This window comes from Mesorhizobium sp. B2-4-19 (genome assembly GCF_006441315.1).
Taxonomy (GTDB): domain Bacteria; phylum Pseudomonadota; class Alphaproteobacteria; order Rhizobiales; family Rhizobiaceae; genus Mesorhizobium.
The window spans coordinates 1-54,998 of the sequence record NZ_VFUV01000021.1 but is presented as its reverse complement, the minus strand read 5'-3'; the positions used below and the strand labels follow the sequence as shown (position 1 = coordinate 54,998).

Annotated in this window: 59 protein-coding genes and 1 tRNA gene (1 of these 60 running past the window's edge); 35 read left to right on the top strand and 25 right to left on the bottom strand. The window is 61.5% G+C overall.

Features of this window, described 5'->3' with window-relative positions; all coding sequences use genetic code 11:
• Together panB and panC are read left to right on the top strand one after the other, a co-directional pair.
• Positions 1-271, top strand: partial view of a 3-methyl-2-oxobutanoate hydroxymethyltransferase gene (panB, locus tag FJ546_RS27125; protein WP_140892114.1) — the end only. 590 nt of this gene lie to the left of the window's left edge; the window shows 271 of its 861 coding nt (coding positions 591-861); the start codon falls outside the window, past its left edge; the stop codon is at positions 269-271.
• Positions 268-1,119, top strand: a complete 852-nt coding sequence (gene panC / locus FJ546_RS27120) for a pantoate--beta-alanine ligase (RefSeq protein WP_140892113.1) — start codon at positions 268-270, stop codon at positions 1,117-1,119. The genes panB and panC overlap by 4 nt, the downstream gene beginning before the upstream one ends.
• Before the next feature lie 65 nt (positions 1,120-1,184).
• Here the strand turns inward: panC and FJ546_RS27115 are convergent, their stop codons facing one another.
• The 3 genes from FJ546_RS27115 to gatB form a co-directional block, all read right to left on the bottom strand.
• A complete protein-coding gene (locus FJ546_RS27115; protein ID WP_140892112.1) occupies positions 1,185-1,883 on the bottom strand; it encodes an AIM24 family protein in 699 nt (232 codons plus the stop codon).
• A gap of 157 nt (positions 1,884-2,040) precedes the next feature.
• Complete coding sequence (locus FJ546_RS27110; protein ID WP_140892111.1) at positions 2,041-2,532, bottom strand: GNAT family N-acetyltransferase; 492 nt, start codon at positions 2,530-2,532, stop codon at positions 2,041-2,043.
• A gap of 4 nt (positions 2,533-2,536) precedes the next feature.
• Positions 2,537-4,036, bottom strand: coding sequence for an Asp-tRNA(Asn)/Glu-tRNA(Gln) amidotransferase subunit GatB (gene gatB, locus FJ546_RS27105; RefSeq protein WP_140892110.1), 1,500 nt, complete (start codon positions 4,034-4,036; stop codon positions 2,537-2,539).
• Between the two features lie 291 nt (positions 4,037-4,327).
• Here gatB and FJ546_RS27095 point away from each other — a divergent pair, with 291 nt between their 5' ends.
• Positions 4,328-4,585 (top strand): YjhX family toxin, encoded by a 258-nt coding sequence (locus tag FJ546_RS27095; RefSeq protein WP_013895772.1) that lies wholly within the window; start codon positions 4,328-4,330, stop codon positions 4,583-4,585.
• Between the two features lie 49 nt (positions 4,586-4,634).
• Here the strand turns inward: FJ546_RS27095 and FJ546_RS27090 are convergent, their stop codons facing one another.
• The gene (locus tag FJ546_RS27090) at positions 4,635-5,066 is read right to left on the bottom strand and encodes a CBS domain-containing protein (RefSeq protein WP_140892109.1); all 432 of its coding nucleotides are present in this window, start codon (positions 5,064-5,066) and stop codon (positions 4,635-4,637) included.
• Positions 5,067-5,154: 88 nt separating this feature from the next.
• On the bottom strand, positions 5,155-5,910 hold the full coding sequence (locus FJ546_RS27085; RefSeq protein WP_140892108.1) for a rhomboid family intramembrane serine protease: 756 nt from the start codon (positions 5,908-5,910) through the stop codon (positions 5,155-5,157).
• Between the two features lie 388 nt (positions 5,911-6,298).
• Between FJ546_RS27085 and FJ546_RS27080 the strand changes: the two genes are divergently transcribed.
• The 4 genes from FJ546_RS27080 to FJ546_RS27065 all read left to right on the top strand — a co-directional run bounded on the left by FJ546_RS27080 (position 6,299) and on the right by FJ546_RS27065 (position 9,585).
• Positions 6,299-6,931 (top strand): PAS domain-containing protein, encoded by a 633-nt coding sequence (locus FJ546_RS27080; RefSeq protein WP_095791827.1) that lies wholly within the window; start codon positions 6,299-6,301, stop codon positions 6,929-6,931.
• A 119-nt stretch (positions 6,932-7,050) separates the two neighbouring features.
• The gene (locus FJ546_RS27075) at positions 7,051-7,668 is read left to right on the top strand and encodes a PilZ domain-containing protein (protein WP_010909193.1); all 618 of its coding nucleotides are present in this window, start codon (positions 7,051-7,053) and stop codon (positions 7,666-7,668) included.
• A 287-nt stretch (positions 7,669-7,955) separates the two neighbouring features.
• On the top strand, positions 7,956-8,564 hold the full coding sequence (locus tag FJ546_RS27070; protein WP_140892107.1) for a transglutaminase-like cysteine peptidase: 609 nt from the start codon (positions 7,956-7,958) through the stop codon (positions 8,562-8,564).
• A 268-nt stretch (positions 8,565-8,832) separates the two neighbouring features.
• Complete coding sequence (locus tag FJ546_RS27065) at positions 8,833-9,585, top strand: NYN domain-containing protein (RefSeq protein WP_140892106.1); 753 nt, start codon at positions 8,833-8,835, stop codon at positions 9,583-9,585.
• 47 nt (positions 9,586-9,632) lie between these two features.
• Here the strand turns inward: FJ546_RS27065 and FJ546_RS27060 are convergent, their stop codons facing one another.
• Entirely contained in the window at positions 9,633-10,160 is a 528-nt protein-coding gene (locus FJ546_RS27060; protein ID WP_140892105.1) for a gamma carbonic anhydrase family protein, read from the bottom strand.
• Positions 10,161-10,179: 19 nt separating this feature from the next.
• A complete protein-coding gene (locus tag FJ546_RS27055; protein ID WP_140892104.1) occupies positions 10,180-10,515 on the bottom strand; it encodes a hypothetical protein in 336 nt (111 codons plus the stop codon).
• 117 nt (positions 10,516-10,632) lie between these two features.
• Between FJ546_RS27055 and FJ546_RS27050 the strand changes: the two genes are divergently transcribed.
• On the top strand, positions 10,633-11,364 hold the full coding sequence (locus FJ546_RS27050) for a hypothetical protein (RefSeq protein ID WP_140892170.1): 732 nt from the start codon (positions 10,633-10,635) through the stop codon (positions 11,362-11,364).
• A 42-nt stretch (positions 11,365-11,406) separates the two neighbouring features.
• Here the strand turns inward: FJ546_RS27050 and FJ546_RS27045 are convergent, their stop codons facing one another.
• Together FJ546_RS27045 and cysE are read right to left on the bottom strand one after the other, a co-directional pair.
• Entirely contained in the window at positions 11,407-11,610 is a 204-nt protein-coding gene (locus tag FJ546_RS27045; RefSeq protein WP_019857879.1) for a DUF3126 family protein, read from the bottom strand.
• Positions 11,611-11,763: 153 nt separating this feature from the next.
• Complete coding sequence (gene cysE, locus FJ546_RS27040; RefSeq protein WP_095770865.1) at positions 11,764-12,612, bottom strand: serine O-acetyltransferase; 849 nt, start codon at positions 12,610-12,612, stop codon at positions 11,764-11,766.
• Between the two features lie 356 nt (positions 12,613-12,968).
• Between cysE and FJ546_RS27035 the strand changes: the two genes are divergently transcribed.
• Positions 12,969-13,574: a hypothetical protein gene (locus tag FJ546_RS27035; RefSeq protein WP_140892103.1), complete on the top strand. Its 606-nt coding sequence runs from the start codon at positions 12,969-12,971 to the stop codon at positions 13,572-13,574.
• Between the two features lie 107 nt (positions 13,575-13,681).
• On the top strand, positions 13,682-14,653 hold the full coding sequence (speB, locus tag FJ546_RS27030) for an agmatinase (RefSeq protein WP_140892102.1): 972 nt from the start codon (positions 13,682-13,684) through the stop codon (positions 14,651-14,653).
• Positions 14,654-14,737: 84 nt separating this feature from the next.
• On the opposite strand, the gene FJ546_RS27025 is transcribed toward speB, so the two are convergent.
• Genes FJ546_RS27025 through FJ546_RS27015 form a run of 3 tightly spaced genes read right to left on the bottom strand, consistent with a single transcriptional unit; the run spans position 14,738 to position 16,706 of the window.
• Positions 14,738-15,505, bottom strand: coding sequence for an alpha/beta hydrolase (locus tag FJ546_RS27025; RefSeq protein WP_140892101.1), 768 nt, complete (start codon positions 15,503-15,505; stop codon positions 14,738-14,740).
• 19 nt (positions 15,506-15,524) lie between these two features.
• Positions 15,525-16,085, bottom strand: a complete 561-nt coding sequence (locus FJ546_RS27020; RefSeq protein WP_140892100.1) for a DUF192 domain-containing protein — start codon at positions 16,083-16,085, stop codon at positions 15,525-15,527.
• A gap of 24 nt (positions 16,086-16,109) precedes the next feature.
• Entirely contained in the window at positions 16,110-16,706 is a 597-nt protein-coding gene (locus FJ546_RS27015; RefSeq protein ID WP_032920553.1) for a cold-shock protein, read from the bottom strand.
• A gap of 216 nt (positions 16,707-16,922) precedes the next feature.
• On the opposite strand from FJ546_RS27015, the gene gloA reads away from it, so the two are divergent.
• Positions 16,923-17,363, top strand: a complete 441-nt coding sequence (gloA, locus tag FJ546_RS27010) for a lactoylglutathione lyase (RefSeq protein WP_140892099.1) — start codon at positions 16,923-16,925, stop codon at positions 17,361-17,363.
• Between the two features lie 139 nt (positions 17,364-17,502).
• Positions 17,503-17,796 carry a DUF2218 domain-containing protein gene (locus FJ546_RS27005; RefSeq protein WP_095770296.1) on the top strand — a complete coding sequence of 98 codons (294 nt, stop codon included), beginning with the start codon at positions 17,503-17,505 and terminating at the stop codon, positions 17,794-17,796.
• 47 nt (positions 17,797-17,843) lie between these two features.
• Here the strand turns inward: FJ546_RS27005 and FJ546_RS27000 are convergent, their stop codons facing one another.
• Complete coding sequence (locus tag FJ546_RS27000; protein WP_140892098.1) at positions 17,844-18,401, bottom strand: DUF1697 domain-containing protein; 558 nt, start codon at positions 18,399-18,401, stop codon at positions 17,844-17,846.
• A complete protein-coding gene (ilvA, locus tag FJ546_RS26995; protein WP_140892097.1) occupies positions 18,398-19,654 on the bottom strand; it encodes a threonine ammonia-lyase IlvA in 1,257 nt (418 codons plus the stop codon). The genes FJ546_RS27000 and ilvA overlap by 4 nt, the downstream gene beginning before the upstream one ends.
• Before the next feature lie 431 nt (positions 19,655-20,085).
• On the opposite strand from ilvA, the gene FJ546_RS26990 reads away from it, so the two are divergent.
• The gene (locus FJ546_RS26990) at positions 20,086-21,192 is read left to right on the top strand and encodes an alpha/beta hydrolase (protein ID WP_181168103.1); all 1,107 of its coding nucleotides are present in this window, start codon (positions 20,086-20,088) and stop codon (positions 21,190-21,192) included.
• Between the two features lie 142 nt (positions 21,193-21,334).
• Positions 21,335-22,498, top strand: coding sequence for an alpha/beta hydrolase (locus FJ546_RS26985; RefSeq protein WP_140892095.1), 1,164 nt, complete (start codon positions 21,335-21,337; stop codon positions 22,496-22,498).
• A 267-nt stretch (positions 22,499-22,765) separates the two neighbouring features.
• On the opposite strand, the gene ade is transcribed toward FJ546_RS26985, so the two are convergent.
• Both ade and FJ546_RS26975 read right to left on the bottom strand, forming a co-directional pair.
• A complete protein-coding gene (gene ade, locus FJ546_RS26980) occupies positions 22,766-24,583 on the bottom strand; it encodes an adenine deaminase (protein WP_140892094.1) in 1,818 nt (605 codons plus the stop codon).
• Positions 24,584-24,664: 81 nt separating this feature from the next.
• Positions 24,665-24,976: a hypothetical protein gene (locus tag FJ546_RS26975; RefSeq protein WP_246686981.1), complete on the bottom strand. Its 312-nt coding sequence runs from the start codon at positions 24,974-24,976 to the stop codon at positions 24,665-24,667.
• Between the two features lie 255 nt (positions 24,977-25,231).
• Here FJ546_RS26975 and FJ546_RS26970 point away from each other — a divergent pair, with 255 nt between their 5' ends.
• From FJ546_RS26970 to FJ546_RS26955, 4 genes are all read left to right on the top strand, one after another.
• A complete protein-coding gene (locus FJ546_RS26970; protein WP_140892092.1) occupies positions 25,232-25,897 on the top strand; it encodes an outer membrane protein in 666 nt (221 codons plus the stop codon).
• 271 nt (positions 25,898-26,168) lie between these two features.
• Positions 26,169-26,254: transfer RNA gene (locus FJ546_RS26965), tRNA-Leu, on the top strand.
• Positions 26,255-26,561: 307 nt separating this feature from the next.
• On the top strand, positions 26,562-28,067 hold the full coding sequence (gene hutH, locus FJ546_RS26960; RefSeq protein ID WP_140892091.1) for a histidine ammonia-lyase: 1,506 nt from the start codon (positions 26,562-26,564) through the stop codon (positions 28,065-28,067).
• 268 nt (positions 28,068-28,335) lie between these two features.
• Entirely contained in the window at positions 28,336-28,629 is a 294-nt protein-coding gene (locus FJ546_RS26955) for a hypothetical protein (RefSeq protein WP_181168102.1), read from the top strand.
• A 112-nt stretch (positions 28,630-28,741) separates the two neighbouring features.
• Here the strand turns inward: FJ546_RS26955 and FJ546_RS26950 are convergent, their stop codons facing one another.
• The 3 genes from FJ546_RS26950 to FJ546_RS26935 form a co-directional block, all read right to left on the bottom strand.
• A complete protein-coding gene (locus tag FJ546_RS26950) occupies positions 28,742-28,978 on the bottom strand; it encodes a hypothetical protein (RefSeq protein ID WP_140892089.1) in 237 nt (78 codons plus the stop codon).
• A 417-nt stretch (positions 28,979-29,395) separates the two neighbouring features.
• Positions 29,396-29,617, bottom strand: a complete 222-nt coding sequence (locus FJ546_RS26940; RefSeq protein ID WP_140892088.1) for a hypothetical protein — start codon at positions 29,615-29,617, stop codon at positions 29,396-29,398.
• Between the two features lie 98 nt (positions 29,618-29,715).
• Complete coding sequence (locus FJ546_RS26935) at positions 29,716-30,294, bottom strand: NUDIX domain-containing protein (RefSeq protein ID WP_140892087.1); 579 nt, start codon at positions 30,292-30,294, stop codon at positions 29,716-29,718.
• Between the two features lie 153 nt (positions 30,295-30,447).
• Between FJ546_RS26935 and FJ546_RS26930 the strand changes: the two genes are divergently transcribed.
• The 4 genes from FJ546_RS26930 (at position 30,448) to FJ546_RS26915 (ending at position 32,664) form a co-directional block, all read left to right on the top strand.
• Positions 30,448-31,551, top strand: coding sequence for an NADH:flavin oxidoreductase/NADH oxidase (locus FJ546_RS26930; RefSeq protein ID WP_140892086.1), 1,104 nt, complete (start codon positions 30,448-30,450; stop codon positions 31,549-31,551).
• Positions 31,552-31,678: 127 nt separating this feature from the next.
• On the top strand, positions 31,679-31,996 hold the full coding sequence (locus tag FJ546_RS26925) for an SH3 domain-containing protein (protein ID WP_140892085.1): 318 nt from the start codon (positions 31,679-31,681) through the stop codon (positions 31,994-31,996).
• A 120-nt stretch (positions 31,997-32,116) separates the two neighbouring features.
• Positions 32,117-32,395, top strand: a complete 279-nt coding sequence (locus FJ546_RS26920) for a DUF982 domain-containing protein (RefSeq protein WP_140892084.1) — start codon at positions 32,117-32,119, stop codon at positions 32,393-32,395.
• Positions 32,396-32,424: 29 nt separating this feature from the next.
• On the top strand, positions 32,425-32,664 hold the full coding sequence (locus FJ546_RS26915; protein ID WP_140607517.1) for a DUF2188 domain-containing protein: 240 nt from the start codon (positions 32,425-32,427) through the stop codon (positions 32,662-32,664).
• 441 nt (positions 32,665-33,105) lie between these two features.
• Here the strand turns inward: FJ546_RS26915 and FJ546_RS26905 are convergent, their stop codons facing one another.
• The gene (locus tag FJ546_RS26905; RefSeq protein ID WP_140892082.1) at positions 33,106-34,110 is read right to left on the bottom strand and encodes an alpha/beta hydrolase; all 1,005 of its coding nucleotides are present in this window, start codon (positions 34,108-34,110) and stop codon (positions 33,106-33,108) included.
• 152 nt (positions 34,111-34,262) lie between these two features.
• Between FJ546_RS26905 and FJ546_RS26900 the strand changes: the two genes are divergently transcribed.
• From FJ546_RS26900 to FJ546_RS26855, 10 genes are all read left to right on the top strand, one after another.
• Positions 34,263-35,006, top strand: a complete 744-nt coding sequence (locus FJ546_RS26900; protein WP_140892081.1) for a competence/damage-inducible protein A — start codon at positions 34,263-34,265, stop codon at positions 35,004-35,006.
• Positions 35,007-35,088: 82 nt separating this feature from the next.
• Positions 35,089-35,922 carry a universal stress protein gene (locus tag FJ546_RS26895; protein WP_140892080.1) on the top strand — a complete coding sequence of 278 codons (834 nt, stop codon included), beginning with the start codon at positions 35,089-35,091 and terminating at the stop codon, positions 35,920-35,922.
• A gap of 116 nt (positions 35,923-36,038) precedes the next feature.
• On the top strand, positions 36,039-36,539 hold the full coding sequence (gpt, locus tag FJ546_RS26890) for a xanthine phosphoribosyltransferase (protein ID WP_095770312.1): 501 nt from the start codon (positions 36,039-36,041) through the stop codon (positions 36,537-36,539).
• A 209-nt stretch (positions 36,540-36,748) separates the two neighbouring features.
• On the top strand, positions 36,749-37,237 hold the full coding sequence (locus FJ546_RS26885) for an NUDIX hydrolase (RefSeq protein WP_140892079.1): 489 nt from the start codon (positions 36,749-36,751) through the stop codon (positions 37,235-37,237).
• A 99-nt stretch (positions 37,238-37,336) separates the two neighbouring features.
• Positions 37,337-37,648, top strand: a complete 312-nt coding sequence (locus FJ546_RS26880) for a PilZ domain-containing protein (RefSeq protein WP_140892078.1) — start codon at positions 37,337-37,339, stop codon at positions 37,646-37,648.
• A gap of 671 nt (positions 37,649-38,319) precedes the next feature.
• Complete coding sequence (locus tag FJ546_RS26875) at positions 38,320-42,108, top strand: vitamin B12-dependent ribonucleotide reductase (protein WP_140892077.1); 3,789 nt, start codon at positions 38,320-38,322, stop codon at positions 42,106-42,108.
• 233 nt (positions 42,109-42,341) lie between these two features.
• Positions 42,342-43,535 carry an SAVED domain-containing protein gene (locus FJ546_RS26870; RefSeq protein ID WP_140892076.1) on the top strand — a complete coding sequence of 398 codons (1,194 nt, stop codon included), beginning with the start codon at positions 42,342-42,344 and terminating at the stop codon, positions 43,533-43,535.
• 13 nt (positions 43,536-43,548) lie between these two features.
• Positions 43,549-44,766, top strand: a complete 1,218-nt coding sequence (locus FJ546_RS26865) for a nucleotidyltransferase (protein WP_181168101.1) — start codon at positions 43,549-43,551, stop codon at positions 44,764-44,766.
• The gene (locus FJ546_RS26860) at positions 44,759-46,543 is read left to right on the top strand and encodes a ThiF family adenylyltransferase (RefSeq protein ID WP_140892075.1); all 1,785 of its coding nucleotides are present in this window, start codon (positions 44,759-44,761) and stop codon (positions 46,541-46,543) included. The genes FJ546_RS26865 and FJ546_RS26860 overlap by 8 nt, the downstream gene beginning before the upstream one ends.
• Positions 46,540-47,100, top strand: a complete 561-nt coding sequence (locus FJ546_RS26855) for a Mov34/MPN/PAD-1 family protein (RefSeq protein WP_140892074.1) — start codon at positions 46,540-46,542, stop codon at positions 47,098-47,100. The genes FJ546_RS26860 and FJ546_RS26855 overlap by 4 nt, the downstream gene beginning before the upstream one ends.
• Here FJ546_RS26855 and FJ546_RS26850 read toward each other — a convergent pair.
• The gene (locus tag FJ546_RS26850) at positions 47,078-48,322 is read right to left on the bottom strand and encodes a DUF2235 domain-containing protein (RefSeq protein ID WP_140892073.1); all 1,245 of its coding nucleotides are present in this window, start codon (positions 48,320-48,322) and stop codon (positions 47,078-47,080) included. The genes FJ546_RS26855 and FJ546_RS26850 overlap by 23 nt on opposite strands.
• A gap of 142 nt (positions 48,323-48,464) precedes the next feature.
• On the opposite strand from FJ546_RS26850, the gene FJ546_RS26845 reads away from it, so the two are divergent.
• The gene (locus FJ546_RS26845) at positions 48,465-49,217 is read left to right on the top strand and encodes a metallophosphoesterase family protein (RefSeq protein WP_181168100.1); all 753 of its coding nucleotides are present in this window, start codon (positions 48,465-48,467) and stop codon (positions 49,215-49,217) included.
• Positions 49,214-49,681 (top strand): hypothetical protein, encoded by a 468-nt coding sequence (locus FJ546_RS26840; protein WP_140892071.1) that lies wholly within the window; start codon positions 49,214-49,216, stop codon positions 49,679-49,681. The genes FJ546_RS26845 and FJ546_RS26840 overlap by 4 nt, the downstream gene beginning before the upstream one ends.
• Positions 49,682-50,118: 437 nt before the next feature.
• Here FJ546_RS26840 and FJ546_RS26835 read toward each other — a convergent pair whose 3' ends face one another.
• Positions 50,119-50,907, bottom strand: a complete 789-nt coding sequence (locus tag FJ546_RS26835; RefSeq protein WP_140892070.1) for a class I SAM-dependent methyltransferase — start codon at positions 50,905-50,907, stop codon at positions 50,119-50,121.
• Between the two features lie 302 nt (positions 50,908-51,209).
• Complete coding sequence (locus FJ546_RS26830; RefSeq protein ID WP_140892069.1) at positions 51,210-52,307, bottom strand: IS630 family transposase; 1,098 nt, start codon at positions 52,305-52,307, stop codon at positions 51,210-51,212.
• Between the two features lie 337 nt (positions 52,308-52,644).
• On the opposite strand from FJ546_RS26830, the gene FJ546_RS26825 reads away from it, so the two are divergent.
• The gene (locus FJ546_RS26825) at positions 52,645-52,956 is read left to right on the top strand and encodes an XRE family transcriptional regulator (protein ID WP_140892068.1); all 312 of its coding nucleotides are present in this window, start codon (positions 52,645-52,647) and stop codon (positions 52,954-52,956) included.
• Here FJ546_RS26825 and FJ546_RS26820 read toward each other — a convergent pair.
• A complete protein-coding gene (locus FJ546_RS26820) occupies positions 52,953-53,306 on the bottom strand; it encodes a type II toxin-antitoxin system RelE/ParE family toxin (RefSeq protein WP_140892067.1) in 354 nt (117 codons plus the stop codon). The two genes, FJ546_RS26825 and FJ546_RS26820, sit on opposite strands and share 4 nt — an antisense overlap.
• A gap of 297 nt (positions 53,307-53,603) precedes the next feature.
• Positions 53,604-54,998, bottom strand: a 1,395-nt coding sequence (locus tag FJ546_RS26815) for a RecQ family ATP-dependent DNA helicase (RefSeq protein ID WP_140892066.1), incomplete at its 5' end; no start/stop codon positions are given.

The following is a 54,998-nucleotide window of genomic DNA, read 5'->3' as shown; positions in this document are numbered from 1 at the left end:
CGACATCACACGCCGCATCGCGATTCCAACCATCGGCATCGGCGCCAGCGGCGACTGCGATGGCCAGATCCTGGTCATCGACGACATGGTCGGGCTGACCGTCGACCGTGTGCCGAAATTCGTCAAGGAATATGCCGATCTGCGCCGCGTGATCGCGCACGCCGCCGAGCGCTACGCAGCGGAGGTGCGAGACCGGACTTTCCCCGGTGCTGCCCATGTCTTTTCAAGTTCAAAAGCGTTTTCGGGCAAAGGCGGCGGGGAAGAATCATGAGTCGTCCCGAGGTCGTCGACAGCGTCGCCGCACTTCGCGCGCAGGTCGGTGACTGGCGGCGCGATGGCATGCGCGTCGCCATGGTGCCGACCATGGGCGCGTTGCATGAAGGGCATCTCTCCCTGATCAGGATCGCCAGGGAAAAAGCCGAGCGTTGCGTGGTGTCGATCTTCGTCAATCCGACGCAGTTCGCGCCGAGCGAGGATCTCGACAAGTACCCGCGCCAGCTGGCCCGCGACCTCGACCTGTTGGCGACGGTCAAGGCCGATCTCGCCTTCACGCCGACGGTCGGCGCGATGTATCCCGCCGGCTTTGCCACCAGGATCTCGGTCGGCGGCCCGTCCGCCGGGCTCGAATCGGACTTTCGCCCCACTTTTTTCGAGGGCGTCGCCACCGTTGTCGCCAAGCTTTTTCTGCAGGCGACGCCTGACTATGCGGTCTTTGGCGAGAAGGATTACCAGCAGCTTTGCGTCGTCAGGCAGCTCTGCCGCGACCTCGACCTGCCTGTCGAGGTCATCGGCGCCCCGACCATACGCGACGCGCATGGCCTGGCCATGTCGTCACGCAACGCCTATCTCGACGAGACCGAACTCGCTGTCGCTCGCCAGCTCAACATCATCCTGCACAAGACGGTAGCGGCACTGGCGGCAGGCACACGTCAAGATGACGCAACCGGGGAAGCCAGCCGCGCGCTGATTGCCGCCGGCTTCCAGAAGGTCGACTATGTCGAGGCTCGCGAAAGCCTGACGCTTGCGCCCTGGCGACGCGACCGAGCGGGGCGCGTTCTCGCCGCGGCCTGGCTTGGCAAGACGCGGCTGATCGACAATGTGGAAGTTCCCGTTGCCTGATCGGATCGGGCTACACCACGCTTTGTGCCCTGGCGCGTCACCCATCCGAAATTTCCGACACGCGCTTACTCTTCCGTCGGCATATGCAGATACATCGACTGGATGCCGACGCGGCCCGGACCGGTGAAGCGGTTGACGATGAAATTCATATTGGCGCCGAAGAAGCCGCTCGACAGGCGATCGATCTTGGTTTCCATCCTGACGGAGGCATCCTTGAACAGCCAGCCGCCCGGCTCGATGTCGATGGTCTCGCCGGCGGCAAGCGTCTTTTCGAAGACATTGCCGTAGCCGTGCAGCCAGACGATGCCGTCGCCGCTATCGCCGCGAAAACGGTCGATGAAGAAGCCGCTCTGGCCGAACAGCATCGTCGCCAGGCCGCGCACACGCTCGAATGTGTAGTCGACATTGCCGGTGGCGGCGAGAAACTGGTGTTCGCGCACATGGATCTCCTCGCCACGCCTGAGATGGATCGGCACGATGTGGCCGGGTCCATCACGGCTGAAAGCTATGATGCCCGCTCCCGACGCCTCGGTGACGAAGATCTGCATGCCGGCCATCATGCGCTTCAGCGCGCCTTTCAGCGATTTCAGGCCGATGGTGATGGTCGAGTTCTTCCACAACAGGATGTGGTGCTCGAAATAGACAGGCATCCGCGTCACATCGACCGAAAGCACGGGCACCAGTTCGCCCGCTATGTGATAGGTGACGCCACCAAAGGTCTCGTCAGACACCTGTGTCGGCATCAGTTCCGGCAAGCTTGGCATGGTTTCCCCCCAGCGCTACCAGCGTGCCGGTCCATTCCGGCTTCCGCGCGGTCAGCGCCGGCAGCTTTGGTGCGGAGCCCTCAGGCCGTCAAACGAAAACGGGCGCACGCAGGGCCGCTCGCGCGAAGGTGATCAAGCGAGGTTCGCTTCGAAGGAATCAGCCGGCAAGAGACCGGCGGTAGACCAGTGTCGGCTCGCCCGGGGCACCCGCGTGCTCGCCGGCATCGCCGGATCGCACGAAGCCGTTCGCCTCATAGAAGGCGACGGCGCGGGTGTTCCGCGCCTCCACTTCCAGACGGATGGCGCGGGCTTCCGGAAAACTCTCGATGATCTCGTCGAGCAACATGCCGCCGATGCCCCTACCTTGCAGGCCCGGAAGCACGTAGAGCTGTTTCAGGACAACCTCTTCTCCGCCACCAATGCCCTCGGCAAAAGCCACGCCGCCAATGCGCTTGCCGTCATCGGCGACGAGGAACTCGCTGTTCGGCTTGGTCAGTCTCGTTTTCAGAGACGCAATCGAGTGCCATTCGTCGGTGATTTCGGTAACCCGCGCGGCGCCATAGATCGCGTCGTAGGTGGCGTGCCAGGTTTCAACCAGCAGCGCGCGGATGGCAGCGAGATCGCGTTCGCCGGCGGTGCGGACGAACATGGCCTTACTCGATGCCGAGCTTGGCCTTGACGAGGTCGTTGACCGCCTGCGGATTGGCCTTGCCGCCCGTCGCCTTCATCACCTGGCCGACGAACCAGCCGGCCATGGTCGGCTTGGCGCGCGCCTGTTCGACCTTGTCGGGATTGGCCGCGATCACCTCGTCGACCGCCTTCTCGATGGCGCCGGTATCCGTGACCTGTTTCATGCCACGGCTTTCGACCAGCGCACGCGGATCGCCGCCTTCGTTCCAGACGATCTCGAACAGGTCCTTGGCGATCTTGCCTGAGATGGTGCCGTCCTTGATCAGGTCGATGATCGCGCCGAGCTGATCGGGCGAAACCGGCGCATTTTCAATGTCCTTGCCCACCTTGTTCAACTGGCCGAGCAGATCGTTGATGACCCAGTTGGCGGCGAGCTTGCCGTCGCGGCCGGCGGCCACCTTCTCGAAATAATCGGCGACCGACTTTTCCGACACCAGGATCGAAGCGTCGTAGGTCGAGAGACCCAGCGAGGAGATGAGCCGCACCTTCTTGTCGTCGGGCAGTTCCGGCAGTTCCTTGGCCAAAGCATCGACATAGGCCTGATCGAATTCCAGCGGCAGCAGGTCGGGATCGGGGAAATAGCGGTAATCGTGCGCTTCTTCCTTAGAGCGCATCGAGCGCGTCTCGCCCTTGACCGCATCATACAGCCGCGTTTCCTGATCGATCTTGCCGCCGTCCTCGATAATGGCGATCTGGCGGCGTGCCTCGAAGTCGATGGCCTGGCCGATGAAGCGGATCGAGTTCATGTTCTTGATCTCGCAGCGGGTGCCGAACTCGCCACCAGGCCGGCGTACCGAGACGTTGACGTCAGCGCGCAGCGAGCCTTCATCCATGTTGCCGTCGCAGGTGCCGAGATAGCGCATGATGGTGCGCAGCTTGGTGACATAGGCCTTGGCCTCATCGCCGGAACGCAGGTCAGGCTTGGAGACGATTTCCATCAGCGCCACGCCGGAGCGGTTGAGGTCGACATAGGACATGGTCGGATGCTGGTCGTGCATCGACTTGCCGGCATCCTGCTCCAGATGCAGCCGCTCGATGCCGACCTCGATGTCCTCGAACTCGCCCTGCCGGTCCGGTCCGACCGAAACGATTACCGTGCCCTCGCCGACGATCGGCTGCTTGAACTGCGAAATCTGGTAGCCCTGCGGCAGGTCGGGATAAAAGTAGTTCTTCCGGTCGAAAACCGACTTGTGGTTGATCTGCGCCTTCAGCCCGAGACCGGTGCGGATCGCCTGTTTGACGCACTCCTCGTTGATGACAGGCAGCATGCCCGGCATTGCCGCATCGACCAGGCTGACATTGGCGTTGGGGGCCGCACCGAAAGCGGTCGAGGCGCCGGAAAACAGTTTTGCTTCCGAGATGACCTGCGCGTGCACCTCGAGACCGATGATGATTTCCCAGTCGCCGGTGGCGCCGGGGATCAAGCGTTTCGCGTCGGGCGTGCGGGTATCGATGAGGGACATGGCGGCCTGCAAATTACGATGAGTGAACTCACGTTTGAACGTGACTTTCACGTCTGAAGTGAAAGTCATTCGCTAGTGCAAACCGCCAGAAGAGACAAGCGCAAAGCCGCCGGCTGGCCTTTTCAGCCGCTTTCGCCTATAGGACTCCCATTCCCATGGAGAGTGGATGTCCACTTACGCTCAGTCCCGGTAAGGCCCTGACCTCGTAGCGAGGCAGGGCAGAAAACCTGAAACCCCGTGCCGCGAAGCTTCGCGGCTGCGGCATTTTTCGTTTTCCCGGAAACGCTCCACATGGATATTTCGCGCACTGAACAGCGCATCCTGCATCTGCTTGCGCAGGGCGGACGCATTGAAATCGAAAAGAACCAGAAGAAACGGATCGCCTCCGTCAAATGCCTGACCCGCGATGGCTGGCACTATCCGGGCGTCGATCTCGACCTGTTTCGAAAGCTGAAACGCAAAAAGGCGGTTTCGTCGTCGGGCGGCGGTCCCTACCGCATCACCAGGCGCGGGCTCGAACTCGTCCGCTCCGAACTCGACAACCGATAGACTACTATTCCGCCGGCCGGGTTTCCGGCCGGGCGGTTCCTTTCACCGCTCAGGCGGTGGCGATGTAGGCCCTGATCTCATCCGCCTCGCGCTCGACATCCTCGATGCGGCGCTTGACCACGTCGCCGATGGAGACGATGCCATCGAGCAGGCCGTCCTTTTCCACCGGCAGATGGCGGAAACGGCCCTTGGTCATGATCTCCATCACCTCGTTGACGGTGTGGTTCTCGTTGCAGATCTTAACCTTCGGCGTCATTGCCGAACGCACGGCGATATCGAGCGCGGCGGCACCTTCCTTGGCGACAACCCGCACGATGTCGCGCTCCGACAGGATGCCGACAATCTTGTGATCGCCATTGGTGATGACCAGCGCGCCGATCTTGTGTTCGGCCAGGATGCGGATGGCTTCGCTGAGCTTTTCGTTCGGCCCGAGCGTCAACACGTCGTGGCCCTTTTTTTCCAGAATTGCCTTAACCGTCATGGCGTCCTCCTCTGCTTCGCCTGCCGGTTCCCTGCCCAGACCGGCTTTCACATAAGAGTGAACATCGTGCGCCGTGATCGGCTGCATTTCAAGTGCGGGGATCGGTGGTCTCCCATTCCGGCGGCTGCCATCGCCGATCGAACCAGCGCAGGCCGAAAAAACCGGCGACGAAGCCGCCAATATGAGCCTCCCAGGCGATCTGCCCATCTACTCCAGGCGCAAATCCGAGCAGGCCGGTGGCGAGGTTGATGATCATCCACACGGCAAGGAAGACCACGACACCGCGCGAACGCAAGACAAGCGCGACCGGCAGCACGGGGCCGGCGAAGGCCGCCTTGCCGGCCGAGCGGTCGGTGCGGAAACCGAAACGCGCCGCCGCACCCATCATGCCCGATATGGCGCCGGAGGCGCCGACCAGCGGTGCTTCACCATAGGGGTGCATGGCCCAGAAAAGCGCCACGGCAGCCAGTCCGGTAACGGCGAAGAACAAAGCAAACCAGAGCCCGCCGAAGCGATTGGCCAGCGGCGAACCAAACGCGGCGAGCCAGACCATATTGATGGCGATATGGGCAAAACCGCCGTGCATGAAGGCATAGGTGAATGGGCGCGTGAACAGGAACCAGTCGAAGCCGTATTGCCCGGTATAGAGGACGGGAATGAAGGCTCCATCGTAGAGCAGCGTCATCTGCTGCGCGTCGTTCAGCACATATTGCTGCAGCAGGAAGACGGCCGCGCAAATGCCGATCACCGCCAGCACGATCGGCGGCAGGTTGAACACCGGTTCGCGCGCAGGCGGCAGGCTTCCGGGCGGTTCGGCCTCGGTTGGATTTTGCTGTTCGCTCATCTGCAATCGCACTCGATGCTGTTCAATCTGGCGAGCATCTAGATCACGGCCATTGGAACCGCAAACGGCGAATCGCCCGGTGCGAATCAAAAAAGAAGCCGTCCAAGGTTTCCCTTGAACGGCCGGTCGAGCCCCCTGCTCCCCTAAAACTCTTGACTGAAGTGCTGCCGATCGTCGCGAAACGACCGCTTCTGGAGTGGTTTTGGTGTGCCACAGGGCCTGCTCGGGGGCAACGTAAACCAGTTGTTAACCTTAACGCCCCCGACCCGTGAACAAGTGTTAACGACGCTGGCACGCTTCCTGCTCCGCAACGCATGTAGGTCATCGGAGGGCGCCCTTCTGTTCACCGATGGGACATCAGACGACAGAATGCGCGGAGCAGCATACCATGAACCAAAACGGATCGATCACGCTGTTCCATTATTGGAACCGCCTGCGTGACGGACGCCCTGCTCCGAAGCGATCGGAAGTCGAGCCGGCCGATATCAAGTCGCTTTTGGCCGACACGTTCATCCTGGAAAGAGACACGCGCGGCCAACCGGTCTTCCGCCTGGCCGGCACCAGGCTCTGCGCCTGTTATGGCCGCGAACTCAAGGGGTTCTCCTTCCCGTCGCTGTGGCGCGAGAAGGATCAGCGTCTGGTCTCACGGCTGATTCACGGGGTTTTCGACCAGAAATCCGTGGTGCTGATCAATTTCGAGGGCTTCAGCCGCAATGGCCGCTCCAACAAGTTCGAATTGCTTGCCTTGCCGCTCGACGGCGGCATCGAGAACCCGCGCTGCCTAGGCGTGATCAGTGCCGCGGAGAAGCCGTTCTGGCTGGGCGCCGACCCGATCACGGACGCAATGATCGATTCGATCCGCGTCATCGATCCGGAGAAAGAGATGCTCAACAACCGTCCGGCGATCGACGTTCCCTCGCTTGTTCCAGCCGAACTCGAGGCGCCCGATACGATCTCGGCGCTTGGCCGGGCGCGCCGCATCCGCCATCTCGTCGTTTTCGACGGCGGGCGCGACGAATAGTTGACGATCGCACGGTCTCGCAGGCTCGTTTTTCCCCTTTGTTAACCCGCCTTGTTGTACTTCTGTGATGAAGTTCCTCGCATTGACGCGCGGGAATGCCAAACGGGGTGTAGGCAGTCATGAGGTCAGCGGCGGTCGACTACGCGCCGTCCCAAGCTGAAAGGCGTAACTTTCAGCGCGTCCGGGTCAAGATATACGGGCGATTCATGCTGGAAGACCGCACCGAGCACCCTTGCCAGGTTGTCGACATGTCACCCGGCAATGTCGCGTTCCGCACCGATCGCATCGGCATGCCCGGCGAAAAGGTGATCGCCTATATCGACCATATCGGCCGCATCGAAGGCGTCGTCACGCGCACGCTGCAGGACGGCTTCGCCATGACGGTGATTGCGTCCGACCGCAAGAAGGACAAGCTGGCGGCGCAACTGACCTGGCTTGCCAACAAGCACGAACTCGACCTGCCGGAAGACCGCCGCCACGAGCGCGTCGCGCCGCGCAACCCGACCAGCGTGCTGCAGCTCACCGATGGCCGCCAATACCAGTGCCGGATCATCGACCTGTCGCTGTCGGGCGCCGCGATCGAGATCGACGTCAAGCCGGCGATTGGCGTCCAGGTCATGCTCGGCACCATGCGCGGCCAGATCGTTCGTCATTTCGAGGATGGCGTCGCCATCGAATTCGCCGTCATCCAGCGCCCTGAGACGCTCGATTCCGAATTCAACACGCCACGCGCCTGACCGCATCCAACGGACGCTGCAAGCAAACCGGCCCTGGGTGGCCGGTTTTTTGTTTCCGGCCGGCGGCGATTTGTCCCTTCGCAAGTGGCCGGGTTGGCTTCCAGCAGGCAGGCTGCCTTTCGGGGCATGCGCTCCGATGCCAGCTCGGGCAATCCGAACAATTCAATACTCAAATGATTCAAATTTTATGTTTATTCTATTGGCGTTTTACTTAAAGTCTGCTTCGCGCTTTTGCGTCAAATAAATCCAGCCGTGGCAATGTCTCCTTCGAACGGGGAGACTAGAAAATGAAAAAAACGAGGGGCAAGCTGTTGCTTATGGCAATGGCGATGCAGCTTTCCGCTTGGGGATCAGCATATGCCGCGGGACCGGCCTATATGCACACTGGCGGCCGTACCACACAGCCTGTTGGCCACTATGAATTCTGCCAGCGCATCCCTGGCGAATGCGACGAGAAGACGCCCAAGGGCGCGCCGGTCGACCTGAGCCGCAAGCTCTGGGCGACGATCGTCAGCATCAACAATTCGGTCAACACCCGCATCAAGCCGCGCACCGACATGGAAAACTACGGTGTCGAGGAGTACTGGGCCTATCCCGACAATGGCTATGGCGATTGCGAGGACTATGCGCTGGAGAAGCGCCGCGAACTGATGGACGCGGGCGTGCCGGCAGGCGATCTCCTGATGACGGTCGCGCGCCAGCCGAATGGCGACGGCCACGCCGTGCTGACCGTCCGCACCAGCCTCGGCGAGTTCATCCTCGACAATCTGGAAACCAAGGTGCTGTCCTGGACGGACACCGACTACACCTATCTCAAGCGTCAATCGACGGAGAATTCCGGCGTTTGGGTGACGATCAATGACGGCCGCTCCGACGCGGTCGCCAGCGTCCGCTAGGACGCCAATGCATGTCGCCCGCAGGAGCAGTGGTTGTGCGGCACGCATGGAACAGAGGTTAAGCACGTCGCATCGACGCGACTCGCTTGAGGAGAAACCCGGTCGAGTCCCCACCCTCCCCGTCCCCAACGACCGGGTCTAAGGAGCCGGCCCTGTCCCCGGGCCGGCTCCGCCATTTCTGGCGGCAGCTGCTAAAATTCTTCCAATTTCGATGGCATGGTGTAATCGCACCGCCGTATCTCCAGAGAAATCAGCCGCAGGAGGTCTCATGCCGACCGAAGCTCGATCACCACGTCTTGCGGTTCTTATCGACGCCGATAACACCTCCGCCAAGATTGCCGACGGCCTGTTCGAGGAGATCGCGAAGATTGGCGAGGCCAGCGTGCGCCGCATATATGGCGACTTCGCCAGCACCCGATCCAAGGGCTGGGCAGACATCCTGGCGAAACACGCAATCATTCCGCAGCAGCAGTTCGCTTACACCACTGGCAAGAATGCTTCCGATATTACACTGGTGATCGATGCGATGGACCTGCTCCATAGCGGCCGTTTCGACGGTTTCTGCCTGGTTTCCTCGGACAGCGACTTCACCAGGCTTGCCGCCCGCATACGCGAACAGGGTGTCGATGTGTTCGGCTTTGGAGAGCAGAAGACCCCGGAGAGCTTTCGGCAGGCTTGCCGCCGGTTCATTTACACCGAAAACCTTCTGCGTGGCCCGGCAAACATCCCGGACACCGCGCCCGCATCGAAGCCACTTCAATCAGCCGGTGCAGCGCTGCCCATACTCAAGAAAGTCATTGGCCAGATGGACAGCGAAGATGGCTGGGTGCTGCTCGGCACGTTCGGAAAGCAGCTCTCGAACCTCTTCTCCGATTTTGACCCCCGCACCTATGGTTTCGGCAAACTGAGTGACCTGGTGAGGAGTACGGCCGAATTCGAAATCGAAGCGCCTAAAGGGGGAGCCATGCGCATTCGAATCAAGCCTGCGGCCGGCAAAAAGGGAAAAAACAAGTCCGCCTGATCCAGGCGGGATTGCCGTTCCCATAAATTGCCGGGTGAATCGCGGCCTCAGACCTTCTTCAACCCTGCCTTGAAGCGCTTGCCATTGGCGACGTAGTGCGCGGCCGAGCCGCGCAGCCTGTCGACGGCCGCGTCGTCCAGCACCCTGATCGCCTTGGCCGGTGAGCCGACAATCAGCGAATTGTCCGGAAATTCCTTGCCTTCGGTGACCAGCGCGCCGGCGCCGACCAGCGAATTCTTGCCGATCCTGGCGCCGTTCAGCACGATGGCGCCCATGCCGATCAGGCTGTTGTCGCCGATCGTGCAGCCATGCAGCGTGGCCCGGTGCCCAATCGTGCAGCCCTCGCCGATGGTCAGCGGAAAGCCGGGATCGGTGTGCATGACCGTGTGTTCCTGCACATTGGTGTCGGCGCCGATAATGATCGGCTCATTGTCTCCGCGAATGACGACGCCGAACCAGAAACCGGCATTGCGGCCGACGCGCACGTCGCCGATCAGCGTCGCATCGGGCGCGATCCAGTTTGAACCCGCGTCGGCGAAGCTGGGCTGCGTTCCGTCGATCGCATAAAGCGGCATTGTCGGCCTCCGAATCGTCTCAGATGCCGGACCCTAAGAGACGGATCGTCCATGAGGCAATGGCAAGCACGACGATGCCCAGCGCCAGCGACCAGGCAATCGCCGTGCAACCGCATGACAAGAGCGCCATCGTCGAAATGCGCCTCTCGCGACGGGCATCGAGGGCATCGTTGACCAGCATGAACGGCCCGGCGCCAGCGGTGGCCGCCAGCGAGCTCAGCACATGCGCGGTGGATACATAGGGCTCGGCGAAGGCGACCTTGCGGCCCGACAACAACTCCATCGTCGAGCCCGTCAGCCCGCACACGGTCAGCCCGACGACAAAAGCAAACAGGAAGAGTTCCATCTGAGCCATCTTAACCCTCCATTTACCATGAAATCGCACAGTCATTTCGGAAAGGCTGCAAGAGCCGTGCCGCGCGATGTGTGCCGCCGGGGGACACCGGGAATGGCGGTTGGGATGAGGATCGAGATGAAGCAGGCAGCGATCGCCGACGGCCCTGAACTCACTGTGGTCGATTCCACGCTGATGAAGCGGGTGTTCTATGCCTTCGCCGCACTTGCCTTGCTGTCGGTCGCGATCAGCCTTGGCGGCAAATGGTTCGGCCATAGCATCGCCATGGCCGGATATACCGACGACACGACGGTGCGCCGGGTGGTGATCGGCAACAATGTGATTTCCGTGCCGGCCAATTTCATCCGTTTCGACCAGGCTCGACGCGACGGCATCGCTTCGCGTCTCGACCTTTATCTGCGCTATCCCCAGATGGACGGGTATAGCGCGGCGGCCCGCGACGATTTCAATCACTCGGAAGCCAACAGGAAGATCATCTTCCTGTCCTTCGAACAGCAGATGATGTCGCGCGACATGAGCGGCCGATTCATGCCGATCTACAGCGCGCTGGTCGTCCAGCCCGGCATTCCGGGACCAGGCGGCACGACAGTCTACGATTTCAATGAGGAATCAGGCTATCTGAACGAGGTCCTGGTGGTCGGCAAGCGCGGGGGAAAGGACCCTTTCGTCGCCCGCTGCCTGAGCGGGCCGAGTGCCGGTCAATCTCTGGCGCCGTGCGAGCGGGACATCCATGTCGGCGACGATCTCAGCCTCACCTACCGTTTTCCCAAGGAATTCCTTGGCGACTGGCAGGCACTCGACGCGGCAATGACCGCTGAGGCCGGGCGAATGCTGAAGAGCGGACATTGAGAGACAGGCCGCGCCTGGCGCGGCCTGCGACTTGATACGGGCTCAGCCCAGATCGATGTCGAGGATCGCCATCGAGAAATTATAGTCGCCGTCGTCCTCATCCTTGAAGACGATGCCGAGGAACTCGTCACCGACATAGACTTCGGCGGAATCTTCCTTGCGCGGCCGTGCCTTGACCTCAAGCTTGGGGTTCTGGAAGACGCGCTTGAAATAGGCGTCCAGCTTTCTGATTTCGTCCGGCTTCAACAGTCTTCTCCGATCATCGGGCTTGCTGGTTTGAAGGGCGCTTCTGGCACGTCGACAATGGCGATGTAAAGGCAAGCCGGCCGTATTGCACCGGAAGCGGCAGCGCCGCCGGACAAAATCGCAATCGCGCCGGACAGCGCGCCGGCGTGGAAATCAGATATCGAAGCTGATCACCTGGTCCATCGACTGCGACGGCAGCAGCTGGTCCATCTGGCGCGAAGGCTGGTCGCAGCCGGTCTCGCCGACCACGCGGGCCGGCACACCGGCAACCGTCTTGTTGTGCGGCACGGGCGACAGCACCACTGACCCGGCGGCGACCTTGGAGCAATGGCCGATCTCGATGTTGCCGAGAATCTTGGCGCCGGCGCCGATCAGCACGCCGCGGCGGATCTTGGGATGGCGGTCGCCGCCGGCCTTGCCGGTGCCGCCCAGCGTCACGCCGTGCAGGATCGACACATCGTCCTCGATGACCGCGGTCTCGCCGACGACGAGCCCGGTGGCGTGATCGATGAAGATGCCCTTGCCGATGCGCGCGGCCGGATTGATGTCGGTCTGGAAGACCGAGGACGAGCGGCTCTGCAGATAGAGCGCGAAATCCTTGCGGCCCTGGGTCCACAGCCAATGCGCCAGCCGATGGGTCTGAATGGCGTGAAAGCCCTTGAAATAGAGCACCGGCATGATGAAACGGTCGCAGGCCGGGTCGCGGTCGTAATAGGCCTGGATGTCGACACGCACGGTGGTCGGCCATTCCTTGTCGTCGGCCAGCATGGTCTTGAAGGTCTGGCGGATCAGATCGGAGCCGATATCCTGATGGGCAAGCCGCTCGGCGATCCGGTGGATGACAGCCTCTTCCAGGCTCTCCTGGTTGAGGATCGTCGAATAGAGGAAGGCGGCAAGCAGGGGGTCGCGGTTGACGGCGTCCATCGCTTCGTCGCGGATCGAACGCCAGATCGGATCGACCGGCTGCAACGCGCTGTGGCGGGAAATGCTGATGCTGTTCATCGACGTCGCGTCCTGCGTCCTGCTGGCTTGCCTGTTTTCCGGCGGCACATATAAGCCAGATCATAGCATGATTGAACTCAATTTTCTTTAGTGCTGTGTCAAATGGATTTGGTTCGCAGGAATTCAAGCAGCCATGGAAAACGAACCCTTGATCGCCATGTCGCCGGTAAGCTGCCTTTCGCGCCCAGCGGCCTGGACGATCCGATAGCGGACTCAAGGCCAGCGCGGCGCCGATGACGCCGCGCCGTGATGGACCTCGGTTCAAATAGCAGCATTCCCCAGAGCTCCGGCCCATGCAAGGTTCGGAGTGACTGGCTCGAAGAGGCCGAGATCGATTAACTGGACGGATGACCGACATGGAAGACCAGCCCTTGATCGACGAACCGCTGAAACAGGAACTCGCGGCGCTCTACCTGGCCGAAAGCCGTCACTATCACAACCTTGCCCATATCGAGGCGATGCTGGCGCTGGCCGACGATTATCGAGCGCTGCTCAGCGATCCGGAAGCCGTCGAAGCGGCGATCTGGTTCCACGACGCCATCTACGACAGCAAGGCCAAGGACAATGAGGCCAGAAGTGCCGCGCTTGCCGCGCAAAAGCTCGCGAGCCGAACCGACCCGGAGCGCCTGGACCGCATCGGCGCGATGATCCTCGCCACCGCCACACACCAGTTGCCCGGGTTCGATGACGACGCGGCCACACGCGACGCCAGCCTCTTCCTCGACATGGATCTGTCGATCCTGGGTGCCGCACCGGATGCGTTCGACGCCTATGAACGCGCGGTCCGCCGCGAATATGGCTGGGTGGAGGAGCCGATGTGGCGTGCCGGGCGGGGAGCCGTGCTGAAGGATCTCCTTGCCCGCCCGCGCATTTTCCTCACCGAGGAATTTCGCCAGCGCTTCGAGCCGCAGGCCAGGCTGAACATGGCGCGCTCGCTGGAGGCCCTGCAAAGGCCCTCGTGATTTTCGCCGGCGATCGCGGGGCTTTTGCATGCGGCCACAAGAAGCCAGACTGCGAGGGGCGGATCGCCGAAATCGTCAAACGTGAATTCTTCTGAGGTGCCGACATTATGAGCAGCAATTTCTTCCAGCCGGTCGATGCCTCGGCCGTTCCCCGTTTTGCCGGGCTCTCGACCTTCATGCGGCTGCCGGCGGTGGCGAGCGCCGAAGGGCTCGATATCGCGCTCGTCGGCATACCGTGGGATGGCGGCACGACCAACCGCGCCGGCGCACGGCACGGCCCCCGCGAGATCCGCAACCAGTCGAGCCTGATGCGGCGCGCCCACCATGTGTCGGGCATCGAACCGTTCAGCATTGCCAATGTCGCCGATGTCGGCGACCTCTCGGTCAATCCGATCAACCTGATGGACGGGTTGAAGCGCATCGAGGACGGCGTCGCTGCGATCGTGGCGGCAGGCGCCATTCCGCTCGCCGCCGGCGGCGATCATCTGACGACTTTGCCAGTGCTGCGAGCCGTCGCCAAGGATCGTCCGGTGGGCATGATCCATTTCGATGCGCATTCCGACACCAACGACCGCTATTTCGGCGACAATCCCTACACGCACGGCACGCCGTTCCGCCGCGCCATCGAAGAGGAATTGCTCGATCCCAAACGGGTCGTGCAGATCGGCATTCGCGGCTCGATCTACGAGCCCGGCGAGCATGACTGGGCGGTCGCCCAGGGCATTCGCATCATCTACATGGAGGAGTTCGTCCGGCGCGGCGCGGCCAGCGTCATGGAAGAAGCGCGCGCCATCGCCGGAACCGGCCCGACCTATGTGACCTTCGACATCGACTGCATCGACCCGTCGATGGCGCCGGGAACAGGCACGCCCGAGCTCGGCGGCTTCACCACTCGCGAGGCGCAGGAAATGGTCCGCCTGCTCGACGGATTGAACATTGTCGGCGCCGATGTCGTGGAAGTGGCGCCGCCATTCGATCTCGGCAGCATGACAGCGCTGGCGGGTGCGACGATGATGTTCGAATTGCTGTGCGTGCTGGCGAAGTCGGTCCACGAAGCGAGAACGCGCAAGATCAGGTAAGGGCGCCTATGGTCGACGCCATTGCCGCGAGCATGGCCAGCCCCGCGATTGTCGTTGGAACGCGCCAGCCCACCGGCAGACCGCTCAAAGCGGATATTCGGCATAAAACTCCAGCACGCGTTGCTTGAAGGTTTTGTCTCCGACCGCCAGCATATGGTCCCTGCCCTCGATATGGAAAGCCCTGGCGTTCGGCATCAGGGCGGCGAGTTCGTCTGGCGAGCCGCCAATGTCGTCCGTGGTGCCGACCGCGACCAGCGTCGGCTGGGCGATGCGGGCAATGTCCTGCTCGCTCAGCAACTCCCGCGATGTGGCGATGCAGGCGGCAAGCGCCCGGCGATCGCTGCGGGTCTGGTCGGCGAAAGCGCGGAAAGAGCGGCCGCGCGGATGGGTGGTCGTGGCCGGATCGTCGGCAAGCAGGGCGTCGGCAATCGGATCCCAATCGCCGACACCATCGATCATGCCGATGCCGAGGCCGCCAAAGACCAGCGTCGCCACCTTGTCCGGATCGGACAGGGCCAGAAACGCCGCGATGCGAGCGCCCATCGAATAGCCCATGACATGGGCCCGTTCGATGCCGAGATGATCGAGCAAGGCGGCGGCATCGGAGGCCATTTTCGCCGGCGTATAGTCAGCCTCGTCATAGCTCTTCGATGACGAGCCATGGCCGCGATTGTCGAAGGCGATGGCGCGATACCCGGCATCGTTGAGCGTCTTGAACCAGCCGGGCGACACCCAGTTGACGTAGTGGCTCGAGGCGAAGCCGTGGATCATGAGCACGGGATCACCCTGCCCCGATGCTGGTTGGCGGTCGAGGAAGGCAAGATCGAACCCGTCATGAGAGAAGAACTGCATCGGCTGCCCCACCTCGCGTTCAGCCGCCGCCGTTGGGTTCGTCGCCATTGTCCGGCGGCGGCATGCCAGGCCCGGATACGGTGCCTATTGCCGGGTGGCGCAAGAGGTCGCCATACCCGATGCCGTATTTGGCGGCGGCGCCGGCCTTGAGCTCGAGCACGAAGCGCACGGGCACGCCAGGCGAAATGATGGCCTGGGATTGCGGCTCGCCATGCTTGACGGCGCGGATCTTGCCATCCTGGCCGACAAAGATCAGGTCAAGCGGCATCGGCGTGTTCTGCATCCAGAAACTGACCTGCTGCTGTATCTCGAAGACAAACAGCATGCCGTGATCGTCCGCCATGTCCTGGCGATACATCAAGCCGGCCTCGCGCTCCGCGTCGTTGTCGGCGATTTCGATCGAAAAGGAGCGATTCCCATCTTTCGTCACCACGACCAGCGGCGTCGGGTCGACCGGAAGAATCATCGCCCGGCTGTCGGCCGAGGTCGGCCGTTCCGAATAGAAGAAAGCGCCTGTGGCCACGATCACGGCCGCAATGGCGCAAAACACGCCCGCCGTCAGCCAGTTCCTGCGAGTCATCCAAGATCCTCGGCCGAAATCGTCCTAGTGCGAAACCGGCAAGGTGCCCATATCGGGGTGAATTTCGGCGGCCATAAGGCCTTTGTCACCGCGGCCGAAACGGACAAGCACGACCTGCCCCGGCCGAAGCTCGGTGATGCCATAGCGGCGCAAGGTCTCCATATGGACGAAAATGTCCTCGGTGCCTTCGCCGCGAGTCAGGAAGCCGAAGCCCTTGGTGCGGTTGAACCACTTGACCAAAGCGCGTTCGAGCCCGCTCTCCGGCGTCACCGCGACATGGGTGCGCTGTTCCTGCATTTCCGCGGGGTGGACGGCGGTGGTGACATCCATGGAAAGCACACGAAAGGCCTGCAGCCCGCGATCGCCCTGCTTGACAAGGCAGACCACGCGCGCGCCTTCCAGGGCAGTCTGGAAACCGTCCCGTCGAAGACATGTCACATGGAGGAGGATATCGCCCGAGACACCGTCATCGGGCAGGATGAACCCATAACCCTTGGCCACATCGAACCACTTGATGGCGCCGGCAATTTCGGTCAAGTCGGCGGCGTCGCCGCCTTCGTCGCGCTTCAAGGCGTCGCCAAGGGTTCCGGCCCGCCCCGTCAAAGAGGCCTTTTCCCCCATAAGAATGCCCCCTTTTTTCAAGAACACCGCAACTGATTCTTGACAGCAGATTAACACCGCGGCTTCCGGTGTGTGCAAGACCTTCCCTGCCTTTTTTCACGGTTCATTGCGGGAATACCGGATTTGTTCTTTGCCGGCCTCGCCGGCCGCGGGAGATTGCCCTTTCGCCGGGCCGACCCTATGTTGCGCCGCATCCCAACAGATCGAGGAAAACTCATGCGCTATCTGCACACCATGGTCCGCGTTGCCGACGTCGATGCCTCGCTCGATTTCTACTGCAACAAGCTCGGGCTGAAGGAAGTTCGCCGCTACGAAAACGAGCAGGGCCGCTTCACGCTGATCTTCCTCGCAGCCTCCGAAGATGAGCAGAGCGGCATCAAAAACAAGGCGCCGCTGATTGAACTCACCTACAACTGGGATCCGGAAGACTACAAGGGCGGGCGCAATTTCGGCCACCTCGCCTATGAGGTCGATGACATCTACGCCACCTGCCAGCATCTGATGGACAATGGCGTCACCATCAACCGGCCGCCGCGCGACGGCAACATGGCGTTCATCAGGTCGCCGGACGGCATTTCGATCGAGCTTCTGCAGAAGGGCCCGGCGAAAGCCAAGGCCGAACCCTGGGCTTCGATGGCCAACACCGGAAGCTGGTAGGCGTTGGCACCGGGCGGAAGTTGCCCGGCCGCCTTTGGCGTTTTTCACGAGGGCACCTATCTACCCGAACATGGCACCAGCCTGACAGGTCTGGCGCCATGTCAAGTAATGGGCGCCTGCCCTTCCGGAGAGTTCACTCATGCCGACCAGCCGCGCCGATGTCGCCACCGAACATGCCAGCCGCTATCTGCAGCAGCTGTGCAAGCACTGGGCGCACAAATTTCCCGTCGAATTCGACCCCACCCATGGCACGATCGATCTGTCGCTCGGCCGTACCGTCATGGATGCGGACACGGCAGCGTTGCACATCGTGGTGTCAACCGACGAAGCGGGATCGCTCGAGCGCCTGGAAAGTGTCGTGGCCGACCACATCAAGCGCTTTGCCTTCCGCGAAGAACTGACCTTCGACTGGAAGCCGGCGACGGCAGCGTAGGTGTTTGTTTGAGCATGACCCTGAAAACCAGTACCCACTTTTCGGGGTCATGCTTTCCCGCCGGTCCGGCCGGCCATCTCCAGCAGCGCCAGCACCGAGCGCCAGTTGCGCGCGGTGCCCGGCACCTTCAGAACACGCGGAATGAGGTTGGCGAAGACTGACTTGCCGAGCCCGTCCGGGGCGCTGAGGTAGAGCACGTCTCCCTTGACTTCGAAGCGCTCGGGCCCGGTGCATTTCTCAGCCAGCCGCGCCACCTCTTCGGCGGTCGGCTCACGCTCCAGCGCATAGGCGTGGAGCTTCGTGTGGTCGGCGGCCGCTTCCGGATAGGGATTTTCGCTCACCAGCCGTTCCAACCAGGAGAGATCGCGCACCATGACGCGCGAATGAAAACCCCATTTCTTCTCGAACGCCGGTGAGATTTGTCTGGCCAGCGCGGCCGCGTCGCCCTTGCCGGCCCGGAACACGACATTGCCGCTCTGCACATAGGTGCCGACGTCGGAAAAGCCGAGATCCTCGAAGAACGAGCGCAGCTCCGCCATCTTGACGATGCGGTTGCCGCCGACATTGATGCCGGAAAACAGGGCGATGAAGACCTTTGCGCTCATATGATGAAGCCCGCCAATGTCTCGTTGTCGGTGATGTCCTGATACTGGACCCCCTCGGCCTCGAAATTTGCCTTCAGCAGGTCGAAATTGCGGCGGTCCTTGGTTTCGATGCCGATCAGCACCGAGCCGAAATTGCGCGCCGACTTCTTCAGATACTCGAAGCGGGCGATGTCGTCGTCCGGACCCAGCATTTCGAGGAAGTCGCGCAGTGCGCCCGGCCGCTGCGGGAAGCGGATGATGAAGTATTTCTTCAGGCCTTCGAAGCGCAGCGCCCGTTCCTTGACATCAGGCAGCCGCTCGAAATCGAAATTGCCGCCCGAAACCACGGCGACAATGGTCTTGCCGCGGATCTCCTTTCTGGAAAAATCCTTCAACGCATCGATGGCCAAGGCGCCGGCCGGCTCAAGCACGACGCCTTCGACATTGAGCATCTCGATCATGGTCGCGCAGAGCCGGTTTTCCGGGATCAGCCGCACCGTGTCGGCGGCGAATTCCTTGAGATACCGCAAGGGTTCGCGGCCGATCTCGGCTACCGCCGCGCCATCGACGAAGTTGTCGACCTTGGCGAGCTTCAGCCGTTTTCCCGCAGCAAGGCTGTCATGCAGGCTCGGCGCGCCGGCCGGCTCGCAAAAGACGAAACGCGCCTCGCGGCCTTGGTCGGCGAAATAATGCGTCACGCCGGCAGCGAGCCCGCCGCCGCCGACGGGCAGCATGATGATGTCGGGCATGTGCGCGCCCGGCATCTGGTCCGCGATCTCATAGGCGACCGTCGCCTGACCCTCGATAATGTCCTTGTGGTCGAAGGGGGGCACCATGTGGGCGCCCGAGCTTTCGGTGAATTCGAAGGCGGCGCGATAGCAGTCGTCGAAAAAGTCGCCGACCAGCCTGATCTCGACGAAATCGCCGCCGAACAGCCTGGTCTTGTCGATTTTCTGCTGCGGTGTCGTCACCGGCATGAACACCACGCCCTTTTTGCCGAAATGGCGGCAGACGAAGGCAAAACCCTGGGCATGGTTGCCGGCCGACGCGCAGACGAACAGTTCGGCCTGGTTGCCGGCGGCCAGCGCCTTGCGGAAGAAGTTGAAGGCGCCACGGATCTTGTAGGAGCGCACCGGGCTCAGATCCTCGCGCTTCAGCAGCACCCGGGCGCCGGTCCTCTTCGACAGGTAGTCATTTTCCTGCAGCGGCGTTTCCGGAAAGATCTGGCGGATCGCGGCGGCCGCGGCGGCGACGCGGGAGGAAAAACTGCTCATCGGAAAGCCACCTTGTGCCGCATGTCCGTGCGGACCCCTGTCATCAACCTGGCCGCACAGCGGCTGTTTATTGCACGCTGATCTCTCGCAGCCGGTCCTGCCTATGGCATATCCGGTCCCGCAACGCCATTGTCCGGTCGTTCGCAGCTCTCTTCAGCCAAAATTCGTATAATATTCGCAAGCGCTTGTACCCATTTGTTCATGCCGTTGTATCGACTGGTCGCGAAATCGAAGCGACGCGAGTCTTCGCGGCCGACGTATCCGGGCATCCGCCTCAAGCTGGAGGAGGCTGCCCTTATCCCGGCTTTTCCTCCGCCACTTTGGCTTTCGCGCAACAGTACGCTGGCCGTAGCCAGCCGCTGACCACATTTCGGCTGGACACGACTTAGTTCTGCCGCACTCTCCCTGTCCGGGAGGTGTCGCGGGGGTAGATGGGCCTTTTGGCCGGAGTGGAAATTTCAGGCGTGCCTTTGAAGAAGATCGTTACTGTTTGTCTCGCCTTGCTCGTCGCCGGCTGCGCCGGCCCGCAAACGCAGGAATTGCTTGGCAGCGCCATCGTCGCCGCGCCGGTGACGGATATCGCCGGCAACCACTCGATCTTCATCACCACGACACGCAAGAAATCCGACGATCCCAACAAGGTTTTCGACGGCGAGCGCTCGGCGACGCTGAATTATGCCCGCGTCAACGTCACTGTTCCGGGGGTCCACACGACCGGCCAGATCGAACGGCGCTCCCGCGGCAAGTCGGATGACCCGGCCAAGTATTTCATGGCCTCCGAGGTTGTCGGCTACGACACACAGCCGAAATTCTCCAGCGCGCTCAACGCCGATATCGCGGCGCGCGGCGGCCGCGTCATGGTCTTCGTGCACGGCTACAACACCGGTTTCGACGATGCGGTCTACCGCCTCACCCAGATCGTCCACGATTCCGGCTATCCGGGCACGCCGATGCTGTTTTCCTGGGCATCGGGCGCCAAGACCACCGACTATGTCTATGACAAGGAAAGTGCCAGCGCCGCACGCGACCAGCTCGAAGTGACATTGCGCATGCTGCAGCAGTCCGGCGCGCGCCGCATCGACATTGTCGCGCATTCGATGGGAACTTGGGTGACAATGGAAACCCTGCGCCAGATGGCCATCAGCGGCGACCGCAATCTTGGCGGCAAGCTCGGTGACGTGGTGCTCGCGTCGCCCGACATCGATGTCGACGTGTTCAAGAGCCAGATGCGCCGCTATGGCAAGCCCGACAAGCCGTTCATCCTGCTGTTGTCCGACGACGACCGCGCGCTGAGGCTTTCCGGTCTGATCGCCGGTTCACGGCCACGCGTCGGCGATTACAAGGATGCCGCCGATCTTGCCTCCTACGGCGTGACGGTGGTCGATCTCTCCAAGGTCAAGGGCAGCGACAGCTTCAACCATACGAAATTCGCCGACAATCCGGCCTTGGTGAAGATGATCGGCCAGCGGCTGCGCGAAGATGACGGTTTTGCCAGCGACCGGGACGTGACCGACCGCATCAGCCTGCTCGGGCAGTAGATGCGGCGGCGCGAATTTCGCCGTGCCTGTTCACCATTCACGAGGTATCGGGCCACTTTGAACTGGACCGCGCCGGTCTCTGGCCCTATCGGAATAGCGGTGACGTCATGCTTTTGACGTACCCCTTGATGGGAGCCGGCGCTTGAGCTTGCGCTTGAACAGTTTCGTCGTGGCGTTGACGCTCGCCCTTGCCGGCTGTGCCGGCCAGAACACGCATGACCTGCTCAACAAGACGACTGTGTCCGTGCCAGCCTCCGACATCGCGGCCGCGCACCAAATTTTCGTCGCCACCACCCGCCGGCAGGCGACCAAGGATCCGCGGCAGGTGTTCGACGGCGATCGCTCGTTGACCACCAGCTACGCCCGTGTCGACGTCACCGTGCCGAAGGTCCACCAGATCGGCGCCATCGAGCGGGCCAAGGGCTCAGCCAACTCGAACCCGGCAAAGCAATTCACCGCCACCAATGTCGTCCACTATGGCGATGCCTCGCAATTCGCCAAGGCGGTCGGCGCTGACATTGCCGTGCGCGGCGATCGCGCATTGGTGTTCGTGCACGGCTTCAACAATGGCTTCGACGACGGCATCTACCGGCTGACACAGATCGCCCACGACACGAAATATCCCGGCACGCCGGTACTGTTCTCATGGGCGTCGAGCGCCAAGACGACGGGCTATATCTACGACAAGGACAGCGCCAACGCCGCCCGCGACGATCTCGAGGCGACGCTCAGAATGCTCGCCAAGACACGGGTCAAGAGCATCGACATCATCGCCCATTCGATGGGAACCTGGCTGACCATGGAGGCGCTGCGCCAACTCGCCATCACGGGCGACCGCGATCTCGGCGGCAAACTCGGCTATGTCGTCCTGGCTTCGCCCGACATCGATGTCGACGTGTTCAAAAAGCAGATGATCCGATACGGCAAGCCAAACAAGCCGTTTGCCGTGCTGCTGTCCGGCGATGACCGTGCGCTCAAATTGTCTTCACTTATCTCCGGCGACAAGCCGCGTGTCGGCGACTACGGCAATGCGGCCGATCTCGCCAGCTACGGCGTGTCCGTGGTCGACCTGACAAAGATCAAGGGCGGCGACGGTGGTCTCAACCACGCGAAATTCGCCGACAATCCCATCCTGGTGCAGTTGCTCGGCGATCGCCTGCGCACCCCTGCTGGCCTAGGCTCCGACGAACCCGACCCGGCGCAGCTCAACAATCTCGGCCAGGGCCTCGGCAAGGCCGTCGGTTCGGTCGCCGAGGTCGTCATAACCACGCCGTTCAAGGTGCTGACCATCGTCACCGGCGGGTGAAGGATTTTATGTCATGCCGTACTCGATGTGGATACTTGGCGGAACCAGCGTTGCCATTCTAGTCTATTTCAATCTTCTCGATAAGAATACGCAGCGGTGGCGAAATATAGAAAATAAAAATGATTTGTACGCTTATATTGCCTTCCTTGGCTCTATTATCGTTGGGATCGTGGGATCTCTCGTTGAGAATTACCTCTTCTAATTTCGCTTACAAAAATCTCCAAGAGTTACGGTAGGCTCGCATATTCCGAGAAGATTTATACAAAATTATACAAACAGGTCGACCTTCTGGAACGTCGTCACGTCGATCAGGCCGACGTCGGAAATCCTCAATTCCGGAATGACCACCAGCGCCAGCAGCGAGTGCTGCATGTAGGCGTTGTTCAGCGAACAGCCCATCTTGCGCATCGCCTCTGTCAGTTTCTCGGCCTTGGCGGCGACGATCTCGGCGCGCTCGTCCGACATCAGGCCCGCGATCGGCATTTCGACGAGTGCCAGTTCCTTGCCCTTGGAGAACAGCACGACACCACCGCCGACTTGGCCCAGCCGGTTGACCGCCAGGGCCATGTCCTGCTTGTTGGTGCCGACGCAGATGATGTGATGGGCATCATGCGCCACGCTCGAGGCCATGGCGCAATCGCCCATATAGCCGAAGCCGGAGACGAAGGCGTTGGTGACACCGCCCGTGCCCCTGTGCCGCTCGACCAGCGCGATCTGGCAGACGTCGTTGCGGCGGTCCATGGCGACCAGCCCGTCCTCGACCGGCAGATCGGCCTCCAGCGCCCGCGTCGGCGCCTGGTTCTCGATGACGCCGATGACGCGCACCCGCACCTCGTTGGCGCCCTTGGGAGCCGTGATGTCGAAATCGCCAGCCCTGAGCTTCTTGCCCAACTTGACGGTGTTCTTCGCCGTCTTCGGGTAATCATGGGCCGGAATGTCGATGTCGAGCTTGCCACCCTTGGCCAGCCTGACACCGCGCGCAAAAACCTCATCGATGGTCATTGCGGCGAGGTCGGAGACAATCAGCAGGTCGGCCAGCCGTCCCGGCGCGATCGAACCGATTTCGCGTTCCAGCCTGAAATGCTGGGCAGTGTTGATCGTCGCCATCTGGATCGCCGTCACCGGCTTCAGCCCCTGTTGGATGGCGTGGCGCACCACCCGGTCCATGTGGCCGTCATGCACCAGCGTGCCGGAATGGCTGTCGTCGGTGCACAGGATGAAGTTGCGCGGATCGATGCCGCCTTCGGTCACCGCCTTGATCTGCGAGGCGACATCGTACCAGGCCGAGCCCAGCCGCAGCATCGCCTTCATGCCCTGGCGAACACGAGCGATGGCATCTTCCGCGCGCGTGCCTTCGTGGTCGTCCTCGGGTCCGCCGGCGACATAGCCGTGGAACGGCAAGCCAAGGTCGCGCGAGGCATAGTGGCCGCCAACCGTCTTGCCAGCCTTTACCGTCGCGGCGATCTCGCCCGACATGACGGGATCGTTAGCGGCGACGCCTGGAAAATTCATCACTTCGCCGAGGCCGATGATGTTTTCCCAGCTCATGGCCTCGGCAACATCGGCAACCGTCAGCTCGGCGCCGGCATGCTCCAGCCCCGGTGCCGACGGCACGCAGGACGGCATCTGCACATGCACGTTGATGGGCATCGCCACCGCCTCGTCATGCATCAGCCGCACGCCCGGCAAGCCCAGCACATTGGCGATCTCGTGCGGATCGATGAACATCGACGTGGTGCCGTGCGGGATGACGGCACGGCAGAACTCGGTCACGGTCACCATGCCACTCTCGACATGCATGTGCGCGTCGCAGAGGCCGGGCACCAGATAGCGCCCGCCGGCATCGACCACCTTGGTGCCCTGGCCGATGGCGTGGCTGGCATTCGGCCCGCAATAGGCAAAGCGGCCGCCGGCAATGGCGATGTCGGTGCCGGCGATGATCTCGCCGGAGTGAACGTTGACCCAGCGGCCGTTGCGGATGACGAGATCGGCGGGCTTGCGGCCCATGGCGACGTCGACCAGATGCGTCGCCATCTCGGTCCAGGGTTTTGGTTTCGTCGCATGCGCCGCCGGCTTCTTTGCCATGAAGGGACTCCTGTTTGGGCGACTGTGCCAAGCCTGCCTGGTTTTGACCAGCGCCAAACGGCGGACCGGCCCGTCCAGCCTTCACAAAGGCTGTTCAGCCGTGACCTCGACCGTGACTTTCGCACCGCCGGCCGAAATCCGTTCCGCCAGGCGCTGGAGTTCGCCCGGGGCGAAGGTGCCGCTGAGCATTACCTCCCCGCCGAGGATGGGTTCGACCAGGCGCGGCGACGCCACCACGGCACCGTCGACGCTGAGGTCGACCACCTTCCTGACATTCGCCCTGGTGAAGTCGCCGAACGCCTTCGCGCTGTCCGGTGTCATCTTCAGGTTGAGCGCCCGCTGTCCCGACGCTTGATCGGATACGACCGCTGCCTTGGCGATGGCGAGCGTCAATGGCTCGGCCATGGCGAGACCGCGGGTGAACAGTATGATGGCCGTTCCAGCGATAGGCTGTTCATCAGGATTTTTCCCTGCAAGACGGCCATTTTGCATGCTGACATTCCCCCGGCAATGCTGGCTGTCCTCGGCTTAAAGCCTGTGCCTCGGCGAGCGACACACGGCCGCAGCCAGAAACAGGATTCCGTTTTGGCGTAAATCGGTCTACCTTGGCTCTCAAGATTTTTCCGGCTCTTCATCCGGGGAGTTCGAATGTATCGCCTTGTCGTCGCAAGTGCCGGTCTGCTTGCCGTCCTGTCGATGCCGGCTTTTGCAGCCGACCCGACAGTCGATGTGCCGATGACGGCGCCCGGCTTCGACTGGACAGGATACTATGCCGGCCTGCAGGCGGGCTATGGCTGGGGCCAGTCCGACATCTCAGGAACGGAAGGCGGGCCGTTTTCGGTCTCGCCCGAAATAAACGGCGGTTTCATCGGCGGGCACGTCGCCGGGCTATGGCAGTTCGACCAGGCGGTGATCGGCGCTGAGGCTGACCTCAACTATTCCTCGGTCGACGGCACGGCGGAAGTCGAACCCGGAAACAATTTCGGCGCCGACATCAAATGGTTCGGATCGGTCAACGCCAAGGCCGGATACGCTATGGATCGTGTGCTGGTCTACGGCATAGGCGGCATCGCCTTCGCCGGCATCGAAACCTCGCAATCAGCAGGCTCCGCCTTCTCCGAGACAGGCACGAATGTCGGCTGGACCGTGGGCGCCGGCGTCGACTACGCGCTGACCGACAAATTCGTCGTCGGCGCCCAGTATCGCTACTACGATTTCGGTTCCGAGCACTATGACGGGTCCAGCGACTTCGTCGGCCGCGACCAGGATACCAAACTGAACACCGTTGGCATCAATCTCAGCTACAAGTTCTGAGCCTCGATCGGCGAGCGACGGCTGTGACGTGATCAGCAAAGTCGATGAGGGGCGGCCGGCGCCCCCAGTGGGCGGGGGAATGGGTTGGGCCTGGTAGACGCCGGCCTCGGCGGATCAAGTCCGCCGTGCAAACACCCTACCCATTGCGCGCCCCGCGCCAAATTCCGCGATCACACCAGTATCGCCGCGCCCGCTCCTCTGGGGTGTGTGTTGAGGATGGCCAAGAACACGACTTGACGGCCTCTGTCTGGCATCTGAAAAGAGCGGGCCTGCGGACGTGGCGGAATTGGTAGACGCAAGGGACTTAAAATCCCTCGATCTCTGATCGTACGGGTTCGATTCCCGTCGTCCGCACCACCCAAAGCTCGGCTCTGTCAAACTGCCCGCACGGGCTAGCCGCCGCATATGCCGCGTGAGCTGCCGATCCGATAAGTTTTCGACGTCATCCTCAAAGTGATTTCAAACGGGGCGCCGGATTTCCAGCGCCGGATCGCAGGCGGCATGTCTTTATTGCCGACGACGTCGCTACAGTCGCATCAGCCGGCAATTCCATCGCCATTATGCCTGTGATTGGGCGGTACGGTGCCGAAGCAGCGGTTCTCACGCCGCCTTTCGAGCGGGCCGACAGCCGCCTGCGCATTCGCAAAGCTATTCGGAACGGGCAATGACAATAACGATAGATAGAAATGCCAGCTGGCGCGACATCGCGCGGGTGAGCGAAGGCGAATCCCTGGCGCTTAGCGGGGCAGCGTGGGAGAGGATCGCCTTCGCGAACCAGATCGTAGCGGCCATCGTCGAAAAAGGCATCCGCGCCTATGGCGTCAACACCGGGGTCGGCGCCTTGTCAAGCAAGGTCGTGGCGTCTGCCCTGCAAAAGAAACTGTCGCGCAATATCGTTCGCAGTCACGCCTGCGGCGTAGGCGACCTCGTGCCGAGACGCGGCGTGCGCGCCATCATTGCCGCTCAAGTGGCAAATTTCGCGCACGGCCATTCGGGCGTGAGCCCTGCGATCGTCCGCAATCTGCTCACCTTCATCGAGCGCGACTGCGTTCCCGACGTGCCGTCCCGGGGATCGGCCGGGTATTTGACGCACAACGCGCATGTAGCACTGGTCCTGATCGGCGAAGGCAATGCAACCGTGGCGGGCCGCTCCATGAGCGGGCTCGAGGCCCTGGCTGAAATGGGTCTGGAGCCATTGGAGCTTGGCGCCAAGGAGGGCTTGAGCCTCGTCAACGGCACCGCATGCGCTACAGGCCTGACAAGCATCGCCGTGCTGCGCGCCGAGCGTTTGTTGGGATGGGCTGATGCGGCGGCGGCTTTGACACTTGAAGCCGCAGGCGCGCAAATGCCGGCTTTCGGCGAGGCAATCCTGGCGATGAGGCCCTCACCCGGCATTCAGGGCGTGGGCAAATCGCTGCGTGGCTGGCTTCATGGCAGCGAACTTATCGCGCTGGCACACGGCAGTCGCACGCAAGACGCACTCAGTCTTCGCGCCGTGCCGCATGTTCACGGCGCCGCCCGGGAGGTGCTGGACCGGTCCGCCGAGCTTGTCGACCGCGAACTGGCTGCCGTCACCGACAATCCGGCGGTATTCGGGTCTTTGAACGATCCTCAGGTCGTTTCGGAGGCGCATGCGGTAGCGCCCGCCCTCGGGCAGGCTGCTGACGGCCTGACCATCGCCTTGGCTCAGGTGGCTGGAATGAGCGAGCGGCGGATCGATCGTCTCGTCAATCCACTTGTCAACAATTTGCCGGCCTTCCTCGCCGATGAGGACGGAGCCAATTCCGGCTTCATGATCGCCCAATACACGGCCACATCGCTCAGCAACGTCAATCGGCGTTTGGCTGCCCCGGCGGCGACCGACGGCGGCGTCACATCCGGCCTGCAAGAGGATTTTCTTGCTCATCCAACCGTCGCAGCCAACAAGCTGCTGGCGGTTATCGACAACGCCGAATACATTCTGGCGATCGAGCTGATGGCAGCCGCGCAGGCCCATGATTTTCTGGCCGTGCGCGGTGCACGTGCGCCTGGTACCGACACCATCTACCAAATGGTCCGGGACAATATCGCACACTATTCCGACGATCGGCCTCTGTCCCGGGACATGGAAGCCTTGCGCAACTTCATCCGCGAAATGGACGTGCCGGCCTGTCCGCGGCACAGTTCGTAAGGCAAATGCTCGGCCAGCTTCGAGCGGCCAGGTCTACATCGGGTTCAGCTTCAGACGCTGGACCGGGATAATCGCCTTGGCATCGACGATGCGGTCGTCAGCTATGCCGGCCGGCTTCGTGAAGCGGCATTGTCCAGGACCTCGATGTCCTCGTCCTCTTCCGGGCAACCGTATCGAGAACGGCCATCCGCATTCGTTTTTTCCTCAAAGCGAAACAAAGGATGCTTTTCCGCGTTGAGGGTCGTTAAAACGCGGGAGATTTTTGAAAATGGATCCGGCAACCGCGGCAGTGATGGTTTTGCTCCAGTGCAGCCCGGTTGAGGGTTCTGTCTGCAAACCCGTCGATATGGCGCCAAGCAGGTATGCGTCGCTCGACTTATGCATGGCTTCGCTGAAGGATAGGCTGGCAAGCGCTCCGAACGGCGAAACCGTTGGCCGGTGTCGCCTCGTCGATACGACCGTCACAGATGGCTTGCCGGTCGGCTATACAAGGGTTTTTGTGACCCGCGGGCTGGGCGACGACGCCATCACCAGCAGCTACGTCGTACAGCACGAGCGTTAGCGCCTCGTTCCCGCTGCTCCAAGGCGGCGTCTCCCCTGTTTGCTAGATGCGCCTAGCGCCACCCTCTTGGCCGCCAGAATGTGGCACCGGCGGCCGCTGATCGGCGCTTGGCTCATGGCCCAGAGCCTACCTCGATGATTCCGACCAGCGCGCGAACAAACTCAACCATATCGTTTGCCGTGATGGCTGCCCTGTCGGGATCTTGCCCAATGTGCTCGGCGGCCGCGCAACATGACAGACGGATGTGATCGTAATGGGAATCCCTTTCATCCTCCGGCAGTATCGCCAGTTTCATGGCCCGGCGATAAATCAGCCGCAGTAATTGTTCGAGAGCGGCGCCGACACTCATGCGTTTTACTCCGCATTGGTCTAGCGTTCCGGCGCTCCAGGGCGCATGTCGGAACGTCGATGGGAGGTATTCCATCCCTGTGCCAAAGGCTGCATTATAGCCATTAATATATCGTATATTGCTAATATACCATGCCCCGAGGCGTTTTTGGCCTCCATGATATCGTAATGCCCCAGCCTGACGCCGACGGCGCGTGAGGCGGAGCCTAGCCGGGACGGCGCGGACCGGGTGATCCTGTACGAGGTTCATCGAGAGCATTTGCTTCGGCCAACTTGGTCAGCGCTCGCTCGACTTTCTCCGCCGCGGCATCGGTGCGTTTGATATCCTGGACAATTCGCTGCGTCAGGAGCGCGAACCTGGCAGCGCGATATACCTCACCGCCTCTCGCGGTTTCGTGGTGAAATGTCGCCATCATCATCATGGGGAACCGCCAAAAATTATTGGCGGATCAATCTTTGTCAGGCGCTCCCTGGCCTCGATCAGCCGCCGCTGCGCGGTCCTGATCCGGCTGCAAAGCGCGATATTGATTCCCACGCCGCAGTCCTCCTCCAGCATTTCTTGCGCGCGTTCCAGAGCGCGTTCCGCTCGGTTGACGCGCTGTCTGGCCTTGGCCAGTTCCATATTGAAAAGCTCAACCATTGTTCCGCTTCCGTTGCGGTCCCTTCGAGAGTTAAACCGCCGCTGATCGCTTTGGTTCCGCGATGCGAGGATGGAGCCAACTCATGCGGGAACGTCGGTCAAGCCTTCATCGGGTTCAGCTTCAGATGCTGGATCAGGATAATCGTCTTGGCATCGACGATGCGGCCGTCGGCGATGCCGGCCAGCGCTTCGTCGAGCGGCATTTCCAGGACCTCGATGTCCTCGCCCTCCTCCGGCGCGCCGCCGCCGGCGGAGATGCGGTCGGCGGGCGAATAGCGGGCAACGAAGAACCACAGCCGCTCGGTCACGCTGCCCGGGCTCATATAAGGCGAAAACAACCGCTCCACGTCCTTCAGCCGGTAGCCGAGTTCTTCCTCCGCCTCCTTGCGGATGGCGGTCTCGGGGTCGTTTTCGTCGAGCAGCCCGGCACAGGCCTCGATCAGCGGTTCGCGATGGCCGGTGACGTAGGCGGGATAGCGGAACTGGCGCACCAGAAGCACCGTCGAACGTTGGGGGTCGTAGGGCAGGATCACCGCGCCATCGCCGCGATCATAGGTCTGGCGGATCTGCGTCTCCCACTGCCCGTCGCGCCGGCGATAGTCGAGCACGGTCTTTTTCAGCACCGCCCAGTCGTCGGAAAGAACCTCTTCCGAACGGATACGAATACGATCTTCCATTGGATACCTCGGTATTTGCCGCCGGGCGCAGGCGTAGCCGCGAACCGGCGCCGGCGCAATTGGGGCAGCGATGGTCCAGCGTTTCACTCTCTCGTGTGTGGTATGGGAGAGTTCCATTGCCTAGATAGTGTTCCCTCTCCCGGAGCCCTCTTCATGACTGCATCGCTTTTCCAGCCGATCACCCTCGACGGCCTCACCTTCCCCAACCGCATCGCCGTGGCGCCGATGTGCCAGTATTCCGCCGAGGACGGCTCGGCCAGCGACTGGCATCTTTACCACTGGATGAACCTGGCCATGTCCGGCGCCGGAATGGTCACGGTGGAGATGACCGATGTCGAGCGGCGCGGGCGCATCACCCATGGTTGCCTCGGACTTTACTCCGACGACAACGAAGCCGCCGCGCGCCGCACACTGGATGCGGCACGACGCGTCGCGGCGCCGGGCACGAAATTCGGCACGCAGCTTGCGCATGCCGGCCGCAAGGCCTCGAACCGCAAGCCCTGGGAGGGCGGCGGGCCACTGCAGCCGAACGAAGACCCCTGGCAGACCGTCTCGGCCTCGGCCATCGCCTACGACACCGGCTGGAACGTGCCGCGCGCGCTCGATGAGGAAGAGATCCTGCAGCTCATCGAGCGGTTCGCCCAAGCCGCCAGGCGGGCCGAACGCGCCGGCTTCGACTTCATCGAACTGCACGCAGCACATGGCTACCTGATCTTCCAGTTCCTGTCGCCGCTGTCCAACCAGCGCACCGACCGCTGGGGCGGCTCGCTGGAAAACCGGATGCGTCTCGTCGTCGAAATCGCCAGGGCGGTGAAGAAGACGGCGCCGAAGCTGATGCTCGGCGCGCGGCTGTCGGTGAAGGACTGGGTCGACGGCGGCTTCGACGTCGAGGATGCGATCGAGGTGGCGAAGGCCCTGAAGGCCGAGGGTATCGCCTATCTCTGCTGCTCCAGCGGCGGCAATTCGCCGTTGCAGAAATTGCCCACCGGTCCCGGCTACCAGGTGCATCTGGCGGAAGCCGTGCGCAAGGGCGCCGGCATTCCGACCCGTGCGGTTGGCCTGATCGACGATCCCCAGCAGGCCGAGGCTGTTATCGCCGAGGGCCGTGCCGACATGGTCGCACTGGCGCGCGCCTTCCTCGCCGATCCGCGCTGGGGCTGGCGCGCGGCCGCCACATTCAAGGAAAAGATCCATCCGGCGCCGCAGCTCGCGCGCTCGGTAACGACGATGGAGCACTGGATGAAGGCGGCGGGCTGAACCGGCCCGCCCTCCTGATACAGGCGCGATCCCCCTGCCCGTTTTGCCACCAGCCCGCTTCAAATCCGGCGGCAAACTGTTACGCTGGGTGAGGCTGCGGCGGCGCGGCCGGGCTTGGGAGGAGATCATGTCGTTCAGGGCATTCTTGCCGGCTGCGATGCTTGTGACTGCCGCCGGCCTTTGGCTCGGCGCATCGACGCCGAGCGTGGCGCAATATTGCGAGGGGACGGTGCACGGCCTGTCCGGCCGCTACAATCTGGCGACCGGCAGCGGCTTTCTCGCCGTGCGGACACGGCCCAACTCCTCATCACGGATGATCGGCCAGCTGTTCAATGGAGACCACGTCGAGATTTTCGACCGGCGCGGCAACTGGTACAAGGTCGAAATCGGCGGGACCACCGGCTGGGCGAACGCACGCTGGCTGCGCAACGACTGCGGCTACTAAGACGCCGAAACATGTCACCCAACATGTCACCCAAAAAGCGCTTCGCAAAACGCGACGCGACTTTTGGGCGCAGGTTCCGGGCCTCTTTTGCAACCAAATTGGCTGCTTTGCGTTGCGGCCATGATGGACAGCAAACCTTTTGAAACGCCGGTCGTGGTCGAACTCGGCCATGTCGGCAAATATCGCCATATCCGCAGCACCCAGGAAGCGGCGGAATGCCTCATGACGGTCTGGCCACTCAATCGCGGCCCGCGTCATCGTGATGCCCTCGACACTTGCCTCAAAGTGCTGGAAGGTTATCGTTCGACAGCGGAAGCGCGACGGGCATTGATCGAGGCCGCCAGGGAATCGGAAGTGCTGGTGCCCGACGACAGGCTATCCGACGACCGGCTGCATTGAGCAGGCGGACCTTTCAACCGGAGGTTTTTATGGCGAAGCTGACTTACAAGATCGTCGAGCATGACGGCGGCTGGGCCTACAAGGTCGGTTCGACCTTCTCGGAGACATTTCCCACCCATCAGGATGCGTTGCGCGCCGCCGAGATCGCCTCGGCCGAGCAGCAGGTGGCAGGCGCGACGGACGGCATCCAGTATGAGGACGCCGAAGGCAAATGGCACGAGGAACTGGCCGACGGTCGGGACCGGCCGCAGACCGAGGTTTCAGACTAGACTTTCCAAGAAGAGAACTTGCCAGCAGACAAGAGGCAGGGCGCCGACCGCGGACGCCGGGAGAGACGATGTCCTACGGTCGACCGCTGCCCGGCGGCTGAACTATTTGCCACAATACTGGTCGTTCACATTGCCCTGAGCATTCGCATCAGGACCCGCTGTGCTGTAGGCACACGGGCCGGCTGGACCCGAATTGCCAAGGCTGTCCAACCCAGAGCGGTCGCCATTGATGCTTCCGGTCGTGTTCTGGTCGACGCCTGAGGACTCTTCGTTGCCGAACGGCCACCAGGTGTGACGGTTCGAATATGCGCCGTCGGACGATTGCGCCATCGCCGATGTGGCGAGACCGATCGTCAGAACCGATGCTGCAAGAAATTTCCTATACATTGCATTACTCCGTGTCTTGGTCGCCTTGGGTGCGACACGGGGTAAACCCGGCGGTCAGCCGGTTGGTTCATTGAAATTGTCGTGAGGCTGTGGTGATGGAAACGCGCGGGCGGCAATCCGCTCGATGAAGCCAATCACCCGCTTGGGCTCGACGAACTGCGGCATATGGCCGACGCCGTCGACGGGTTCGAAGTCGAGCCCTGCGATCTTGCCTTGCATCGGCTCGCCATGGATGCGGATGTCGATGACGCGGTCGGCGGTACCGAACAGGATGCCGGCAGGCATGACAATCTCGCCATAGCGCTGTTCGATGCGGCCGAGATCCTGTTCGACGGCCACGACATCGGCCGATGTCGCCTGGAAATGGACTGGCCGCAGCCCAAGCCAGCCGCCGCCGTCAACCATGTAGTCCGCGGGAAAGATCTGCGGCGCGAAGATGAATTCCATCGTCGGCCGCGCATAGCGCAGGCTCAGGGGTATCGCCACGGTATAGGCCATGATCGAGCGCTGCAGGCGCGAGGGGATATAGAGAAGGTCAAATCTTTGCCGCGCCCTGTTTTCGAGATGCGTCAGCGGTGCCAGCAAGACGATGCCCGAAATTGCCTCGGGATGCTCCACGGCCAGGGTCAACGTGACGGCGCCGCCCAGCGAGTGGCCCACCACCAGCGGCCTTTCCAGCTCCAATTTTTCGATGAAGCGGCGAACCAGGGCCGCCTGCTCAGGCAAACGGCCGGTGGCACCGTTCGCGCGCGTCGAATAGCCCGATCCCGGACGGTCAAGCGCGATCAGCCGATAGCCCGGGCCGAAATGTCCGAACAGCGTGTGCCGGAAGTGGTGGAGTTGCGCACCAAGCCCATGCAGGAAGACGATCGGCCGCCCCTCGCCGACATCGACATAATGGATGCGGTTGCCGTCGATCTCGATGAATTTTCCGACCGGCGGCACCAGCCTTTGCGCCTTCGCCGCGATCCATAGCGTCGCCAGCACCAGGCAGGCGATCCCCAGGACCGCCAGCAGGAACAGCAGGGCCAGCAGCCACGACAAGATCGATATCAGCATTGTTCACCCGGACCAGAACCGGTTTGAGCTTACCTGCATCCGGTCATGCTGCAACCTCGCATCGTCCAGGCACGGACGTTCACCGCCGAGGTGGCATTGCCGATAGCCACGCGCCGCGCTATTTCAGGCGACCCGTCCTGCCGGAGCCCTCCATGACCGAAATCGTTACCGCCGCCATGCTCGTCATCGGCGATGAGATTCTCTCCGGCCGCACCAAGGACAAGAACATCGGCCACCTCGCCGACATCATGACGGCCGTCGGCATCGACCTGAAGGAGGTGCGCATCGTTCCCGACGAGGAAGAGGAGATCGTCGCGGCGGTGAATGCCGTGCGTGCGCGCTACACCTATGTGTTCACCACGGGCGGCATCGGCCCGACCCATGACGACATCACCGCCGAATCGATTGCCAAGGCATTCGGCGTGCCCTGCGAATACGATGCCAAGGCCTATGCGCTGCTGGAGGCAAGCTATGCGGCGCGCGGTATCGAATACACCGAGGCACGCAAGCGCATGGCGCGGATGCCGCGCGGCGCCGACCATATCGACAACCCGGTGTCGGTAGCGCCCGGCTTTCGCATCGGCAACGTCCACGTCATGGCCGGCGTGCCCTCGATCTTCCAGGCCATGCTCGACAACGTCGTGCCGACGCTGAAGACCGGCACGAAGATGCTGTCGGCGACGGTGCACTGTCCGTTCGGCGAAGGCCTTGTCGGCGGGCCGTTGGGTGAGATCCAGAAAGCGCATCCGGATACGATCATCGGCTCCTATCCAAAGTATGGCGACGGCAAGTTCTGGACCGAACTGGTCGTTCGCGCCCGCAGCCAGGAGGCCCTCGACGCCGCGCGCGCCGATGTCGAGGCAATGGTGGCGGGTTTCGTCGCCAAGGCGAGTTGAGCCGGTTCTGGCCGGAACAAAGCATGGCGCGCCGGCGTTGCTTTCACGCGAGTTCGAACACTCGCCAGATCGAGGGGTCACCATGCGCTTCAGGACCATCGTTGCCATTCTGCAGAACGAGCAGGACGCCGAGCGCGTGCTCGACTGCGCCATTCCGCTCGCCAACCGCTTCCAGAGCCACCTGATCGGCATTCATGCAGAGGCGCTTCCGGTGCCCTACACGTCGGCGACCGGTTTTCCCGATACCGAGTTCCTGCAGGTCTCGGCCGACATGAACCGGGAGCGGGCCGACAAGCTGCAGGCCGTCTTCCTCCGGCGCATCGAGGATTCCGGCCTCTCCTTCGAGTGGCGTAGCCTGGAGAGCTTCTCCGGCGACAGCGCGTTGACCGGCATTTCGAGCGTGCGCGCCGCCGATCTTATCATTGCCGCCCAGCGCGAAACCGGCGGCGATCCGAGCGCCGATGTCGACACGCTGGTCTATGACGCCGGCCGGCCGGTGCTGGTGGTGCCGAGCGCGGGTCCGCTGGTCACCACGTTCAAACGCGTGCTGCTCGCCTGGAACGGCAGCAAGGAGGCCGCCCGCGCCGCCTTCGACGCCCTGCCCTTCATCATCGAGGCCGAGAAGACCGACATTTTGGTCATCGATCCGCCCGATACGTTCGACGAAACCCCGGAGGCCGCCGGCGCCGAAATCGCGTCGGCGCTGTCACGCCACGGCGCCAATGTCAGCGTCTCGGTGCAGAAATCGGGCGGCACCTCGGTCGACGACATGATCCAGAACCGGGTCGCCGAAACCGGCGCCGATCTGCTGGTGCTTGGCGCCTACAGCCACTCCTGGCTGCGCCAGCTGCTGTTCGGCGGAGTGACGCGCACGGTTCTGCGCACGTCACAGGTGTCGGCCTTCCTGTCGCGATAAGTCCACAGCCATCGCGGTAAGCCGCCCTTGCCAAGGCCGAGGCTTTCCAGTTAATTCCGCGCGCATTCCCCTGTTTTTGTGCACGCGGTCTTCGCGTGCTGCGGAGTGCGCGAAAAATGTCCCTTCCCGAAAAAGCCTTCCCGGTCTCGTGGGACCAGTTCCATCGTGACGCCCGCGCGCTTTCCTGGCGGCTTTCCGGCGCCAACAAGGGGCAATGGAAGGCGATCGTCTGCATCACACGCGGTGGGCTGGTTCCGGCGGCGATCATCGCGCGCGAGCTCGGCATCCGCATCATTGAGACGGTCTGCGTCGCCTCCTACCACGACTACACCAGCCAAGGGCAGTTGCAGGTGCTGAAGGAGATTACGCCGGCACTGCTCGCTGACGACGGCGCCGGCGTGCTGATCATCGACGACCTGACCGACACCGGCAAGACCGCCGGCATCGTGCGCGCGATGATGCCCAAGGCGCATTTCGCCACCGTCTACGCCAAGCCGAAGGGCCGGCCGCTGGTCGATACTTTCGTCACCGAGGTCAGCCAGGATACCTGGATCTATTTCCCCTGGGACATGGGCTTCACCTACCAGAAGCCGATCGCCGACGACCACGCCGGCTGATTCGCGACACGCCGCCTTTTCCAACTAAGTCGCCACCGACGACAATATTTGCTTCCGTGGACGGCTCCCTGGGCAGGATATCCTGTGAAATCGACCTCTATTGGCGGGAATCGGCCAGCCCGATCAAAGTTTTTACTTTTATTGGTCAGAATTCGCCGTAAGATTCGTAAGGCGGCAAACGATTCTGGAGACTGGGGCTAGCTTCTCCGATGTTGACAAGGCCAACGACGCATAACCATCTGGCCGAAAGGGTCCGGCGACTCTTCGGCACCGCGCCGTGCCGTCTGCAGGTCGCCGCGCTGCCCTGGCGCGATACCGGGAATGGCGTCGAGATCATGCTGATCACCAGCCGCGACACGGGCCGCTGGGTGTTGCCGAAGGGCTGGCCGGAAGCCAAGGAGCCGCTCTGCGAGGCGGCGGCGCGCGAGGCCGGCGAGGAAGCCGGATTGCGCGGAACCGTCTCGCGTCTCGAAGCCGGTCGCTACTTCTATGCCAAGGTTCTGGCTTCGGGTGAAGAAGTGCCTTGCGAGGTGCTGGTGTTTCCGCTGCACGTCGACAAGATCGCCGACCACTGGAAGGAAAAGCATTCCCGCACCCGCAAATGGGTCAATTCCAGCGAAGCCGTGCGCATGATCAATGAGCCGGACCTTTGCCAGATCATCGCCTATTTCTGCGCCGACCCGCACAGATTCTCCTAGGGACCTCCGCCTTCTCCATATTCACAACCCTGTGATGCGTCGAGCATGAAAGGTTTGCTAATCCTTCTTCGCTAAGAACCGAGCAATCTGGCGTGATCGATGGCGAATCCTGTAGACCCACTTCAGCAACATACCGGCGAGCCCGAGCGCGAGCACCGTCCGCGCGTGCTCAAGGGTGGAACCGTCATCACCGGGATTCAAAACTCGGAAATTGCCGTGATGCTGCGCAACCAGCATGCGGGCGGCGCCGAATTGAAAATACCGATCGGGGCGCGGGTGCCCGATCGTTTCCTGCTTTATGTGCCGCTCGACGGCGTCGCCTATCGCTGCGAAGTCCGCTGGCGCCGCAACGACCGGGTCGGCGTGCAGTTCACCGGCACCGAGCCGAAGCCGAAGCTGCATTACGGCTGATATCTGGCATATCGGCTCGACAGGTTGTTCGACGCCGGCCCGATTTGCGCACGACGGACGCCTCCCGGCGGCCAAGGGCCGCAGATCTCCCGCTCGAAACGGCAATCGCGTCGGCGCATTTCTATCCCCGTTATCCACATGCGTGACACACAAGATGTTGGGGTCACAAAAGCTACGCAAACGAATCCTTGACGGCGCAAAACGAGTCGCCTTTTATAGGCCATGTGCTCCTGTTGAGAGCGCGACCGGAAAGTTCTGAGCCCGGTCTTTTTCCCGGATTATGTGCGTTTTTGCCCGCATTTCCGCCCGTTTACGAGGCCGGCGGAAGCGTTGGGATCGTGGGTGGTGGGGCGACGAAAGGGAGAATTGTCGGACTGGAATAAATTGTCTGTTAATACTATATTTAGTGTTTGCAGGTAGGTTCGACGCTAGATAGTGTGAATTTCCTTCGAGTGAGGGAATCGAAAAAATCAGATTTGAGGGACCCGCGGGGTTCGCCGGCGCGTTGTGACAGAGGCTTCACGAGAAGCCCAGGCCGCAAGTGCTGGGGAGATCGCGGAATGGAGAGCCGGCCGTTTTCGAACGCCGGCAGACGGCGGACATGCGCGTTTCGCATCAGGGGGAGAAATCCCTGGGGAAAAGCGCTATATATAGACAAAAGGACCGGACCAATGCGCATCGAGCGTCGCTTCACCAAGCAAGGGCAATCGGCTTATGCGGAGATCGAATTCCGCAAGGCGCTTTCCGAGATCAAGAATCCGGATGGCTCGGTGGTGTTCCGCCTCGACAACATTGATGTGCCGGCGCAGTTCTCCCAGGTCGCCGCCGATATCCTGGCGCAGAAATATTTCCGCAAGGCCGGCGTGCCCGCGCGGCTGAAGAAGGTCGAGGAGAACGACGTCCCCTCGTTCCTGTGGCGCTCCGTCGCCGACGAAGCCGAACTGGCCAAGCTGCCGGAAGCCGAGCGCTACGGTTCCGAGATCGACGCCCGCCAGGTCTTCGACCGGCTGGCCGGCACTTGGACCTACTGGGGCTGGAAGGGCGGCTACTTCAAGTCGGAGGAAGACGCGCGCGCTTTCCGCGACGAGCTCGCCTATATGCTGGCCACCCAGCGCGTCGCGCCGAATTCGCCGCAATGGTTCAACACTGGGCTGCACTGGGCATACGGCATTGACGGTCCGAGCCAGGGCCACTTCTATGTCGACCCCTTCACCGGCAAGCTGACCAAGTCGAAGTCCTCCTACGAGCACCCGCAGCCGCATGCCTGCTTCATCCAGGGCGTGCAGGACGACCTCGTCAACGAGGGCGGCATCATGGATCTGTGGGTGCGCGAGGCGCGCCTGTTCAAATATGGCTCGGGCACCGGTTCGAACTTCTCGCTGCTGCGCGGCGAAGGCGAAAAGCTGTCGGGCGGCGGCCGCTCGTCCGGCCTGATGAGCTTCCTCAAGATCGGCGACCGCGCCGCGGGCGCCATCAAGTCGGGCGGCACAACGCGCCGCGCGGCGAAAATGGTCATCGTCGACGCCGACCACCCCGATATCGAGGAATTCATCGACTGGAAGGTCAATGAAGAGCAGAAGGTCGCCTCGCTGGTGACCGGCTCCAAGATCGTCAAGAAGCATCTCGAAGCCATCATGAAGGCCTGCGTCAATTGCGAAGGCAATGGCGAGGACTGCTTCGATCCGGCCATCAACACGGCGCTGAAGCGCGAGATCAAGGCAGCCAAGAAGTCGGCGGTGCCGGAGAATTACATCTACCGCGTCATCCAGTTCGCCAAGCAGGGCTACACGTCGATGTCGTTCAAGACCTACGACACCGACTGGGATTCGGATGCCTATCTGACCGTTTCGGGCCAGAACTCCAACAATTCGGTGTCGCTGAAGGACAATTTCCTGCGCGCCGTCGAGGACGATGCCGACTGGCACCTGACCGCCCGCAAGGACGGCAAGGTCTTGAAGACGCTGAAGGCCAGGGACCTGTGGGAAAAGATCGGCTACGCCGCCTGGGCGTCGGCGGATCCGGGCCTGCATTTCAACACGACGATGAACGACTGGCACACCTGCGCTTCGGCCGGTGCGATCCGGGCCTCCAATCCGTGCTCGGAATACATGTTCCTCGACGATACGGCCTGCAACCTCGCCTCGATCAACCTGCTGCCCTACCGCAACGCCGACGGCACGATCGACATCGCCGCCTACGAGCATACCGTGCGTCTGTGGACCATCGTGCTGGAAATCTCGGTGATGATGGCGCAGTTCCCGTCGAAGGAGATCGCCAAGCTCTCCTACGAATACCGCACGCTCGGCCTCGGCTACGCCAATATTGGCGGCCTGCTGATGACCTCGGGCATTCCCTATGATTCCGACGAGGGCCGCGCCATCTGCGCCGCGCTCACCGCGATCATGACTGGTGTGGCTTATTCGACATCGGCGGAAATGGCCTCGGAACTCGGCGCCTTCCCCGACTATGACCGCAACGCCCAGAACATGCTGCGCGTCATGCGCAACCATCGCCGCGCTGCCTATGGCGACAAGGACGGCTATGAGAAGCTCGCCGTCAATCCGGTGCCGCTGGTCGCCTCCGACCTCAAGCAGCAGGCGCTTGCCGAACATGCGAAAGCCGCCTGGGACCGCGCCATCGAGCTCGGCGAGAAGCATGGCTACCGCAATGCGCAGGCAACCGTGATCGCGCCGACCGGCACGATCGGCCTGGTCATGGATTGCGACACCACCGGCATCGAGCCCGACTTCGCGCTGGTGAAGTTCAAGAAGCTCGCCGGCGGCGGCTATTTCAAGATCATCAACCGCGCCGTGCCGGAAGCGCTGCGCACGCTCGGCTATTCCGAGAGCCAGATCGCCGAGATCGAGGCCTATGCGGTCGGCCACGGCAATCTCAACCAGGCGCCCGGCATCAACCCCGGCTCGCTCAAGGCCAAGGGTTTCAGCGACGACAAGATCGCCGCGCTCAATGCGGCGCTGAAGTCAGCCTTCGACATCAAGTTCGTCTTCAACCAGTGGACGCTCGGCGCCGACTGGGTGAAGGAGACTTTTGGGTTCACCGACGAGCAGCTCAACGACTTCTCGTTCGAGATGCTGCCGGCGATGGGCTTCTCCAGGAAGGACATCGAGGCCGCCAACATCCATGTCTGCGGTGCCATGACGCTGGAAGGAGCGCCTTTCCTCAAGGCCGAACACCTCGCCGTGTTCGACTGCGCCAGCCCCTGCGGCAAGATCGGCAAGCGCTCGCTGTCGATCAACAGCCACATCCAGATGATGGCGGCCGCACAGCCCTTCATCTCTGGCGCCATCTCCAAGACCATCAACATGCCCAACGATGCGACGGTTGAGGACGCCAAGGGCGCCTACATGCTGTCGTGGAAGCTGGCGCTAAAGGCCAACGCGCTCTACCGCGACGGCTCGAAGCTGTCGCAGCCGCTCAACGCCTCGCTGCTCGCCGATGGCGAGGAGGATGAGGACGAAGTCGTCGAGCAGCTGATCGCGTCCCCGCAGGCGGCGCGCGCGGCGCAGATCACCGAGCGGATCGTCGAGCGCATCATCGAGCGCGTGTCGCGCGAGCAGGAAAAGCTGCCCGGCCGCCGCAAGGGTTACACGCAGAAGGCCAAGATCGGCGGCAACACCATCTTCCTGCGCACCGGCGAATATGATGATGGCCGCCTCGGCGAGATCTTCATCGACATGAACAAGGAAGGCGCGACGCTGCGTGGCCTTCTCAACAACTTCGCCATCGCCATTTCGCTCGGCCTGCAATACGGCGTGCCGCTCGACGAATATGTGCACGCCTTCACCTTCACCAAGTTCGAGCCGGCCGGCATGGTCATCGGCAACGATGCCATCAAGAGCGCGACGTCGATCCTCGACTACGTGTTCCGCGAACTGGCCATCTCCTATCTCGGCCGCAACGACCTCGCCCATGTCGACCAGTCGGACTTCTCCAACACCGCACTTGGCCGCGGCATCAGCGAAGGCAAGACCGACGCCGTTTCCAAGGGCCTGACCCGCGGTTCGCCGGTGAAGCTGGTGTCGAGGGCGATCGGCAACGAGCCGAAGGGCTTTGCCGGCGGCTCGACCGGCGCCCCTGCCCGCTCGGCGCCCACCGCCTTCTCCGGCTCCAACGTGCTGGCCCTGAAGCCGGCCAGCGACGAGGCGATCGCCTACAAGCGCGACTATGAGGAGCGGGCCAAGGAACTGGCCGAGGACATCGCCTTCGAGGAAGCGGCGGGCTCTGCTTCGGTAGCCTCGGACGCCACGGCGGCGCTGTTCACCGATGCGGCAGCGAACGAAGCCGCCGAAGCGAAGAAACTCGCCGCCGACCGCCGCGCCAAGTCACTGCTGCAAGGCTACACCGGCAATTCCTGCTCCGAATGCCAGAATTTCACGATGGTGCGGAACGGGACCTGTGAGAAGTGCGACACGTGCGGCGCCACAAGTGGGTGCAGCTGAGAATTTGAAGCGCCCTGCTGGTGCCACACCCAAAGTTGGGTACCTGAAAGCCAATGTTGTGTACCTGCGGCGTCGACCAAGGGTACGCCCCTGAAAGGCAAGTTCCTATTCGGGCAAGTTCGCTACTCGGCGCTGTCAGCGCCTAGCGATAATCAAGAGGTTCGCGGCGGGCTCAGGCTTGCCGCGAAATGCCAGGTCGAACGAATCGTGAATCAACCTTGAGACGTAAAAACATGAGTCTGGTTGCAGAGCCCGAAATGGAAGATCAGGTGCCAGCAGAGCCGCGCCGCGGTCGCCGGCGGGCGCTACCGGACAAGGTCAAGAACATCGTATGGGGCCGCGCTGCCGGACGGTGTCAGTATGCGGGATGCAATGCCCTGCTGATCGGCGACGAGGTGTCGGGAGCTGCCGACGCTAACGCGGCTTATATTGGGCACATCATTGCTGACACAGAGGCCGGGCCGCGGGGTGATCCGGTTCTGTCACCCAAACTTGCCCAGGATCCCGACAATCTGATGCTGGTCTGCGACCGCCACCACCGCGTTTTCGATCGCGAGATGGTCGCCGAGCATCCCGCCGATGTCCTCCTGGCGATGAAGCGCCGCCACGAAGTCCGGATTCGGACGGTCACAGCTATCGACGAGGATCTGAGCAGCCATGTCATCCGATACGCTGCGAGGATCGGGACCAACGAATCCCCCGTGGCCAAAGGAGATCTCAAATGGTCGATGATCCCGGATCGCTATCCGCTTGACGACGGTTGGATCGATCTCGATCTCGCGACGCTCGATCTGCAGGATCACGAACCGGATTTCTGGCGCATCCAAGTCCGTAACCTTCGGACCGGCTTTGCCGAGAAAGTCCGCGGGCGGATGGAGCGGCAGGAAATCCGTCGCCTGTCGGTGTTCGGACTGGCGCCGATCCCTCTCCTGTTCGAGCTAGGACGTCTGATCTCCGACATCGCGACTGCAGACGTCCGGCAGTTGCTGCGCAGCCCCAAGGGCTGGAAGTGGGACCCAAAGGCTCCGCCTCTCCGCTTCAACGTCCTGCAGCCGTCGAGTCAGGCCGGCCAGGTCGCTCTGAAGTTGGAGATCAGCGCACCCGTCGTAGACGAGCGGGTCCACGCGGTGCTCGGCGACGATGCGACGATCTGGTCTATCGCGGCCGACGGAGCCCACAACGATATCATGCGCAGCCAGGCCGATCTGGCCGAGTTCGCGCGTTTTTTCAGAACAACCCTGGACGCCATCAAGGTCGCCCATGGCGAGAACACGATCGTGCACGTGTTTCCCGCCGTTCCAGTTTCGGCCGCCATCGAGGCTGGTCGCTCCTGGCAGCCGAAGGCGCACCCCACTCTCAATATCTACGACCAAAACAAGAAGCTGGGCGGCTTCATTTTCGCCCATGAACTTGAACATGCCAGCTAACCAGGAGTTTTTCATGAACGTGCATTTGCGCCCGACAATTACCCCAGAGGCCGACGAAGTTCTCGAAGACCTCGCCAAAGAACTCGAGATTCCCGAGCGTCGATACGAACAGGCGGAGACGAGCTACAAGTCGCTGGGCGACTGGCTCAACCGACCGGAGTCGACAATTCGGCAGTATGACCCCCAAGTCCACGTCCAGGGGTCGTTCGGTCTCGGCACCGTGACGCCACCGCTCACCGCGGACGAGCACTACGACATTGATGCCGTCTGCGAGTTTCGCCGCCTGACGAAGAACGAGACCACGCAGGCCAATCTAAAGCGCCTGCTGGAAATCGAAATGAGGCTGTACGCCCGCAGCAAGAACATGATCAAGCCGCTGGAGGAGCATCGCCGCTGCTGGAGGCAGGCATACGCCAACGAAGCTCAATTCCACATGGACGTCACGCCAGGAATTCCGAGCGGCGGCGAACTGACCCAACTCCTGAAAACGCGCGGCTTCGATGCCTCGCTCGCCGAAACCGCAATCTCGATCACCGACAACCGCCACCCGCACTACCAGATTGTCGCGGCCGATTGGCAGCGGTCGAATCCACGCGGCTATCTGAAATGGTTTCTGACACGCATGGCGAAAGTGCACGACAAGCGCAAGCAAGAGCTCCTTCAGAAAGGCGTGAGGGCGGGCACCGAGCCGATTCCGGACTACCGGATTCGCACCCCGCTGCAGTACGCCATCATGATCCTGAAGCGCCATCGCGACATCATGTACATCGGCCGCAGCGACGACAAGCCGATCTCGATCATCCTGACGACGCTCGCCGCCCACTCCTACGAAGGAGAGGAGAAGATCGCCGAGGCGCTGTTCGTGATCCTGACGAAGATGGACAGCTTCATCGGGACCGCAGCGGACGGGAGCCGTCTCATCGCCAATCCCAGCGATCCGCTGGAGAACTTCGCCGACAAGTGGAAGGAGCATTCGGAGCGGGAGACGGAATTCCATAATTGGCTACGAAAGGCCCGCGCCGATTTCGCGGCGGTGGCGCAGTTGTCTAACAAGCAACTGATCACCGAGCAACTTGCCAAGGGCGTCGGTGCCGACATTGCGGACCGGACGCGGCGGCGTTCGGCCACTCGGCTCAGTACACCAGCCCTGCTGACCGCCGGTCTCGTTCGCAGCGAGGCGCAGGCGAGGACCTCGGCCGTCCGCATCGAGGGAGATCGCCGGAATGCCTGAGGGTGTCGACCCTCTCGCGAAGCGCTTCAAGTCAGCTGTCAGGGTCGTTGAATCACGCTGGCAGCAAGCTGGCTTGCGCCCGCGAAGGCTCGACACCAGACAACTCGCTGCCTACCGGGGGCGCTCCGCCGAAATCGGCTGGCGTTTCGACTGCGTCTTTTCCGATTGCCGGCGCCGGCTCGACGTCCTGGTGACCGCGGCCTTTCCTTTTGCGCCCGCGCGGATCGCGCTGGTTGATCGTCCTTCCTTTTTGACTTGGCCCCATGTCGAAAGCGACGGCGTGCTCTGTCTGGTGCCGGATCACGCCACGTTTCCCATCGACGATCCGTACGCCGGAATCGCCGAACTGCTTGAGATGACGTTCGATTTGATCGAAGCGCTGGTCCGCGGCGAACGCAATGGCGACTTCCGAAGCGAGTTTCTCACATATTGGCGTCATGCAGGACGCGGACAGGCCCGGACGATCCTGTCGCTGATCGAACCCGCGCCGCCGTCGCGGATCGTCAGGATCTGGGAAGGCGCAAGACGAACTATCATCGCCGACAATGAGGAGACGTTGCGCGATTGGCTTCGCAATTTCGCTCCGGCAATCCCCACAGCCGAGCTCCGCTTCAATAGCGGCTTGCTGGTCTGGATGGATGTCGTGCCGCTGCCGTCCGAATACCCCTCCTCGGCGAAGGACGTCTACGACATCGCTGCCCGCGCCGGCGTCGCCGATCATCTCGACGAACTTGCCCGCCAGATGCGTCAACGGCTGATCGTGATGCTAGGCGCGAGCACCGAGAACGGACCGGCGATCGCAGCCACGGTCGTCAATCGACCGAAAATCGTTCGTGGATCGGATCCGCTGATCGCCGGGTTTCGCCCTTCGCGCGTGCCCGAGAACGTGCTGCACGCCCGACTGTTCGGAGGAAATGCCGCCGACCGCACTTCGGTCGAACGCGTCGATCCGACATGGGTCCACGGGCGCGACCGCGATCCAAGGATTCCCACGCTGCGCGGGGCCACCGTCGCCGTTCTCGGATGCGGATCAGTCGGCGCACCGGTTGCGATGACGCTGGCCCGAGCTGGTGTCGGCAAGCTCATCCTCGTCGACAAGCAGACCTTCACGGGTGCCAACGTCGGCCGACACCCTCTCGGAGTGGGCTCAATCGGCGCGGCCAAGACGATCGAACTCGCGAAGCGCATCCGCTCGGACCTTCCGCACGTCGAGGTGGAGTGTCACAACTCGCTCGTGCAAGACCTTCTGCTTCGCGCCGACTGCCCCCTCGCCGGCGTCGATCTTGTCGTCTCCGCGCTCGGCGATTGGCCGAGCGAGTCCCTTCTTGACGAATGGCAGGCTGTCCAAACGCGACGCTTTCCGATCGTTTACGGTTGGACAGAACCGCATGCCGCTGCCGGGCACGCGATTGTCATCTCCGGCGGCGGTGACCGCCTGCGCGACGGGCTGGACGCCACCGGATCGCCGCACCTGGTCGCCACACGTTGGGCACATGAAACCCGCAGGTACGAGCCTGCCTGCGGAGCGGCGTTCGATCCCTACGGCCCTGTCGAGTTGGGATTCATCACCTCGATGGTGGCGCAGACCGCACTCGACGCCATTCTCGGTCAGGCGGTATCAGCCACACATCGCATCTGGCTCGCGCGCCGCGCCTTCGTTGAAGCAGCGGGCGGTGCATGGAGCGACGAACTGCGAGCCATCGCTCCGCAAGCGCTCGACGGCGCGACCATGATCGAAAGACGATGGAGCCAGGCCGCCAAGGATCTGGCTGCGTGATCTCCTTTGACATCGGACAATCGGGACAATCGCTTGCGTTTAGCGGCGGCGTTCTGGAGCACTTCAACCGACACCGTCAAACGCGATTTTGGCAGAGCGAGGCCGGTGGACTTCTATTTGCGCGATTTCAGCTTCCGGTGATCGACATCGAAGTCGCTACCGGCCCGAGGCGCGGAGATCGGCGGTCTCGCTATTCTTACCGTCCGGATGAGCGGGCCGAACAGCACGAGATCGACGATATGTTTTCGCGCGGGCTGCATTTTGTAGGCTGCTGGCATACACATCCGGAGAATATCGCATCGCCTTCGCATATCGACCGCCGAAATATCGCCGATTGCGTGCGCCGCTCCCACCACGCACTGAATGGCTTCATCATGGTGATCGTGGGCAGGAACCCAATTCCGGACGGAATGTACGTTTCTGTGTCCGACGAATCTTCCGTCTACCAGTTGAGGTCTTCGCGAAACGCCGCGTCGACCGATTCTTCGTTGACTCCATCTACCCGCAGCTTGGCGCACCTTGAAAGAAGCTCCGCTACGCTGGGCTCCAGGACATAGGAACGACTCTAGGGTTCTCAGGAAAGTTCTCGGGCCTGTATTTCGCGACAGCGGCCATCCGGTCCAGGACGGATTGATGAACAAACGCCTCGGGCGATATGAAGCGCGGCTCGGCGCTTGGGATGTAGTGGCCGAAGAGCGACTTGCGAGCAGCCCACTCCTTGTATTTGTCTGCCTTCGGCCACAGCTCCAGCAGGCGCCAAGCGCTGGACATCGAGTCATGCGGATCACGCATGACATCGGGCGGGACGTAGCTGAAAGGACTTCCCTTTCTCTGCACTCCCCAAGCCAGCTGGTTGACGGTCCTGGGATCGACGGCCAAGCCATGCTTCACCGCTTCGTCGATCATCCATATCAATGGGAATTTCGAAAGACCGCTCTCTTGCTCAGGATAGCCTCCCCCGATATCGGCGTGCACACCTGAAAACCAGACTTGCTGCGCGTCCTGCGGTTCCGCATTGTTCGTAGCGCTGAACCTATTATGCATGAACGTTTGCGGTTCGTCCCAGGCATCCAGCCTGAACATTCTTCTTCGTTCGTCGATCGCGATCGCCTGGCGGAAAATGCGAACGCTGGGATTGTTTCTGGTATTGGCGAGCGTCTGCAGGCTGAACGCATAGAACCTATCCGGACGCGGGACTATAACGCTTGCGACCGTGTCCCATACTCCAACGAATTTGATCGTCGGCCATCTCGAAGAAACAATCCGGGCGAACTGCGAGGCGCGATCGTCCTTGGTCGATGGAACAGGCTGGCGTTCAGATTCCTCCATCATTGCCGACTGAACCGGATCGATCGCCGGCCCTCTCTGTTTGTACGCCGTCAATGCAGCACCGGCGAGATTCCACTGATGCGGCGAAAGGAGACCGATTCTATGGACAAGGCCCGCAAGAACGCGGACCGTGTAAGCGCCACGACTGAAGCCAAAGAGATAGATTTCGTCGCCGTCCTCATACTGAGTCACCAGAAACTCATAAGCGGCAAGGACGTTGTCATCGAGGCCGTAACCTGTCGCCAAGCCAAGCACCGTGATGGCATCCTGCCTGAACTTGGTCCATGGATCCGGTCTTGCGAGTGTTCCAACGCCCGGATCATAGAACACCACTTGGGGCGGCTGGGTCTTCCCAGTTTTTCGAAGTACGCGGTAAAGCTTCAGAACGTTGGAGATGTTTTCACTGATCTCGTTTCCCGTGCCGTCGCAGCAGACAACTATGTTTTTCATTGCTTCCCCTCCCCGGCTGCTCTTGTAGGCAAGTCTACCATCGATCCCAGGCTAGAAGAGCACGATCCAGACCACCTTATCGACGGGGATTTAAGAGAAAACCAATGACCTGCCGGTAGGCGTGTCCCGAAAGGAACAGCGCTTGCCCCATGTTACCTACGCCATCGGCGACGTTCACGGTCGTGCTGATCTCCTCGAGCCACTTCTAGCCGCCATTGTTGCGGACGCACATGCGTCCGACGCCGAACCTCGGGTGCTCTTCCTCGGCGATATCGTCGACCGAGGCCCGCGCAGCCGGGAAGCGATGGATCTCGTCTGCGACACCCTCACCCGGTGGCCGCGGTCACGGCTGATCCGGGGCAACCACGACGCCTATTTCCTGGACTTCATGACCGCCGACCATGTTGACGAGGAGAGGTTCGGGAGATGGCTGATGCGGATCGGCGGCTACCAGACGATGGAGTCCTATGACCTCCTATCCGTTGGTAGCGTTCGGGACGCCGCGGCGATCTTTCGCGCCAATCATCCGCGTCATCTGCAGGCGCTGATGGATGCTTCTCCGATCGTCGTCGACAATCGCTTCGCTTATGTTCACGCAGGAATCGATCCTACCCGTTCCATCGGCGCCCAGGCTCCGAAGGACTTGATGATGATACGGGACAGGTTCCTCGATTATGAGGGGCAGCTGTCGCACATCATCGTGCACGGGCACACCCCCACGTTGGACAGCGTGCCGGACTCGAGGCCCTGTCGTATCGGCATCGACACGGGTGCCTATACCTCCGGCAAGCTAACCTGTCTGGCCATATCCGCCGATGAACGGAACCTTCACTTTCTGTTTGCTACGGCTTCGGGCGAAAGCATCGAGGTCACGCAGGGGGAGGCAAACGAATGACCGATTTTATCCAGCTGAAGGCGAAATATCCGGACCTCATTCCGGCAACGATGGCCTTCGAGTGCGGAGCCGGCTGGGAACGGGTTCTAGATCAATATTTCGGTGCGATAGCCCAGGCGTTGCCTGCGGGCACTGGACTGAACCTCGATCGGGTTTACGAGAAGTACGGGAGCTTGAGGATCGATGCTACGGCAGCGGGCATTGTCACCCCCGAGATTAGATTGGCGTTGGACAAGGCAGAGGTACTTGCGGATTCGCGCTCCTACCGATTTTGCGAGTCTTGCGGCAAGCCGGGAAGTCTTCGCGACAAGCGGATGTTGTACGTCGCATGTGAAGTCCATGCTGACGGAGCGGCGGCGCTGCCGCCCGATGAGGGTGGGATCAGCCTGGACGGAATTGCCTATGAGTACAATGAAGAGGCCGACGATCTAGTCGTCGTCGAGGTGGAGTGCGAAGGCGACTAAGGGCCATCCGGACTACAGGCGCGGACAGACGAATCGGAGGGGCGTTTGGGTTACGCTCGCGGTAGAACGCCCTCGCCTCATGGGAGACGACACTTATCGTCAAGGGCCTATTGACTCTCGTGTTCTCATTTTGTTCACTGCGGACAGGATAGCCGCAGGAGGCATTCTGCAGCTTCGCCTAGACATAGAGGGCGCGTCGTCCGATGAGATCGCGCATGGCATTGCCGCCGCAGAGGCGGTTTTCCGCTATTCGGTAGCAACCGCCATCAGACCTTTAATCCTTAATTTGTTACCGCAACGCTCTCGGGCCGACCCTGGTACGGCGCTTACGGACAGGAGCGGACATCAACCAGCCCTCAATCTCTGCCAAAACCGTTGAAAATGACCCAATGCCGACATTCACCACCGAAGTTTGCGAGGCACACAACGCCGCTCAATTATTCTGGCACCGCACCCCGTACCGCGTTCGCTCGCGCACTATACGTTATGCGGCCGGCTGCATCCGCCGGCAAACGTGCACGCAGCCGCGACTTCAGCCCCTCCACGTCGCTGGCTGACATTGCCGCAACGATTGGCCGTATACTCCCGGTAATTGTGCTTGAACGCCAGAAATCGTCGAAATCGGCGAAGGTCCGTTGCACTGTGATTTCGCGGGTCTCGATAGCCTGAAGGCCTGCGTTGCTCCATAGATCGCGCATGACGTTCATACGTGAGGCGTTGACGCTCGGTGGAAGCGGCGGCGTGATGCCCAGAGCGCGAAACTCAACCTGGATCGGATCGAATGGGAAGCCGCCCCCCAACATGTCCCAAGTGTATGCCGCAACCATGCCGCCTGATCGAACCACTCGTACCATCTCCGCAACGCCTTTGGCTGGATCGGGAACGAAGAAAATCACCAAGGCCATAACTGCGGCATCGAAACGTGCTTTATCGAACGGCAACGCCATGGCATCACCCTGCCGAAACTCTACGCCCGATGCTCCTTTCCGCGCGCGTGCAAACACCAGTTGCGCTTCGGATGGATCAATTCCCTGCACTTCACTTGGCGCTAACCGCTCGACAAGCAGTTCTGTGAATGCGCCGTTGCCGCAACCCACGTCGATCCACTTAAATCCCAACGAGGGCGCCAGCCAGTCGAGGAACACTTGTCCCGCAAGTCGGCTCCAGACACCAATCCCGCGCTCGTAGGCTGAACCATCATCAAAACGTATGGGCGCTTGGCTCATCGACATTCTCCGCTATATAACGCAAGTGCAGCATCGTCCGGGTTTGATCGGGAAAAACAGCTCGTGCCGATGAGCACCACCTTTGCACCAATAACGACCCGGCGCCCTCCCTCAGGCGGTCTTTCTGCCAGACTACTGGGCCGATGCCTATCGTTTCTATGGCGTTGACCGGCCCGACGGAGGTGCTCGAATATAGCCCTGTCACTTCCGTTAATGGCCCATCGCGACATTTGCTGCGGTTGCGCAAAAGGAGGCTGGTATCGGGGCGAACCGGACTCGCCGCCGGTTTATGAGTACACGGCCTAGTCACCTGAATCTGAAGTTCGGTTCATTGTCTTCTGGCAGAAGCGCTTGACCGACGCGAGGATTTGGTCGGCTGATTTGACCCATTTGTATGGGGTCGGGTTCTCGTTGTGGGTTTCGATGAAGGCGTCGATATCAGCTTCTAGTTCTGCGGTGGAACGATGTACGCCGCGCTGCAACTGCTTTCGCGTCAGCTCTGCGAACCACCGCTCGACCTGATTGATCCAGGATGCCGACGTTGGCGTGAAGTGAACATGCCAGTGTGGACGGCGCGCGAGCCAAGCCTTGATCCTCGGCGTCTTGTGGGTCGCATAGTTGTCCATCACCAGATGCACGTCCGGGCCATTGGGCATTTCGGTGTCGATCCGCTTCAGGAAGTCGAGGAATTCGGTGGCCCGGTGACGCTTGTAGCAATGACCTATCACCGCCCCAGTGGCCACATCGAGCGCGGCGAACAGAGAAGTCGTGCCGTTGCGAACATAGGTATGAGTACGCCGTTCGGCGACGCCCGGTGCCATAGGCAGAACCGGCTGCTCGCGATCCAATGCCTGGATTTGCGATTTCTCATCCACGCATAGCACGATCGCCCGGTCCGGTGGTGACATATAGAGGCCGACGATGTCCTGCACCTTATCAACGAAGAGCGGATCGGAGGAAAGCTTGAATGTCTCGGCACGATGCGGCTGCAGGCCAAACGCGGTCCAGATCCGACGGATGGTGGTATGAGAAAGGCCGCGGTCGGCTGCCATCGAACGGATGGACCAGTGCGTGGCATCCTTGGGAGTGGTGTTCAACGTACGCTCGACGACCTGAGCAACCTGGGCATCGGAGACAGTTCGCGGTCGACCGGTACGATATTCATCTGTCAGCCCTTCAATGCCATCCTGTACGAACCGACGGCGCCACTTGCCAACCGTGTGCTCGTGAACACCCAGGCGTTCGGCAACCTCTTTGCTTTGCAAACCCTGCGCGCACAGCAAGACCATCCGGCATCGATCCGACAAGGAGCGCGGCGCCTTATGCCGGCGCACCTGAGATTCGAGGAAACCTCTATCCGCGTCGCTTAGAACGACAAGGTCTGCCTGCCTGCCAACCATGAATCAAACTCCTGCTCTTGTGACAGAAGCCAAACAAAATGAGGCTTACCTTTGTTCCATGTGACTAGCGCTTCTGCTAGCACACTTGCAAAGTCCATCGAATACCAGGGTTCAAGGGCTAGCTTTATAAAGGAGGCCACCAGAAGTTATTGCTCATCTGGTCTGACCCTTACGAGCCCGCCGCCGGGTGGACTGCGCCTCAAGCGCGATCCCGTGTCTGTCGACCTCAGGATCGGCGACATCGGCCAGACCTTTGGTCGGTGGGATGAAAAAGCTTGATTTCCTGCGCCCGATGCCCTAAACATATACGTAATCTCGTATAACTATGGATGCCACCATGACACAGCTCAGCTACGACAACATATTCGACGCCATTGCGGACGACGCCGATGAGGCCGCCGATTTGCAATTCCGAGCTGATTTGATGATCACGCTGCGCAAACTCTTCGAGGACCGCGGCTGGAAACAGGCGGACATAGCGTCGGCTTTGGGCATAACGCAACCGCGGGTCAGCGAAATCATACGCGGCAAAGTGCACCTGTTCTCCGCAGACAAACTGATCGGCTTCCTAGCCAAATTGAATCTACGCCTGAAGCCGTCGCTCGACGCAAATCACAAGGTGATCTGCGAGGTGTTGGAGGCCGCCTAGCGGCCCCCCTCCTTCCTTCCCTTGATAATCTTGAGCATTTCTTTGTAACGCTCTTTCGCCGTTTTCATCGCCTTCCTATCAACGCCATTGGTTGTCTTAGTGAAGGCGTGCAAAACGAAAACCGTGTCATCGTATTTTGCGCAGTAAACCGCTCGATACGCTGGACTTCCATTTTCGATTAGCTCGATTGCGCCGGGTCCGACGCTTTCCTTGATATTCGTATGATCCGAGAAGGGACGCTCTCCATTTTGAACGGCCTGCAGATCGGTACCAAATTGTTTCATTATATCTTTTGGCAGCTCCAAAAAGGCCTTCTTCGCTGCTTCATTCACAAACTCAAACTTCCTCATAAATCCTCATTTTCTATCGACACTCCTATTTCCCCCACCCCCCACCTAACCCGATGGGCTTTGCGTTTCGCCAGGGCACAGACACACCTGCCCAGCGACGTGTAATGTATCACACGCACGCATAAATGTCAACGAAAGATGGAAATCGCCCTATCTTGAACTCGTAAAACAATTCCAGAAACCCGTCAAGCGAAATCTTCAAAAAAATTTAGAAGGAGGAAAGAGGCTGTGACCTCTCGCAGACAGGTACGGCGCGTACGCGTCGCTTCGGCGCACAACTGCATGGACTCAGTAAACCTAGCCAGCAATGACCTGTGCAACGTACCCGGCCATTCCGCGGCGTTTGATCTCAGCCTTATCGCAATGATCGCAACAGGCCTGGAAACGCCGCGACTTTGTCTGGGTGCCAAATGCCCAATTTAGGATCCTGATTGAAAGGCTTGGACGTCGGGTGTACTTCGGCCCTTGGAAATAATCCGAGATGGCAGCGCGCATGCAGGATCGGGTCCTCATTAGCTCGCTGACCTGATCAATCTGATGATAGCGTTGCTCCAGCATCTGCTCTCGGTCGAGTCCAGGGACGTGTGCCGCCTCCACTGTTTTCTCGGCCATGAAACGCAGCCTTGAGATATCGCGGCCGACGCTCGAACCATTGTGGAACATAACCGCTGCGGCAGCCTTCCCATCCCGCCCGGCGCGGCCGAGCTCCTGTAGCTGGTCTTCAACGGAGGCGGACTGCTGCCAATGGATCACGAGGCGGACGTTCGGCACGTCGAGCCCCATGCCAAAGGCGTTAGTGCAGATGATCCGGTTTGCGGGCGGCTTGCTCTGCCCAAGGAACCGCTTGACGAGCTCCTGTCGTTCCCATGCGCCTCCGAGTTTGGAATGGTAGAGGGGCACGTCAAGCCCAAGATCACGAAGCGCCGCTTGCAAGTCGTCCCCGACCTTCGTGGACGGCACGAAGACCATCGCCTTCTCTTCCTGGAGTTGTGGCACCGCTAGGAGAGATGCGATCTCTCCCGCTCGCTGATCAGCTGCGCACCGCCATCGGAGGAGCGCGATGTTCGGTCTGTCGACATCGCGCACGAAGACCTCAGCGTCTTCGATACCAAGCGACTTCAGGATGCGTTGCTGCATCTCCCGCCCAGCTGTCGCGGTGAACGCCAAGACCGGTGGCGCACCTAGTTTTTCGCGGACCTCTCTGAGGCGGCCGTACTCCCGTCGAAAATCCCGTCCCCATTGATCGACACAATGGGCCTCGTCTACGACAATGAACGATGGCTTCGTCTGCTTCAGGCGAGCTCGTTCGTCTTCGCTCCTGACAAAGAAACGCTCGGGAGCCAGATAGAGCAATTTGATCGCGCCTCGTCTCAGCAACGAAAATCGGGTTTGCTTCTCGTCGACGCTCAGGTCGCTATTGATGAACGTGGCAGGGACCTTTTTCGCTAGCAGATCGGATACCTGTTCCGACATCAGGGTTTTCAGAGGGCTGACAACCATGGTCAGGCCACCGCGAAGTACTGCAGGGAGCTGGAAGCAAAGGGTCTTGCCCGATCCCGTCGGACTGACGACGAGGACCGACTTTCCGGACAGGGCAGCGAGCACGATCGGCAATTGTCGATGCCGGCTCAATACTCCCCAGAAGTGCCGTTTGAATCTTCCCCAGTTTAGCGCCGCCGCCGGTCTTCCGGA

Excerpts from the sequence above, each read along its gene's own strand:
- FJ546_RS27075 (WP_010909193.1), top strand. The coding sequence starts at position 7,051 with ATGAGGTCAGCGGCGGTCGACTACGCGCCGTCCCAAGCTGAAAGGCGT.
- FJ546_RS27025 (WP_140892101.1), bottom strand. The coding sequence starts at position 15,505 with ATGCAGTTCTTCTCTCATGACGGGTTCGATCTTGCCTTCCTCGACCGC.
- FJ546_RS26900 (WP_140892081.1), top strand. The coding sequence starts at position 34,263 with ATGACCGAAATCGTTACCGCCGCCATGCTCGTCATCGGCGATGAGATT.
- FJ546_RS26880 (WP_140892078.1), top strand. The coding sequence starts at position 37,337 with ATGGCGAATCCTGTAGACCCACTTCAGCAACATACCGGCGAGCCCGAG.
- FJ546_RS26915 (WP_140607517.1), top strand. The coding sequence starts at position 32,425 with ATGGCGAAGCTGACTTACAAGATCGTCGAGCATGACGGCGGCTGGGCC.
- FJ546_RS26955 (WP_181168102.1), top strand. The coding sequence starts at position 28,336 with ATGGATCCGGCAACCGCGGCAGTGATGGTTTTGCTCCAGTGCAGCCCG.
- FJ546_RS27035 (WP_140892103.1), top strand. The coding sequence starts at position 12,969 with ATGGAAGACCAGCCCTTGATCGACGAACCGCTGAAACAGGAACTCGCG.
- FJ546_RS27000 (WP_140892098.1), bottom strand. The coding sequence starts at position 18,401 with ATGAGCGCAAAGGTCTTCATCGCCCTGTTTTCCGGCATCAATGTCGGC.
- FJ546_RS27065 (WP_140892106.1), top strand. The coding sequence starts at position 8,833 with ATGCCGACCGAAGCTCGATCACCACGTCTTGCGGTTCTTATCGACGCC.
- panC (WP_140892113.1), top strand. The coding sequence starts at position 268 with ATGAGTCGTCCCGAGGTCGTCGACAGCGTCGCCGCACTTCGCGCGCAG.
- FJ546_RS26825 (WP_140892068.1), top strand. The coding sequence starts at position 52,645 with ATGACACAGCTCAGCTACGACAACATATTCGACGCCATTGCGGACGAC.
- FJ546_RS27005 (WP_095770296.1), top strand. The coding sequence starts at position 17,503 with ATGCCGACCAGCCGCGCCGATGTCGCCACCGAACATGCCAGCCGCTAT.
- FJ546_RS27070 (WP_140892107.1), top strand. The coding sequence starts at position 7,956 with ATGAAAAAAACGAGGGGCAAGCTGTTGCTTATGGCAATGGCGATGCAG.
- FJ546_RS27050 (WP_140892170.1), top strand. The coding sequence starts at position 10,633 with ATGAAGCAGGCAGCGATCGCCGACGGCCCTGAACTCACTGTGGTCGAT.
- cysE (WP_095770865.1), bottom strand. The coding sequence starts at position 12,612 with ATGAACAGCATCAGCATTTCCCGCCACAGCGCGTTGCAGCCGGTCGAT.
- FJ546_RS27015 (WP_032920553.1), bottom strand. The coding sequence starts at position 16,706 with ATGGGGGAAAAGGCCTCTTTGACGGGGCGGGCCGGAACCCTTGGCGAC.
- FJ546_RS26920 (WP_140892084.1), top strand. The coding sequence starts at position 32,117 with ATGATGGACAGCAAACCTTTTGAAACGCCGGTCGTGGTCGAACTCGGC.
- FJ546_RS27115 (WP_140892112.1), bottom strand. The coding sequence starts at position 1,883 with ATGCCAAGCTTGCCGGAACTGATGCCGACACAGGTGTCTGACGAGACC.
- FJ546_RS26950 (WP_140892089.1), bottom strand. The coding sequence starts at position 28,978 with ATGAGTGTCGGCGCCGCTCTCGAACAATTACTGCGGCTGATTTATCGC.
- FJ546_RS27020 (WP_140892100.1), bottom strand. The coding sequence starts at position 16,085 with ATGACTCGCAGGAACTGGCTGACGGCGGGCGTGTTTTGCGCCATTGCG.
- FJ546_RS27095 (WP_013895772.1), top strand. The coding sequence starts at position 4,328 with ATGGATATTTCGCGCACTGAACAGCGCATCCTGCATCTGCTTGCGCAG.
- FJ546_RS26840 (WP_140892071.1), top strand. The coding sequence starts at position 49,214 with ATGACCGATTTTATCCAGCTGAAGGCGAAATATCCGGACCTCATTCCG.
- ilvA (WP_140892097.1), bottom strand. The coding sequence starts at position 19,654 with ATGAGCAGTTTTTCCTCCCGCGTCGCCGCCGCGGCCGCCGCGATCCGC.
- FJ546_RS26865 (WP_181168101.1), top strand. The coding sequence starts at position 43,549 with ATGAACGTGCATTTGCGCCCGACAATTACCCCAGAGGCCGACGAAGTT.
- FJ546_RS27055 (WP_140892104.1), bottom strand. The coding sequence starts at position 10,515 with ATGGCTCAGATGGAACTCTTCCTGTTTGCTTTTGTCGTCGGGCTGACC.
- FJ546_RS26860 (WP_140892075.1), top strand. The coding sequence starts at position 44,759 with ATGCCTGAGGGTGTCGACCCTCTCGCGAAGCGCTTCAAGTCAGCTGTC.
- hutH (WP_140892091.1), top strand. The coding sequence starts at position 26,562 with ATGACAATAACGATAGATAGAAATGCCAGCTGGCGCGACATCGCGCGG.
- FJ546_RS27060 (WP_140892105.1), bottom strand. The coding sequence starts at position 10,160 with ATGCCGCTTTATGCGATCGACGGAACGCAGCCCAGCTTCGCCGACGCG.
- FJ546_RS26820 (WP_140892067.1), bottom strand. The coding sequence starts at position 53,306 with ATGAGGAAGTTTGAGTTTGTGAATGAAGCAGCGAAGAAGGCCTTTTTG.
- FJ546_RS26870 (WP_140892076.1), top strand. The coding sequence starts at position 42,342 with ATGAGTCTGGTTGCAGAGCCCGAAATGGAAGATCAGGTGCCAGCAGAG.
- FJ546_RS26940 (WP_140892088.1), bottom strand. The coding sequence starts at position 29,617 with ATGGTTGAGCTTTTCAATATGGAACTGGCCAAGGCCAGACAGCGCGTC.
- FJ546_RS26930 (WP_140892086.1), top strand. The coding sequence starts at position 30,448 with ATGACTGCATCGCTTTTCCAGCCGATCACCCTCGACGGCCTCACCTTC.
- gloA (WP_140892099.1), top strand. The coding sequence starts at position 16,923 with ATGCGCTATCTGCACACCATGGTCCGCGTTGCCGACGTCGATGCCTCG.
- FJ546_RS27090 (WP_140892109.1), bottom strand. The coding sequence starts at position 5,066 with ATGACGGTTAAGGCAATTCTGGAAAAAAAGGGCCACGACGTGTTGACG.
- FJ546_RS26850 (WP_140892073.1), bottom strand. The coding sequence starts at position 48,322 with ATGAAAAACATAGTTGTCTGCTGCGACGGCACGGGAAACGAGATCAGT.
- speB (WP_140892102.1), top strand. The coding sequence starts at position 13,682 with ATGAGCAGCAATTTCTTCCAGCCGGTCGATGCCTCGGCCGTTCCCCGT.
- FJ546_RS26835 (WP_140892070.1), bottom strand. The coding sequence starts at position 50,907 with ATGAGCCAAGCGCCCATACGTTTTGATGATGGTTCAGCCTACGAGCGC.
- FJ546_RS26935 (WP_140892087.1), bottom strand. The coding sequence starts at position 30,294 with ATGGAAGATCGTATTCGTATCCGTTCGGAAGAGGTTCTTTCCGACGAC.
- FJ546_RS26875 (WP_140892077.1), top strand. The coding sequence starts at position 38,320 with ATGCGCATCGAGCGTCGCTTCACCAAGCAAGGGCAATCGGCTTATGCG.
- FJ546_RS26990 (WP_181168103.1), top strand. The coding sequence starts at position 20,086 with ATGGGCCTTTTGGCCGGAGTGGAAATTTCAGGCGTGCCTTTGAAGAAG.
- FJ546_RS26905 (WP_140892082.1), bottom strand. The coding sequence starts at position 34,110 with ATGCTGATATCGATCTTGTCGTGGCTGCTGGCCCTGCTGTTCCTGCTG.
- gpt (WP_095770312.1), top strand. The coding sequence starts at position 36,039 with ATGTCCCTTCCCGAAAAAGCCTTCCCGGTCTCGTGGGACCAGTTCCAT.
- FJ546_RS26830 (WP_140892069.1), bottom strand. The coding sequence starts at position 52,307 with ATGGTTGGCAGGCAGGCAGACCTTGTCGTTCTAAGCGACGCGGATAGA.
- ade (WP_140892094.1), bottom strand. The coding sequence starts at position 24,583 with ATGGCAAAGAAGCCGGCGGCGCATGCGACGAAACCAAAACCCTGGACC.
- FJ546_RS27085 (WP_140892108.1), bottom strand. The coding sequence starts at position 5,910 with ATGAGCGAACAGCAAAATCCAACCGAGGCCGAACCGCCCGGAAGCCTG.
- FJ546_RS26895 (WP_140892080.1), top strand. The coding sequence starts at position 35,089 with ATGCGCTTCAGGACCATCGTTGCCATTCTGCAGAACGAGCAGGACGCC.
- FJ546_RS27080 (WP_095791827.1), top strand. The coding sequence starts at position 6,299 with ATGAACCAAAACGGATCGATCACGCTGTTCCATTATTGGAACCGCCTG.
- FJ546_RS26885 (WP_140892079.1), top strand. The coding sequence starts at position 36,749 with ATGTTGACAAGGCCAACGACGCATAACCATCTGGCCGAAAGGGTCCGG.
- FJ546_RS26970 (WP_140892092.1), top strand. The coding sequence starts at position 25,232 with ATGTATCGCCTTGTCGTCGCAAGTGCCGGTCTGCTTGCCGTCCTGTCG.
- gatB (WP_140892110.1), bottom strand. The coding sequence starts at position 4,036 with ATGTCCCTCATCGATACCCGCACGCCCGACGCGAAACGCTTGATCCCC.
- FJ546_RS26925 (WP_140892085.1), top strand. The coding sequence starts at position 31,679 with ATGTCGTTCAGGGCATTCTTGCCGGCTGCGATGCTTGTGACTGCCGCC.
- FJ546_RS27110 (WP_140892111.1), bottom strand. The coding sequence starts at position 2,532 with ATGTTCGTCCGCACCGCCGGCGAACGCGATCTCGCTGCCATCCGCGCG.